This window comes from Streptomyces sp. NPDC057002 (genome assembly GCF_042673825.1).
GTDB lineage: Bacteria > Actinomycetota > Actinomycetes > Streptomycetales > Streptomycetaceae > Streptomyces.
In genome coordinates this window covers 56,453-108,813 of record NZ_JBHURZ010000006.1, presented here as the reverse complement: position 1 = coordinate 108,813, position 52,361 = coordinate 56,453, and the positions used below count along the sequence as shown (strand labels likewise).

At 71.0% G+C, this 52,361-nt stretch carries 66 protein-coding genes (2 of these 66 running past the window's edge); 25 read left to right on the top strand and 41 right to left on the bottom strand.

The annotated features are described in order from the left end of the window. Both ACFT32_RS28690 and ACFT32_RS28685 read right to left on the bottom strand, forming a co-directional pair. Nucleotides 1-164, bottom strand: the beginning of a protein-coding gene (locus ACFT32_RS28690; protein WP_030243122.1) for a response regulator transcription factor. Its footprint begins 517 nt before the window's first position; the window shows 164 of its 681 coding nt (coding positions 1-164); it begins with the start codon at nt 162-164; the stop codon falls past the left edge of the window. After that, nucleotides 161-1,453, bottom strand: coding sequence for a sensor histidine kinase (locus ACFT32_RS28685; RefSeq protein WP_382494985.1), 1,293 nt, complete (start codon nt 1,451-1,453; stop codon nt 161-163). Before ACFT32_RS28685 ends, ACFT32_RS28690 begins: the two co-directional genes overlap by 4 nt. Before the next feature lie 264 nt (nt 1,454-1,717). On the opposite strand from ACFT32_RS28685, the gene phoU reads away from it, so the two are divergent. The 3 genes from phoU to ACFT32_RS28670 all read left to right on the top strand — a co-directional run bounded on the left by phoU (nt 1,718) and on the right by ACFT32_RS28670 (nt 3,087). Continuing rightward, on the top strand, nt 1,718-2,422 hold the full coding sequence (gene phoU, locus ACFT32_RS28680) for a phosphate signaling complex protein PhoU (RefSeq protein ID WP_382494983.1): 705 nt from the start codon (nt 1,718-1,720) through the stop codon (nt 2,420-2,422). A gap of 146 nt (nt 2,423-2,568) precedes the next feature. Further along, nucleotides 2,569-2,721: a hypothetical protein gene (locus ACFT32_RS28675; RefSeq protein ID WP_382494980.1), complete on the top strand. Its 153-nt coding sequence runs from the start codon at nt 2,569-2,571 to the stop codon at nt 2,719-2,721. A gap of 114 nt (nt 2,722-2,835) precedes the next feature. Then, nucleotides 2,836-3,087, top strand: coding sequence for an SCO4226 family nickel-binding protein (locus tag ACFT32_RS28670; RefSeq protein WP_382494977.1), 252 nt, complete (start codon nt 2,836-2,838; stop codon nt 3,085-3,087). Between the two features lie 30 nt (nt 3,088-3,117). Here the strand turns inward: ACFT32_RS28670 and ACFT32_RS28665 are convergent, their stop codons facing one another. Both ACFT32_RS28665 and ACFT32_RS28660 read right to left on the bottom strand, forming a co-directional pair. Next, on the bottom strand, nt 3,118-4,389 hold the full coding sequence (locus ACFT32_RS28665) for a serine hydrolase domain-containing protein (protein ID WP_382494974.1): 1,272 nt from the start codon (nt 4,387-4,389) through the stop codon (nt 3,118-3,120). Between the two features lie 57 nt (nt 4,390-4,446). Continuing rightward, nucleotides 4,447-5,826 carry an MDR family MFS transporter gene (locus ACFT32_RS28660; RefSeq protein ID WP_382494971.1) on the bottom strand — a complete coding sequence of 460 codons (1,380 nt, stop codon included), beginning with the start codon at nt 5,824-5,826 and terminating at the stop codon, nt 4,447-4,449. Between the two features lie 162 nt (nt 5,827-5,988). On the opposite strand from ACFT32_RS28660, the gene ACFT32_RS28655 reads away from it, so the two are divergent. Next, nucleotides 5,989-6,750: a phosphoglyceromutase gene (locus ACFT32_RS28655; protein ID WP_382494968.1), complete on the top strand. Its 762-nt coding sequence runs from the start codon at nt 5,989-5,991 to the stop codon at nt 6,748-6,750. A gap of 80 nt (nt 6,751-6,830) precedes the next feature. On the opposite strand, the gene ACFT32_RS28650 is transcribed toward ACFT32_RS28655, so the two are convergent. Further along, nucleotides 6,831-7,364: a DUF6415 family natural product biosynthesis protein gene (locus ACFT32_RS28650; protein ID WP_382494965.1), complete on the bottom strand. Its 534-nt coding sequence runs from the start codon at nt 7,362-7,364 to the stop codon at nt 6,831-6,833. Then, nucleotides 7,361-7,831: a hypothetical protein gene (locus tag ACFT32_RS28645; protein WP_382494962.1), complete on the bottom strand. Its 471-nt coding sequence runs from the start codon at nt 7,829-7,831 to the stop codon at nt 7,361-7,363. The genes ACFT32_RS28650 and ACFT32_RS28645 overlap by 4 nt, the downstream gene beginning before the upstream one ends. Before the next feature lie 198 nt (nt 7,832-8,029). On the opposite strand from ACFT32_RS28645, the gene ACFT32_RS28640 reads away from it, so the two are divergent. The 3 genes from ACFT32_RS28640 to ACFT32_RS28630 all read left to right on the top strand — a co-directional run bounded on the left by ACFT32_RS28640 (nt 8,030) and on the right by ACFT32_RS28630 (nt 10,443). Continuing rightward, a complete protein-coding gene (locus ACFT32_RS28640; protein WP_382494960.1) occupies nt 8,030-9,277 on the top strand; it encodes a helix-turn-helix domain-containing protein in 1,248 nt (415 codons plus the stop codon). Nucleotides 9,278-9,344: 67 nt separating this feature from the next. Then, nucleotides 9,345-9,956 (top strand): DinB family protein, encoded by a 612-nt coding sequence (locus ACFT32_RS28635; protein ID WP_382495900.1) that lies wholly within the window; start codon nt 9,345-9,347, stop codon nt 9,954-9,956. 67 nt (nt 9,957-10,023) lie between these two features. Further along, nucleotides 10,024-10,443: a nuclear transport factor 2 family protein gene (locus ACFT32_RS28630; RefSeq protein WP_382494958.1), complete on the top strand. Its 420-nt coding sequence runs from the start codon at nt 10,024-10,026 to the stop codon at nt 10,441-10,443. On the opposite strand, the gene ACFT32_RS28625 is transcribed toward ACFT32_RS28630, so the two are convergent. Further along, complete coding sequence (locus tag ACFT32_RS28625) at nt 10,444-11,136, bottom strand: hypothetical protein (protein ID WP_382494955.1); 693 nt, start codon at nt 11,134-11,136, stop codon at nt 10,444-10,446. A gap of 70 nt (nt 11,137-11,206) precedes the next feature. After that, nucleotides 11,207-11,662, bottom strand: a complete 456-nt coding sequence (locus ACFT32_RS28620) for a DUF2000 family protein (protein ID WP_382494953.1) — start codon at nt 11,660-11,662, stop codon at nt 11,207-11,209. A gap of 49 nt (nt 11,663-11,711) precedes the next feature. Between ACFT32_RS28620 and ACFT32_RS28615 the strand changes: the two genes are divergently transcribed. Continuing rightward, nucleotides 11,712-12,524, top strand: a complete 813-nt coding sequence (locus tag ACFT32_RS28615; RefSeq protein WP_382494951.1) for an AraC family transcriptional regulator — start codon at nt 11,712-11,714, stop codon at nt 12,522-12,524. Here the strand turns inward: ACFT32_RS28615 and ACFT32_RS28610 are convergent, their stop codons facing one another. Together ACFT32_RS28610 and mshA are read right to left on the bottom strand one after the other, a co-directional pair. After that, nucleotides 12,525-13,034: a YbjN domain-containing protein gene (locus tag ACFT32_RS28610; protein ID WP_382494948.1), complete on the bottom strand. Its 510-nt coding sequence runs from the start codon at nt 13,032-13,034 to the stop codon at nt 12,525-12,527. Further along, nucleotides 13,027-14,364, bottom strand: coding sequence for a D-inositol-3-phosphate glycosyltransferase (gene mshA, locus ACFT32_RS28605; RefSeq protein ID WP_382494946.1), 1,338 nt, complete (start codon nt 14,362-14,364; stop codon nt 13,027-13,029). Before mshA ends, ACFT32_RS28610 begins: the two co-directional genes overlap by 8 nt. A gap of 369 nt (nt 14,365-14,733) precedes the next feature. Here mshA and ACFT32_RS28600 point away from each other — a divergent pair, with 369 nt between their 5' ends. From ACFT32_RS28600 to ACFT32_RS28580, 5 genes are all read left to right on the top strand, one after another. Then, on the top strand, nt 14,734-15,573 hold the full coding sequence (locus tag ACFT32_RS28600) for a calcium-binding protein (RefSeq protein WP_382494944.1): 840 nt from the start codon (nt 14,734-14,736) through the stop codon (nt 15,571-15,573). A gap of 124 nt (nt 15,574-15,697) precedes the next feature. Then, nucleotides 15,698-16,315 carry a dihydrofolate reductase family protein gene (locus ACFT32_RS28595; RefSeq protein ID WP_382494941.1) on the top strand — a complete coding sequence of 206 codons (618 nt, stop codon included), beginning with the start codon at nt 15,698-15,700 and terminating at the stop codon, nt 16,313-16,315. Between the two features lie 44 nt (nt 16,316-16,359). Next, entirely contained in the window at nt 16,360-17,184 is an 825-nt protein-coding gene (locus ACFT32_RS28590; RefSeq protein WP_382494939.1) for a class I SAM-dependent methyltransferase, read from the top strand. Nucleotides 17,185-17,397: 213 nt separating this feature from the next. Further along, a complete protein-coding gene (locus tag ACFT32_RS28585) occupies nt 17,398-18,486 on the top strand; it encodes an NlpC/P60 family protein (RefSeq protein ID WP_382494936.1) in 1,089 nt (362 codons plus the stop codon). Between the two features lie 280 nt (nt 18,487-18,766). Continuing rightward, nucleotides 18,767-20,116 carry a PP2C family protein-serine/threonine phosphatase gene (locus ACFT32_RS28580; protein ID WP_382494933.1) on the top strand — a complete coding sequence of 450 codons (1,350 nt, stop codon included), beginning with the start codon at nt 18,767-18,769 and terminating at the stop codon, nt 20,114-20,116. 40 nt (nt 20,117-20,156) lie between these two features. Here ACFT32_RS28580 and ACFT32_RS28575 read toward each other — a convergent pair whose 3' ends face one another. The 3 genes from ACFT32_RS28575 to ACFT32_RS28565 form a co-directional block, all read right to left on the bottom strand. After that, nucleotides 20,157-20,489, bottom strand: a complete 333-nt coding sequence (locus ACFT32_RS28575; RefSeq protein WP_382495898.1) for a DUF2516 family protein — start codon at nt 20,487-20,489, stop codon at nt 20,157-20,159. A 108-nt stretch (nt 20,490-20,597) separates the two neighbouring features. Beyond that, nucleotides 20,598-21,266: a hypothetical protein gene (locus tag ACFT32_RS28570; protein ID WP_382494930.1), complete on the bottom strand. Its 669-nt coding sequence runs from the start codon at nt 21,264-21,266 to the stop codon at nt 20,598-20,600. 89 nt (nt 21,267-21,355) lie between these two features. Further along, on the bottom strand, nt 21,356-22,036 hold the full coding sequence (locus ACFT32_RS28565; protein ID WP_382494927.1) for a helix-turn-helix domain-containing protein: 681 nt from the start codon (nt 22,034-22,036) through the stop codon (nt 21,356-21,358). A gap of 70 nt (nt 22,037-22,106) precedes the next feature. On the opposite strand from ACFT32_RS28565, the gene ACFT32_RS28560 reads away from it, so the two are divergent. The 3 genes from ACFT32_RS28560 to ACFT32_RS28550 all read left to right on the top strand — a co-directional run bounded on the left by ACFT32_RS28560 (nt 22,107) and on the right by ACFT32_RS28550 (nt 25,650). Continuing rightward, the gene (locus ACFT32_RS28560; RefSeq protein ID WP_382494924.1) at nt 22,107-22,649 is read left to right on the top strand and encodes a hypothetical protein; all 543 of its coding nucleotides are present in this window, start codon (nt 22,107-22,109) and stop codon (nt 22,647-22,649) included. Nucleotides 22,650-22,831: 182 nt separating this feature from the next. Continuing rightward, a complete protein-coding gene (locus ACFT32_RS28555; RefSeq protein WP_382494921.1) occupies nt 22,832-24,031 on the top strand; it encodes an AAA family ATPase in 1,200 nt (399 codons plus the stop codon). Further along, nucleotides 24,028-25,650 (top strand): vWA domain-containing protein, encoded by a 1,623-nt coding sequence (locus ACFT32_RS28550; RefSeq protein ID WP_382494918.1) that lies wholly within the window; start codon nt 24,028-24,030, stop codon nt 25,648-25,650. Before ACFT32_RS28555 ends, ACFT32_RS28550 begins: the two co-directional genes overlap by 4 nt. 6 nt (nt 25,651-25,656) lie before the next feature. Here the strand turns inward: ACFT32_RS28550 and ACFT32_RS28545 are convergent, their stop codons facing one another. Further along, nucleotides 25,657-26,031 carry a VOC family protein gene (locus tag ACFT32_RS28545; protein ID WP_382494915.1) on the bottom strand — a complete coding sequence of 125 codons (375 nt, stop codon included), beginning with the start codon at nt 26,029-26,031 and terminating at the stop codon, nt 25,657-25,659. Between the two features lie 176 nt (nt 26,032-26,207). Here ACFT32_RS28545 and ACFT32_RS28540 point away from each other — a divergent pair, with 176 nt between their 5' ends. Then, on the top strand, nt 26,208-26,864 hold the full coding sequence (locus ACFT32_RS28540; RefSeq protein ID WP_382495896.1) for a hypothetical protein: 657 nt from the start codon (nt 26,208-26,210) through the stop codon (nt 26,862-26,864). A 160-nt stretch (nt 26,865-27,024) separates the two neighbouring features. Here ACFT32_RS28540 and ACFT32_RS28535 read toward each other — a convergent pair whose 3' ends face one another. From ACFT32_RS28535 to ACFT32_RS28520, 4 genes are read right to left on the bottom strand one after another with little or no spacing between them, the layout of a single operon-like run. Continuing rightward, the gene (locus tag ACFT32_RS28535) at nt 27,025-27,348 is read right to left on the bottom strand and encodes a hypothetical protein (RefSeq protein ID WP_382494913.1); all 324 of its coding nucleotides are present in this window, start codon (nt 27,346-27,348) and stop codon (nt 27,025-27,027) included. Beyond that, nucleotides 27,345-27,692, bottom strand: a complete 348-nt coding sequence (locus tag ACFT32_RS28530) for a DUF6247 family protein (RefSeq protein WP_382494910.1) — start codon at nt 27,690-27,692, stop codon at nt 27,345-27,347. The genes ACFT32_RS28535 and ACFT32_RS28530 overlap by 4 nt, the downstream gene beginning before the upstream one ends. 29 nt (nt 27,693-27,721) lie before the next feature. Next, entirely contained in the window at nt 27,722-28,084 is a 363-nt protein-coding gene (locus ACFT32_RS28525) for a hypothetical protein (protein WP_382494907.1), read from the bottom strand. After that, complete coding sequence (locus tag ACFT32_RS28520; RefSeq protein ID WP_382494904.1) at nt 28,084-28,275, bottom strand: hypothetical protein; 192 nt, start codon at nt 28,273-28,275, stop codon at nt 28,084-28,086. Before ACFT32_RS28520 ends, ACFT32_RS28525 begins: the two co-directional genes overlap by 1 nt. Nucleotides 28,276-28,503: 228 nt before the next feature. Between ACFT32_RS28520 and ACFT32_RS28515 the strand changes: the two genes are divergently transcribed. After that, nucleotides 28,504-28,800, top strand: a complete 297-nt coding sequence (locus ACFT32_RS28515) for a GntR family transcriptional regulator (RefSeq protein ID WP_382494901.1) — start codon at nt 28,504-28,506, stop codon at nt 28,798-28,800. A gap of 88 nt (nt 28,801-28,888) precedes the next feature. Then, nucleotides 28,889-29,122, top strand: coding sequence for a winged helix-turn-helix domain-containing protein (locus ACFT32_RS28510; RefSeq protein WP_382494898.1), 234 nt, complete (start codon nt 28,889-28,891; stop codon nt 29,120-29,122). A 17-nt stretch (nt 29,123-29,139) separates the two neighbouring features. Here ACFT32_RS28510 and ACFT32_RS28505 read toward each other — a convergent pair whose 3' ends face one another. Beyond that, nucleotides 29,140-29,787 (bottom strand): class I SAM-dependent methyltransferase, encoded by a 648-nt coding sequence (locus ACFT32_RS28505; protein WP_382494895.1) that lies wholly within the window; start codon nt 29,785-29,787, stop codon nt 29,140-29,142. 110 nt (nt 29,788-29,897) lie between these two features. On the opposite strand from ACFT32_RS28505, the gene ACFT32_RS28500 reads away from it, so the two are divergent. The 3 genes from ACFT32_RS28500 to ACFT32_RS28490 all read left to right on the top strand — a co-directional run bounded on the left by ACFT32_RS28500 (nt 29,898) and on the right by ACFT32_RS28490 (nt 32,297). Next, a complete protein-coding gene (locus ACFT32_RS28500; protein ID WP_382494892.1) occupies nt 29,898-30,446 on the top strand; it encodes a DUF2269 domain-containing protein in 549 nt (182 codons plus the stop codon). Between the two features lie 80 nt (nt 30,447-30,526). Next, complete coding sequence (locus ACFT32_RS28495; RefSeq protein ID WP_382494890.1) at nt 30,527-31,114, top strand: TetR/AcrR family transcriptional regulator; 588 nt, start codon at nt 30,527-30,529, stop codon at nt 31,112-31,114. A 4-nt stretch (nt 31,115-31,118) separates the two neighbouring features. After that, nucleotides 31,119-32,297 (top strand): GDSL-type esterase/lipase family protein, encoded by a 1,179-nt coding sequence (locus ACFT32_RS28490; protein WP_382494887.1) that lies wholly within the window; start codon nt 31,119-31,121, stop codon nt 32,295-32,297. 7 nt (nt 32,298-32,304) lie between these two features. On the opposite strand, the gene ACFT32_RS28485 is transcribed toward ACFT32_RS28490, so the two are convergent. From ACFT32_RS28485 to ACFT32_RS28455, 7 genes are all read right to left on the bottom strand, one after another. Further along, nucleotides 32,305-32,937, bottom strand: a complete 633-nt coding sequence (locus ACFT32_RS28485; protein WP_382494884.1) for an RraA family protein — start codon at nt 32,935-32,937, stop codon at nt 32,305-32,307. A gap of 35 nt (nt 32,938-32,972) precedes the next feature. Continuing rightward, nucleotides 32,973-34,994 (bottom strand): HelD family protein, encoded by a 2,022-nt coding sequence (locus ACFT32_RS28480; RefSeq protein WP_382494881.1) that lies wholly within the window; start codon nt 34,992-34,994, stop codon nt 32,973-32,975. 50 nt (nt 34,995-35,044) lie between these two features. Continuing rightward, the gene (locus ACFT32_RS28475; protein WP_382494879.1) at nt 35,045-35,659 is read right to left on the bottom strand and encodes a TetR family transcriptional regulator; all 615 of its coding nucleotides are present in this window, start codon (nt 35,657-35,659) and stop codon (nt 35,045-35,047) included. Nucleotides 35,660-35,685: 26 nt separating this feature from the next. Continuing rightward, on the bottom strand, nt 35,686-37,875 hold the full coding sequence (locus ACFT32_RS28470; RefSeq protein WP_382494877.1) for a phosphotransferase: 2,190 nt from the start codon (nt 37,873-37,875) through the stop codon (nt 35,686-35,688). Nucleotides 37,876-38,133: 258 nt separating this feature from the next. Then, nucleotides 38,134-39,009 (bottom strand): winged helix-turn-helix domain-containing protein, encoded by an 876-nt coding sequence (locus tag ACFT32_RS28465; protein ID WP_382494876.1) that lies wholly within the window; start codon nt 39,007-39,009, stop codon nt 38,134-38,136. A gap of 203 nt (nt 39,010-39,212) precedes the next feature. Continuing rightward, entirely contained in the window at nt 39,213-39,932 is a 720-nt protein-coding gene (locus ACFT32_RS28460; RefSeq protein WP_382494873.1) for an HAD family hydrolase, read from the bottom strand. A 29-nt stretch (nt 39,933-39,961) separates the two neighbouring features. Then, a complete protein-coding gene (locus ACFT32_RS28455) occupies nt 39,962-40,858 on the bottom strand; it encodes a winged helix-turn-helix domain-containing protein (RefSeq protein WP_382494870.1) in 897 nt (298 codons plus the stop codon). A 152-nt stretch (nt 40,859-41,010) separates the two neighbouring features. On the opposite strand from ACFT32_RS28455, the gene ACFT32_RS28450 reads away from it, so the two are divergent. Beyond that, on the top strand, nt 41,011-41,199 hold the full coding sequence (locus tag ACFT32_RS28450; RefSeq protein ID WP_189729472.1) for a hypothetical protein: 189 nt from the start codon (nt 41,011-41,013) through the stop codon (nt 41,197-41,199). Here ACFT32_RS28450 and ACFT32_RS28445 read toward each other — a convergent pair. From ACFT32_RS28445 to ACFT32_RS28435, 3 genes are all read right to left on the bottom strand, one after another. Then, nucleotides 41,194-42,105 carry a FadR/GntR family transcriptional regulator gene (locus ACFT32_RS28445; protein ID WP_382494867.1) on the bottom strand — a complete coding sequence of 304 codons (912 nt, stop codon included), beginning with the start codon at nt 42,103-42,105 and terminating at the stop codon, nt 41,194-41,196. The two genes, ACFT32_RS28450 and ACFT32_RS28445, sit on opposite strands and share 6 nt — an antisense overlap. 231 nt (nt 42,106-42,336) lie before the next feature. Then, nucleotides 42,337-43,590, bottom strand: coding sequence for a GNAT family N-acetyltransferase (locus ACFT32_RS28440; RefSeq protein ID WP_382494864.1), 1,254 nt, complete (start codon nt 43,588-43,590; stop codon nt 42,337-42,339). 77 nt (nt 43,591-43,667) lie between these two features. Continuing rightward, nucleotides 43,668-44,300 carry an aerial mycelium formation protein gene (locus ACFT32_RS28435; RefSeq protein ID WP_382494861.1) on the bottom strand — a complete coding sequence of 211 codons (633 nt, stop codon included), beginning with the start codon at nt 44,298-44,300 and terminating at the stop codon, nt 43,668-43,670. 212 nt (nt 44,301-44,512) lie between these two features. Here ACFT32_RS28435 and dtd point away from each other — a divergent pair, with 212 nt between their 5' ends. Beyond that, entirely contained in the window at nt 44,513-44,938 is a 426-nt protein-coding gene (gene dtd / locus ACFT32_RS28430; protein WP_030242984.1) for a D-aminoacyl-tRNA deacylase, read from the top strand. Nucleotides 44,939-44,972: 34 nt separating this feature from the next. On the opposite strand, the gene ACFT32_RS28425 is transcribed toward dtd, so the two are convergent. The 3 genes from ACFT32_RS28425 to ACFT32_RS28415 are packed head-to-tail and all read right to left on the bottom strand — an operon-like array spanning nt 44,973 to nt 46,977. Beyond that, on the bottom strand, nt 44,973-45,938 hold the full coding sequence (locus ACFT32_RS28425) for a YgfZ/GcvT domain-containing protein (RefSeq protein ID WP_382494858.1): 966 nt from the start codon (nt 45,936-45,938) through the stop codon (nt 44,973-44,975). Nucleotides 45,939-45,948: 10 nt separating this feature from the next. Next, a complete protein-coding gene (locus tag ACFT32_RS28420) occupies nt 45,949-46,386 on the bottom strand; it encodes a Fur family transcriptional regulator (RefSeq protein WP_215120573.1) in 438 nt (145 codons plus the stop codon). A gap of 15 nt (nt 46,387-46,401) precedes the next feature. After that, a complete protein-coding gene (locus ACFT32_RS28415) occupies nt 46,402-46,977 on the bottom strand; it encodes an FABP family protein (protein WP_382494855.1) in 576 nt (191 codons plus the stop codon). Between the two features lie 216 nt (nt 46,978-47,193). Here ACFT32_RS28415 and ACFT32_RS28410 point away from each other — a divergent pair, with 216 nt between their 5' ends. Continuing rightward, the gene (locus ACFT32_RS28410) at nt 47,194-47,556 is read left to right on the top strand and encodes a DsrE family protein (protein WP_382494852.1); all 363 of its coding nucleotides are present in this window, start codon (nt 47,194-47,196) and stop codon (nt 47,554-47,556) included. Between the two features lies 1 nt (nt 47,557). Here ACFT32_RS28410 and ACFT32_RS28405 read toward each other — a convergent pair whose 3' ends face one another. The 9 genes from ACFT32_RS28405 to ACFT32_RS28365 all read right to left on the bottom strand — a co-directional run. Continuing rightward, nucleotides 47,558-47,953, bottom strand: coding sequence for a VOC family protein (locus tag ACFT32_RS28405; protein ID WP_382494850.1), 396 nt, complete (start codon nt 47,951-47,953; stop codon nt 47,558-47,560). Between the two features lie 21 nt (nt 47,954-47,974). Then, the gene (locus tag ACFT32_RS28400) at nt 47,975-48,235 is read right to left on the bottom strand and encodes a DUF3099 domain-containing protein (protein ID WP_382494847.1); all 261 of its coding nucleotides are present in this window, start codon (nt 48,233-48,235) and stop codon (nt 47,975-47,977) included. 86 nt (nt 48,236-48,321) lie between these two features. Next, the gene (locus tag ACFT32_RS28395; protein WP_003991226.1) at nt 48,322-48,609 is read right to left on the bottom strand and encodes a DUF1416 domain-containing protein; all 288 of its coding nucleotides are present in this window, start codon (nt 48,607-48,609) and stop codon (nt 48,322-48,324) included. 41 nt (nt 48,610-48,650) lie between these two features. Next, nucleotides 48,651-49,496, bottom strand: a complete 846-nt coding sequence (locus ACFT32_RS28390) for a sulfurtransferase (RefSeq protein ID WP_382494844.1) — start codon at nt 49,494-49,496, stop codon at nt 48,651-48,653. A 134-nt stretch (nt 49,497-49,630) separates the two neighbouring features. After that, a complete protein-coding gene (locus tag ACFT32_RS28385; protein ID WP_350310325.1) occupies nt 49,631-49,711 on the bottom strand; it encodes a putative leader peptide in 81 nt (26 codons plus the stop codon). Between the two features lie 207 nt (nt 49,712-49,918). Next, nucleotides 49,919-50,656 (bottom strand): DUF2993 domain-containing protein, encoded by a 738-nt coding sequence (locus ACFT32_RS28380; RefSeq protein WP_382494842.1) that lies wholly within the window; start codon nt 50,654-50,656, stop codon nt 49,919-49,921. 145 nt (nt 50,657-50,801) lie between these two features. Beyond that, nucleotides 50,802-51,857: a hypothetical protein gene (locus ACFT32_RS28375; RefSeq protein ID WP_382494839.1), complete on the bottom strand. Its 1,056-nt coding sequence runs from the start codon at nt 51,855-51,857 to the stop codon at nt 50,802-50,804. 2 nt (nt 51,858-51,859) lie between these two features. Next, entirely contained in the window at nt 51,860-52,114 is a 255-nt protein-coding gene (locus tag ACFT32_RS28370; protein ID WP_234845559.1) for a MoaD/ThiS family protein, read from the bottom strand. 37 nt (nt 52,115-52,151) lie between these two features. Then, on the bottom strand, nt 52,152-52,361 hold the 3' end of the coding sequence (locus ACFT32_RS28365; RefSeq protein WP_382494836.1) for an alpha/beta hydrolase. 642 nt of this gene lie beyond the right edge of the window; the window shows 210 of its 852 coding nt (coding positions 643-852); its start codon lies beyond the right edge, outside the window; its stop codon occupies nt 52,152-52,154.

Here is a 52,361-nt window from a genome sequence, read left to right as displayed (position 1 = left end):
AGCATCAGGTCGAGGAGGACGAGGTCGGCGCCGTTGCGCTCGAACTCGTCGAGTCCGTCGGGGCCCGTGGTCGCGACCGCGACCTCGAAGCCCTCCTTGCGGAGCATGTACGACAGGGCGTCGGAGAAGGACTCCTCGTCCTCGACGACGAGCACTCGGGTCACGGAAGGACCTCCGGGGCGGGAAGCGTTTCGTACGCGGTTGATTCGGGGGATGTGGGGGTGGACCGCCCGGCCTCCTCGTCGAGGCCCGCGCCTCCTGCGCGTTCATCTCGGGCGGGCTGCTGATGTGCGCGGTCGCGGGCCGCACCGGCCTCCGGCAGCCGCAGGGTGAAGGTGGAGCCCTGGTTCTCGGCACTCCACACCGAGACCTCCCCGCCGTGCGAGGCGGCCACGTGCTTCACGATCGCCAGCCCCAGTCCCGTGCCACCGGTGGCACGGGAGCGAGCGGGGTCGACGCGGTAGAAGCGCTCGAAGATGCGCTCCTTGTCCTTGTCGGAGATGCCGATGCCCTGGTCGGTCACGGCGATCTCGATGTGCTCCCCGCCGGACGCGTTCACCCTGCGGGCGGCTATGCCGACGCGGGTACGGGCGGGCGAGTAGTTGACCGCGTTCTCGACGAGGTTGCCGAGTGCGGCGGCGAGCTGGCCGCGGTTTCCCCATACGTGCAGGTCGGCGGTGCCGCCCGCGGCCATGGTGATCTGTTTGGTGCCGGCCTGGTGCCGGCAGCGGTCGATGGCCTCGGCGACGAGTTCGTCGACGCGGACCGGTTCGGCGTCCTCCAGCGGGTCGTCGTTCTGCACCCGCGACAGGTCGATGAGCTCCTGGACCAGGCTGGTCAGCCGGGTGGCCTCTATCTGCATGCGCCCGGCGAACCGCTCGACGGCCTCGGGGTCGTCGGAGGCGTCCATGACGGCCTCGGACAGCAGGGAGAGGGCGCCGACCGGGGTCTTCAGCTCGTGGCTCACGTTGGCGACGAAGTCGCGCCGGACCGCCTCGATGCGGCGGGCCTCGGTGAGGTCCTCGACGAGCAGCAGCACCAGCCGGGAGCCGAGCGGCGCCACCCGCGCGGAGACGGCCAGGGCCTCGCCGCGTCCGGTACCGCGCCGCGGCAGATCCAGCTCCACCTGGCGTATCTCCCCGTCGCGCCTGGTGTCCCGGGCCATCTGCAGCATCGGCTCGACGGCGAGCTTGCCGCCGCGGACCAGCCCGAGGGCGTACGCCGCCGAGCTCGCCTTGACCACGGCGTCCGCCTCGTCGAGCACCACGGCGGAGGACCTGAGCACCGAAAGAACGGTGTCCACACCCGGCGGAAGCACCGGGTCCGTGTGCAGGGAGGTACGTGTGGGGCGCTTCTGCTCGCGCTCGCTCCACCGGAACGCCAGCATGGCGATGACACCGGTGAGCACCCCGGCGATCGCTGCCACTGCGGCGACCGCCGCGTTCACGTCCATGCACCCAGGTTAGGCATGGCTCGGGCGCGGGCCACAGCCGTCGGACTGCGACCTCGAACACTCGTCGCCCAGAGTTCACCTTGGAGCCAGTATTGGTTCATTTGGGATGACTGAAACGGACGCGTACAGGCCGGAACGTGGGAGCGTGGGGTTCGGACCGTTGGTAATACGACGGTCGTACCGCCGGTTGTTCGGTGGGCCCCGGCTCGTTCGGTGGGCCCCGGCCCTCGAACCCCCGACACAGACGCACGAGAGGGAAGCCTGATGCGGGACGCGTACCACGAGGAACTGGACTCGATCAGCGACAGTCTGGTGGAAATGGCCCGGCTGGTCGGATCGGCGATCGGGCGCGCCACCACCGCCATGCTCGACTCCGACCTGAAGCTGGCCGAGGCCGTCATCGAGGCCGACCAGAAGGTCGACGAGCTCCAGCACGACCTGGAGGCCCGGGCCATAGCCCTGCTGGCACGGCAGCAGCCGGTGGCGACGGATCTGCGCATCGTCGTCACGTCGCTGCGCATGTCGGCCGATCTGGAGCGCTCGGGCGACCTCGCCCAGCACGTGGCGAAGCTCGCGCGCCTGCGCTACCCGGACCGCGCGGTCCCGAGCGACCTGCACGCCACCATCCTGGAGATGGGCCAGCTCGCCCAGCGCCTGATGGCCAAGGCCGCCGAGGTGATCATCACCAAGGACGTCGACCTGGCGCTCCAGCTGGAGCAGGACGACGACGAGATGGACCTGCTGCACCGCACCCTCTTCCAGCACCTGATGGACGACCGCTGGAAGCACGGCATCGAGACGGCCGTGGACGTCACGCTGCTGGGCCGTTACTACGAGCGGTTCGCCGACCACGCGGTCTCGGTCGCCAAGCGCGTGGTGTACCTGGTGACGGGCGAGCACGCCGACGAGCTCCAGGCGGACGTGCAGCCGGAGATCCAGGCGGTGAAGACGGAGGCGGAGAGCGCCTGAGCGCGGAGTGGGAGTGGGCCGGGGGTAGGGGTCCGCTGGGGGCGGTCGAGGGTCGGCCGGGGCGCGCGCAAGCCTCAGTGCGCCGTTGATGCGCCCAGCGGAACGGGCGTCCAATGGGCACAGGCACCAGCCTCGAGGAGGAACCCATGGCCGATTCCCCCAGCACGCCCGACCCCACGCAGGAGCGCGAGACCGAGCAGCCCGCCGAGGTCAGGAACCTGACCCTGATCGCCGCGTGCGGCTGCGGCTCGGGCTGCGGCTGCGGGTGTCAGTCGGGCAGCCCCTGCCAGTGCGGCTGAATTCCGTAGGGCTCCGGTGGTTCGCCGCCGGGGCCCTACGGCGTTGAGGTCGCCCGCGTGCTCGTACGGGCGGAGCATGGGACTGAAGGGTTCGTACGGAAGGAGGCGCGAGCCATGGCGAAGTTCATGGACGTCCACCACAGCATGAAGGGCATCACGGAAGAGCAGCTGCGCGAGGCCCACAACGCTGACCTCGCCATAGAGGGCGAAGAGCGCGTCCACTTCGAGAGGGCCTGGGCGGACCCGGAGTCCGGCCACGTCTACTGCCTCTCCGAGGCGCCCTCGGCCGAAGCGATCCAGCGCGTTCACGAGCGCGCCGGGCACAAGGCCGACGAGATCCATCCGGTGCCGCTGTCGATCCAGTGAGGTGAGCCGGGCGACCGGCCGGCCGGCCGCTCACGGGGCGCTCCGGCAGAACCGGGTCGCGACAGCGGCGTCCTCCAGTCGCTGCTCGCCCCAGTCGCCGTTGCGGTTCATGGTCATGACCTGCCGGCCGTCCGCCGAGGCGAGGGTCCGGGTCGCGGAGCCGGGGATCATGCCGCCGTGGCCCCAGGCCCAGCAGCCCTCCGCGAGCTTGAAGTGCCGTATGCCGAGTCCGTAGACGTCCTGCGGACCACCGTGCCCCTTGTCCCCGTCGACGGGGACGGCGTCGAGCAGTTGCCGCTGCTGTGCGGGCGGCAGCAGCTCACCGGCGAGCAGCCCGGACAGGAAGGTGTTCACATCGCCGACCGTCGAGATCATCTGCCCCGCGGAGAAGGCGACCGTGGGGCTGAACTCGGTGACGTCACGCACCTTCGCCCCCGGCCCGTCCTCGAACAGCGTGGAGTAGTGCCTGGCGTGGGGTGAGGGCAGTCGGGGCGAGGCACCCGGCACGCTCGTGCCGCGCAGGCCGAGGGGCCGTATGACGAGGCGCTCGACCTCGTGCGCGTAGCCGCGGCCGGTGGCCTTCTCCACGACCATGCCGGCGAGGACGTAGTTGGTGTCCGAGTAGTCCCACCTGCCGGGGCGGCCGGGCCTGCTGCCCTGCTCCGGCTGGAAGTTCGGCGGGTGGGCGAGGGCGATGTCCACCAGGTCCTCCGGGGACCATCGGACGTGCCGGTTGCGGTCGAACTCGTCGCCCGCGTACTTGGCCCGGAAGCCGGCGTCCATGTTGTAGTCGAAGATCCCGCTCGTGTGGTTGAGCAGGTGCCGCACGGTGATGTGCCGGGGCCGGTAACCCTTGCCGTGCACGACCCCCGGCAGCCACTCGGCCACGCTGTCGTCCAGGGACAGCTTCCCCTCGGCTTCGAGCTTCAGGAGCACGGTGGCGGTGAAGGTCTTGGTCACGCTGGCGATGCGGAACCTCTCGTGGGTGCTCCGCGGCCGCTCGGAACCGAGCCTCCGGACTCCGGCCCGGGCGTCCCACACACCGTGCCGGTCGCGTACCTGGGCGATGACGCCGGGGGTGCCCCGGGCGACGATCTCGTTCAGCACGGCCTGGGTCCTCTGGTGTGCTGCCTGGGCCGCGGGCCGGCCTTCTGTCTGTCCTTCTGCCGGTAATCGGGGCGGAGGGGGGTGGGAGGGACCGGCCAGGGCGGTGGTGGCGACGGCGAGCGTGGCAAGGCCGGCGAGGGCGGTCAGGGCGTTGAGGAGGAGACGCGACGACTTCTGCTGTCCGTGGTGGGCCATGGGAACAGCTCATCAAGCGCCGACGCCGCAGACCATCGGGAACATCCCGGAACGGGATCAGGGGCCGGAGGCGGAACCCTCCGGGACCTGCCCTAGGGCCTCCGCGGCAGGCTCCTCCTGCTGCTGCTTCCCCTGCTTCTCCCCTTGCTTCTCCCCTTGCTTCTCCTCCGTCGTCGCGTCCGGCAGCCGCCGCATCAGCAGCCCGTATCCCAGCCCGGCCAGCGTCCCGACCACGGCGCACAGTCCCCACAGCCACTCCGCCCCGACCCGGTCGATGACGAAGCCGGACAGCAGCGGGGCGACGAGGGCGGCGACGGACCAGGACATCGTGTACATGCCCTGGTAGCGGCCGCGGCCGTGCAGCGGGGACAGCCGGACGACCAGGCCGGTCTGCGTCGGGGCGTTGACGATCTCGGCCAGCGTCCAGACGCACACCGTGAGGGCGATGACGCCGACCGACCCGGCGAACGCGGTGAGCGCGAAGCCGTACCCCGCGAGGAGGGAGGAGAGGATGAGCAGCCGGCGGGGGTCGCGGTGCTCGATGAACCGGGTGACGGGGATCTGGAGGACGACGATCAGTACGCCGTTGACGGCGATCGCCATGCCGTACTCGGCCGGCGTGAACCCGGCCTCGCCCATCGCCACCGGCAGCCCCACCGCCCCCTGCTGGAAGATCAGCGCGACGAGGAAGGACAGCCCGACGACGCTCATGAAGCGCCCGTCGCGCAGCACGGTGCCGAGGCTGACGGAGTCGTCGCGGTCGGCCTTGGCGCTCACCGTCTCGGCCTTCTCGGCCCTCTCGGCCGTCTCGGCCGTCTCGGCCGTCTCGTCCGTCTCGTCCGGCTTCGATTCCGGCAGCCTCAGGAAGACGAGGATCGCGCAGGCCATCGTCATACCGGCCTCGATCAGGAAGCCGGCACGGTAGCTGACCTCGGCGATGAACCCAGCGGCCATGGAGGACACGGCGAAGCCGAGGTTGATGGCCCAGTAGTTCAAGGAGAAGGCGCGGATACGGTCCTCGGGCCGCACGATGTCCGCCATCATCGCCTGCACGGCCGGTCGGGAGGCGTTGCTCGCCATGCCGACGAGGAAGGCGACACCGGCGATCGCCACCGGATCGTGCACGAACCCGAGGAGCGCGACGGACACGGCGGTCGAGGCCTGGGCGATGAGAAGCGTCGGCCGCCGGCCCAGCCGGTCGGTCATCACCCCGCCGCCCAGCGAGGAGATCACTCCGCCGAGCCCGTGCAGGGCGGCGACCAGACCGGCGTACGTGGCGGAGTAGCCGCGGTCGAGCGTCAGGTACAGCGCCATGAAGGTGGCGACGAAGGCGCCGAGCCGGTTGACGAGCGTGCTGGTCCACAGCCACCAGAACTCGCGGGGCAGCCCCGAGACGGTCTCCTGGACGGCACGTCTGGCGCGGACGGCGTACGGCATGGACTCCCCCGGTTGTAAGCGGCCGCGCGTAAGTGGCGCACGCAGGAGTCACACATTACGAGCGGCTGCTTGACGGCGGCCACTCAATTAACGGATCCGGTCAAGCGTCCGCCTGCCGGGCAGTCACGCGAACGGGCGAATGCGTGGATTACGCTCTGGGGCATGGCCGACGCACCGTACAAGCTGATCCTCCTCCGCCACGGCGAGAGCGAGTGGAACGAGAAGAACCTGTTCACCGGCTGGGTGGACGTCAATCTCACCGCGAAGGGCGAGAAGGAGGCGACGCGCGGCGGCGAGCTGCTCAAGGACGCCGGCCTGCTCCCCGACGTCGTGCACACGTCCCTCCAGAAGCGCGCCATCCGCACGGCGCAGCTCTCCCTGGAGTCCGCCGACCGCCTCTGGATCCCGGTCCACCGCAGCTGGCGCCTGAACGAGCGCCACTACGGCGCCCTGCAGGGCAAGGACAAGGCGCAGACGCTCGCCGAGTTCGGCGAGGAGCAGTTCATGCTGTGGCGCCGGTCCTACGACACCCCGCCCCCGGCGCTGGACATCGACGCCGAGTACTCCCAGTTCTCCGACCCGCGCTACGCGACCCTGCCTCCGGAGCTGCGCCCGCAGACGGAGTGCCTCAAGGACGTCGTCAACCGCATGCTCCCGTACTGGTTCGACGCGATCGTCCCGGACCTGCTGACGGGCAAGACGGTCCTGGTCGCGGCCCACGGAAACTCGCTGCGCGCCCTGGTCAAGCACCTCGACGGCATCTCCGACGAGAACATCGCGGGCCTCAACATCCCGACGGGCATTCCGCTGTCCTACGAGCTCGACTCGGACTTCAAGCCGGTGAAGCCGGGGGGGACGTACCTGGACCCTGAGGCGGCTGCGGCTGCCATTGAGGCGGTCAAGAACCAGGGGAAGAAGAAGTAGCTCGACGCCCATCAGGCCCCCGACCTGCGGTTTGTTCGCGGGGCGGGGGCTTTTTGGTGGGGTGGGCTGTTTCTGGGCGGTCAGAGGCCGCTTCCGAGGAAAGGGCTGCGCCGGGTCTGCCGGTACTCCTCGTAGAGCCGGTCCCCGGTCACGCAGCTGCCGACGGCCTCGCCGTCGTCATCCACGGTCCGACAGTCCCGGCACGCGGGGCAGTGCAGCAGCATGCGCAGGTACGCGGCTCGCTCGGGGGCGTTCGGGCACTGGTGGTCCTCGTTCTCGTAGTGATCGCACAGGGTGCGGACGGACCGGGCGAGGCGTTGCGTGTGAGCGACCTGGGCAGACAGGCTGCGGCCGGGCTGGACACTCAGCCGCAACCGCGCTTCCCCGACACAGAACAACGCACAAACCCTCGCCACGCTCTCTTCGGGCAGAGCCAGCGCCGCCGTCTCGACCTCGGGAACGGCCAGCATGAGATGTCCGTGCAGCTGGAGCGTGAGCGTCTCCAGCCTGTCCGGCGGGGGCACCTCGGTGTCCGTCGCGCGGAACCGGTCCGCGCAGGCACGCATCGTCTCGAGGTCCAGCGATGGTGCTGCCTTGCCCTTGGGCGTGGTCATGACCCGTCCTCGTCACCGAGGCAGCGACCCGTCATCGCGAGAGCCAGAACGTCGACCGCCATGCCCAGCCGACCCGGCCGGACGACGGGCACAGCCCAGTACGACGCTTGCCCGTACTCGTCGAGCTCGATGCGGTCGGCTCGCGGCACTCCGAGGTACGTGCCCTGGCCCAGGCACTCCGCGACCGGCGTGCACCACATCTGTGCGGTGCCGGGCGGTACGAGGGCGTAGTAGCGGCGGAAGCCCGGATCGTGAATGACCGGGGCGCCGCTGAGGCACCGGGCCAGCCGATCGCTCACCGTGTCCCGATCGGCGCTCGCGACCGCCCGATGCACGACCCGCTCAGGCAGACGAACCGCCTCGAAGACCCTTCCCAACGGAATCACGGCGAGCTTCGCGGCACTGCTCCACTCTCCACGCGCGGTGTCCGGTGACGGATGAGCGGATGCCAGCCACCGCTCGACCATCCCGCAATTCGACGAACTCACCGGGGATGGGCAGGAGACCCCCGGGAACCTAATCTCCGTCATGTCGACGCTCCTCAGCAGCGTTGGCCACGCCCCGGGACCGGTCGCACGGTCGCCGGGGTCCTTGCAGGAAGACCCTTGCGCCAGGCGCCGATTACTCCCATCCCAAGCCCCATAGGAGCGCCCTATATTGGAGCTATGGGGGACTTCCGCACGGACCTCTGGTCCCATCCCGCACTCGCCTCAGCCGTCACCGAGGAAGACTGGGGCCAGGTCTTCCGCACCTACCGCAAGCTCACCGGCCTGAGCCAGACCAAGCTCGGTGAACGCATCGGCCTGGTCCAACCCGACGTCTCCGACATCGAACGCGGACAGCGCCGAGTCACCTCGCTCGAAGTACGGCAGCGCATCACGGCCGGGCTCGAAATCCCACCGTTCCTGGCCACTCCGGGGGAGCAACCGAATCCGACACCGGTCCCCGCGCTCTCCCTCGCCGGCCCCGGCCCCGACGAGGACCTCCTGGCCCGTGTCACGAGCGTCGTCGACACGACACACCGCGTGGACGCCCCCACCCTGGACTGGCTGGACCGCCTGCTCGCCGAACACCGCCGCGCAGAGGACGTGATCGGCTCCCGCCCCCTCGTCGAGGTGATGCGCCGACAACTCCACACCGTCGTCGACCTCTACGCCGCTGCCAGTGGCCCGCTCGCCGACCGAGTGGTCCGTCTCGCCTCCGAACACGCCCAATTCCTCGCCTGGATGGCCCAGGACCAAGGGCAGACGGCCGCCGCACTGGCCTGGTACGACCGCAGCCACGAATGGGCCCTGGAAGCCGGCGACGCCGACATGGCCGCAACCACCCTCAGCATGAAGGCTCACATGGCCTGGTCCGGCGGACGCGGCACCCGCTGCGTACGACTCGCCGAAGCCGCCCGCTGGTCCGCCCCCGGCACATCCCTCGGCGTCCAGGGCATGGCCGCCCAGATGGCCGCCCGCGGACACGCCCTCAACGGCGACGCCGACGACGCCGAACGCCACCTGGGCGACGCGCGGACCCTCATCAGCCGGGCCGCCGAGCACCCCGAGGACGAGCCCCCGTGGATGTACTTCTACGGCGAAACCTGGTTCACCCTGCAACGAGGCATGGCCGCACTGCACCTACGGAACTGGCACACAGCCGTCACCCACCTCACCACCGGACTCAACGCCCTACCCGACGACTACCGACGCGACAGAACCTGGTACCAGTCCTGCCTCGCACACGCCCTCGCCGCCGCCGGTGAAGCACCTCAGGCCCTCACGGTAGCCACGACAACCGTCCCCGAGGCCTCAGCCATCGGCCGCCCCCACTCCTGGAACGAACTCCACACCACAGCGGCGGTTCTCCTGCGACGCGGGGCCAGGGAAGGACACCAACTGGTTGCCGCCTTGCGAGATCGCGACTGAACGGACGCCTCGCCATTGGCTCCGATATTCGGTGGCGGAGCCGTTCCGGGCCGGTTCACCATGCCCCATGGTCTCGGATGAGCACACCCGTGAACGAGAGTTGGCTCGGTGGACGCAGGCGACCGTCTACCCCGATATGTGGGTCGATCCGGGCGACGACCCCCGCGAAACCGACACCGAAGTCGTCGATGAGCGCAGCACCCTGCTCGAGAACCTGCGCCACTACCGGCTGACCCTGGAGATGAAGTGTGCGGGGCTGGACGCCGAGCAGATGGCTCGGCGGTCCGTTCCGCCGTCGACCATGTCTCTGCTCGGGCTGGTGCGGCACATGGCTGAGGAGGAGCGGCATTTTCGGCGGGTGATGGCCGGTGAGGACGCGCCGAAGCTGTATCGGACCGAGGAAGACCGGGACGGCGACTGGAACGGTGCCGTCGCCGACCCGGGGGTCGTGGAGGATGCCTGGCGGCAGTGGCGGGTGGAAGTGGAGCTCACCGATCGGTATCTGGCCGGCGTCGGCGATCTCGCATCCCGGAACGCCGGGTTCTCCGACCTCGGGCCCGAACCCGGTGGACAGCTTCAGCTGCGCGATGTCCTGGTGGCGCAGATCGGGGAGTACGCGCGGCACTGCGGCCACGCCGATCTTCTGCGTGAGCTGATCGACGGGCGGGTCGGCCAGTGATCGACGCCGGGTCTCCTTACCTGGGACGTAATCGACGCTCCTGCGGTGTCCCGACAGTCTGGGCTTCATGACGCCTACCACCACCGCGGACGCGACCCGCGCCACCGTTCAGAAGTTCCTCGAGCTCCGTCTCGCCGGGGACACCGAGGGGCTCACCGCGCTCTTCGCCGACAAGGTCGACTGGGTGCTCGCCGAGAATCCGGGAGTGCCGTGGATACGTCCGCGGTCCACCGCTGCCGAGTGTGCCGCGCAGGCAGCGGAGTTGATGGAGTACACCGTGCCCGAGGATGCCCGGGCTTCCGTCGACGCCCTTCTCGTGGACGGGAACGACGCCGTGCTGACGGGGCATGTGTCGGGGACCGTACGGGCGACGGGGAAGTCCTTCGAGGGACCGTTCGCGCTGCGGCTCACCGTCGAGGGCGGGCGGATCACGCGGCACCACCTCTATGAGAACAGCCTGTCCATCGCCGAGGCTTGCATCCCGTGATCATTCCCGTCGGACCAACCGCCAGTACTGCCGCCTCTCCTCGTCCCGTACGACCACGCCCAGCCGCAGCAGTTCACCGCGCAGCTCCCGGGCATCGTCGGCGTCGTCCGAGTTCTTTCGGGCCCGCGCGCGTGCCCTGAGCAAGGCGTCCGCGCCCTCGGGCAGGCCGGGCGTGCCGGGGACCCAGCGGCGGTAGTCGGCTCGGTGGGGGTCCTGCTCCGCCCAGGGGTAGCCGTGGGCGGAAAGCGCGGCGGTGAGGCGGGGCCAGGACAGGCCGCAGTGCTCCCGGGCCGACTCCAGGCCCTCCGGGGACAGGACCACGAGTTCCTTGCCGTCCCGGAACAGTGCCGCGATCTCCTCGCGGGCGAACGACCGGGCGCTGTCCCTGATGGTGAGGGTCACGTGCGTGTCGGAGATGCTCACCGACAGCGACTCGTGCACGGCGGTGAAGCCCAGCAGCAGGCCTGCGAGTGCGCCCACGGTGACCGTGCCGAGGGTGAGGGCGGGTTCCGGGACCGAGGTCAGGAGTTCGGCCGGGCCCTCCAGCGGTGCCCACGGCAGGCTCAGCAGCCAGCGGGCGAGGAGAGGGAGCAGGGCGCCGGCGGCGGCACCGCAGCCGACGCAGAAGAGCACGATGGCCCAGGTCGATTCCGCGAGTTCGGCTCCCATACGGACCTTCTTGGCTTCCTCCATGAGACAGAGTCTCGGGACGTGCCGTCCGTCCTGTCATCAGCCGTTGGTCTACGTACTCCCGACTTTGGTCTCACGGATGCATCCGCGCTCCCTTCACCACCTTGTCCACCGCGTTCCTCGGGCCGTAGACCAGGAGGCCGACCAGGTCCAGGTCCGCCGTCGGGACCGCCCGTACGGCCGCGCGGTTGTCGCGGTCGTTGCCGGTGGCGAACAGATCGGACGTGAAGATCGCACGGGGGAGGGAGCGGGACAGGGTCCTGGTGTGGGCCATGGTCAGGGTTTCCTTCGTGGCCTCGAAGACCATGACCGGCTGGCGGAACATCGGGAGGCAGGACACGCCGTCCGCGTCCTCGTACGTTTCGCCGATCACTTCGGGGAGCTGCGTTCCCAGGCCGCTGACCAGGAACGATGTGACGTTGAGGCGCTGCCAGGGCTCCAGGTCCTCGCGCAGCAGCACGGCGATCTTCGTGTCGAAGCGGATCGGCTCGACCGGGTCGACCGGCTCCGTGGATTGTTCGGTGTTCATGATGCGAGCGTGCCCGGCAGCACCCGCCAGGGTCTTGTACGTTTTTTGCATGGCCTCCGAGTCCTCCCGGATTTCTAGGTCCTCCCGGACCGTCTCCGCCTGGCGGCCCCCCGTCGCGGGTGTCGTCGAGGTCTTCCACGCGCGGTTCACCGAGTACGCGTATCCGATGCACGTCCACGAGGCCTGGACGCTGTTGATCGTCGACACCGGCGCCGTGCGGTACGACCTCGACCGGCACGAGCACGGCACGCCGCACGACACCGTGTCGTTGCTGCCGCCGCATGTGCCGCACAACGGCTCTCCCGTCACGGCGGAGGGCTTCCGCAAGCGGGTCCTGTATCTCGACGGGACGTATCTCGGCGACGAGCTGATCGGGGCCGCCGTCGACCGGCCCGATCTGCGCGATCCGTTGTTGCGGCGGCGCGTCGGGCAGTTGCACGGCACGCTGCTGCGGCCCGGTGAGGAGCTGGAGGCCGAGAGCAGGCTGATGTTCGTCGGGGAGCGGCTGCGCGGGCATCTGCGGGGCGACCTCGCCGCACCCCGGCCGGCCGATCCCGTACTCGCGCGGCGGCTGCGCGAGCTGCTGGACGAGCGGGTCGTCGAGGGGATCGGGCTGAATGAGGCCGCTGGAATCGTCGGGGCCCATCCGGCCCATCTCGTACGGGCGTTCAGTGCCGCCTACGGCATCGCCCCGCATCAGTATCTGACGTCGCTGCGCGTGGGCCGTGCCCGGCGGCTGCTGCTCGACGGGCGGACGCCGAGCGAGGTGGCGGTGGCGACCGGGTTCTACGACCAGTCGCATCTCACCCGGCACTTCCGGAAGTTGGTGGGGGTGCCGCCCGGGCGTTTCAGCGCCGGCTGATCAGCGCTCCGGGCGCTGCGTCAGGTGCGCGAACGCGTCCAGGTTGCGCGTCGACTCGCCCCGGGACACCCGCCACTCGTACTCCTTGCGGATCGCCGAGGCGAAGCCCAGCTCCAGCAGGGTGTTGAAGCTGCCGTCCGCCGCTTCCAGGACCTGGCCGAGCAGACGGTCCAGTTCCTCGGCGGTGACGGCGGCGAGGGAGAGCCGGCCGGTGACGTAGACGTCGCCGTGCTGGTCGACGGCGTAACTCACGCCGTAGAGCTTGAGGTTGCGTTCCAGCAGCCAGCGGTGGACGGCCGGTTCGTTCTCGTCGGGGTGGCGGATGACGAAGGCGTTCAGGGAGAGGGAGTGGCGGCCGACGATCAGGGAGAGCGTGGTCTTGAGCTTGCGGGTGCCGGGGAGCTGCGCGACGTACGTGCCGGGCTCGGGGCTCTCCCACTCCAGGTCGGCGTCCTTCAGCACTCCCTCGATGACCTGTGCCGCGCGCTGTTCCTGACCGGTTTCACCCATGGTGCGAGCGTACGCGACGGCGGTGCGCCTGCATCGCGGCCGTGTAGACGTCCGCCGTGGCAGCGGCCGCGGTGTCCCAGCCGAAGGACTGGGCGTGGCGGGCGGCCTGCGCGCCCATGCGGGGCGCCAGTTGCGGGTCGTCGGCGAAGTCGCGCAGCACGCGCGCGTAGTCGGCGGGGTTGTGGCCGCCTACGAGGAAGCCGGTGTGTCCGTCGCGTACGGCCACCGGGAGGCCGCCGACCGCCGCCGCGAGCACCGGGGTGCCGGCCGCCTGGGCCTCTATGGCGACCAGGCCGAAGGACTCGCTGTAGGAGGGCATGACCAGGAGGGAGGCGGCGCGGAACCAGTCCGCGAGCTGTTCCTGGCCGACCGGCGGGCGGAACCGTACGACGTCCGCGATGCCGAGGCGTGCGGCCAGCTTCTGCAGGCCCTCGGGCTTGGCGAGGCCGCTGCCGCTGGGGCCGCCGACGACGGGGACGAGGATGCGCGAGCGGAGTTCGGGGCGCTCGTCGAGGAGGACGGCGACGGCCCGCAACAGCACGTCGGGGGCCTTCAGCGGCTGGATGCGGCCCGCGAAGAGCGGGATCAGGGCGTCCTGGGGCAGGCCGAGACGGGCCCGGGCGGCGGCGCGGCCGTCGGCGGGCGAGAAGCGGGTCAGGTTGACGCCCGGGTGGACCACGGCGAGCTTGTCGGGGTCGGCCGCGTAGTGCCGGGCCAGTTCGTCGGCCTCTTCGGTGGTGTTGGCGATGAGGCGGTCGGCGGCGGCGACGATCTGGGTCTCGCCGATGACGCGGGCGGCCGGCTCGGGGCTGTCGCCGTCGGCCAGGTTGGCGTTCTTGACCTTGGCCATGGTGTGCATGGCGTGCACCAGGGGGACGCCCCAGCGCTGGGCGGCGAGCCAGCCGACGTGGCCGGAGAGCCAGTAGTGGGAGTGGACCAGGTCGTAGTGGCCTGGGCGGTGGCCTGCCCAGGCCTGCATGACGCCGTGGGTGAAGGCGCACAGCTGGGCGGGGAGGTCCTCCTTGTTGAGGCCCTCGTAGGGGCCGGCGTCGATGTGCCGGACGAGGACGCCGGGGGCCAGTTCGACGGTCGGCGGGAGGGCGGCGGCGGTCGCGCGCGTGAAGATCTCGACCTCGACGCCCTGCGCGGCGAGGCGCTGAGCGAGCTCCACGATGTAGACGTTCATGCCGCCGGCGTCGCCGGTGCCCGGCTGGTGGAGCGGGGAGGTGTGCACGGAGAGCATGGCCACCCGGCGGGGCCTGCGGTGCAGCCTCAGGCGCGCGGGCGCGGACGCGGAGCGCCGCCCGAGCCTGCCGATGTACTGGCTCACGTGGCGTTCCTCCTCGCTCCGGGCATGCCTCACGCAGGACGCGCTGTGCCCTGCACGGGGTGAACACCGGAAGAGGGCGCTCCATTTCCCTGTTCGTTTCCCTGTTCGCGACTTTTACCGAATCATTACCGGTCGCCGCTCAACCGTTCGAGGGTTTGCGGCTCCCGCAGCCTCCGGGCCCAGGAGCATGGCCGACAGGTGAACTCGATCGGAAATCGCAGGTCACGGGCGTTGTCCCGGTCGTGAAAAGGCTGCCGATCCCGGTTCCGCGGACAACCGGGCTCCCGCCCCACCGGTCACAACCAACGAAAGGATCGACAACTGCCACACGGAGGTTATGCAATGCCCTCTCGCCTCATCGGCCGCCGGATGTTACGCGCGGCGACGGTTCTCACGCCCGTTCTCGGCATAGGCCTGGCCATCCCGATCGCCCTGGCCGGCCCGGCCGCTGCCGCGGCACCGACGGCCACCGCCTCGGTGAACGAGTACGGCTGGCACCTCACCTACACGGCCGCCCCCGGGCAGGCCAACAAGGTGGCCATCGCCCAGTCGTACACCGGCGACCGCTCGCAGTTCACCTATGTGATCGACGACGTCGTCCCGATCAGCGCCGGGAACGGCTGCGGCCACCCCGACAGCGCGGACCTCACCAAGATCTCCTGCACGGTCGAGGCCCCCGAGAGCCAGTCTCCGCTCAACTCCATGGAGATGGACCTCGGCGACGGCGTCGACACCGCCTCCTTCGACAACGGCACCGACCAGGTCTACTACTTCAACACGGTCGAGCTGGGCGACGGCGACGACCAGTGGACGGGCGCCACCGGCAGCCGCGTCGACGGCACTTCGGTGCGGGGCGGCGCGGGCGACGACACCCTCAGGGCGGGCGCGCTCGGGTACGCCGGCGGCGGGGCGGGCGACGACACCCTCTACGCCGGCATCGAGGGCGAGATCGTGGACGGCGGCGCGGGCGACGACGTCCTGCACGGCGGTGCGGGCGACCAGATCCTGCGCGCCGACGACGGTGACGACACGGTCTACGGCGGGGCCGGTGACGACGAGATCTACGGCGGCAGGGGCAACGACATCCTGCACGGGAACAGCGGCGCCGACCGGATCTGGGGCAACAGCGGCGACGACGAGCTGTACGGCGGGCCCGGCACGGACACGCTCTCCGGCGGGCCGGGCAGGAACATCGTCCGTCAGGACTGACGGCTCCTCTCAGGACTGACGGCTCCTCCCAGGACCGACGGCTCCTCTTTCGAAGGGGGACGCGGGGCCGATGAGTTTCCGCGTCCCGGGGCGTCTGACTCACTGAGGAGAGGAGAGGGTCACGATGAAGCTCGTGGTGCAGGAGTTCCTGACGCTCGACGGTGTCTCCCAGGGGCCGGGCGCCCCGGACGAGGACACCAGCGACGGTTTCGAGCGGGGCGGCTGGTTCGTGCCGCATCTGGACGAGGAGTTCGAGCGGTTGGCCGGCAGCTGGCTCGGTGAGGCGGACGCGCTGCTGCTCGGCCGCCGTACCTACCAGAACTTCGCCCGGGACTGGCCGACGATGACCGACCATCCCGCCGCCGCCGTACTGAACGGCCTGCCGAAGTACGTCGCCTCCCACAGCCTGACCACGGCCGGCTGGAACCCGACCACGATCCTGTCCGGCGACGTCCCGGCCCAGGTGGCGGAGCTGAAGCGGCTGCCCGGCCGGGAGATCCAGATCCACGGCAGCGCCCGGCTCGCGCAGTCCCTGCTGGCCGCCGGGCTGGTCGACACGCTGCGGCTGGTGATCGCCCCGGTCGTGGTGGGGCAGGGCCGCCGCCTCTTCCCGGACGGCGGGGCACCGGCCGGGCTGCGGCTCAGCGACCACCGGACGACGCCGGGCGGCCTGTCGGTGCATGTCTTCGAGTCGACGGGGGTTCCCGAGTTCGGGACGTACGGGGCCGGGGCCGGCACCTGAGGACACCCGGGGGCTGCTCCTCAAGGCCGCATACCCTCGTACGCATGACATCCCGCCAGGCGACCCGCCCCCGCGTCGTGGGAACGGTGACGCGCGGGACGACCAACCCCAACCGCCTGCGCCGTATGGACCGCTGGATCGCGGCCACGCACGGCGCGGAGCTGCGCCGTGCCGCCGACCCCGTCACCGTCGACCTCGGCTACGGCGCCGCCCCCTGGACGGCCGTCGAGCTGCTGCACCGCCTGCGTACGGTCGCGCCACGCGCGCGCGTGGTGGGCGTCGAGATCGAGCCCGCCCGGGTCGCGGCGGCGCTGCCGTACGAGCGGGCGGGGCTCGTCTTCCGGCACGGCGGCTTCGAGATCCCCCTCCCGCAGCGGCCCCTGCTCGTCCGGGCGGCGAACGTGCTGCGGCAGTACGAGGAGGGCGAGGTCGCGGCCGTGTGGGAGCGGCTGTGCGGGCGGCTCGCACCGGCCGACCCGGCCACCGGTGCGCGCGGCGGGCTGCTGGTCGAGGGGACCTGCGACGAGATCGGGCGGCGGCACGTGTGGGTCGCGCTCGGCCCGGAGGGGCCGCGCACGGTCACCTTCGCGACCCGGCTGGGCTCCCTGGAGCGCCCTTCGGATCTGGCGGAGCGCCTGCCGAAGGCGCTCATCCACCGCAATGTCCCGGGCGAGCCGGTGCACGCCTTCCTGCGCGACTTCGACCGCGCCTGGGCGGCCGCCGCGCCCTACGCCTCCTACGGCGCCCGCCAGCGGTGGATCCGGGCGGTACGGGACGTGACGGCGGACTGGCCGGTGGCGGACGGGCCGGTGCGGTGGCGGCAGGGCGAAGTGACGGTGCGGTGGGAGGCGTTGGCCCCGCGGGGCTGACCTCTCCGGCATGGACGACCGGCACGGACCGAGATGGTCTGCCGGGAACGATCTCTTTGAGTCGTTCGTCACACAGGCGGGGAGATCGAATGCCGGGGGCATACCGATGCGGGGGTGGCGGGAAGCACTACCCCTGTCGCTTTGGGCGCCGTCGTGGCAGCATCCCCAGACGAACCGGATGTTACTGACGGTTAATCAGTTGGGGGCTGAGGTATGGCAACGGGCAAGCGTGGCCTGATCGCGACGGCTGTGACCGTGGTCTGCGCGATCACCGTGCTGGCGGCACCGGGCACGGCGTTCGCGAGCCCCGGCCCTGAGCCGACGCCGAGCGCGAGCCCGACGCCCGGGCCCAGCAAGGACCTCGAGGCCGTACGCAAGAAACTCGACAAGCTCTACCGCGCCGCGGGCCGTGCCACCGACGAGTACAACGCCGCCGAGGAGAAGGCGGACAAGCAGTCCGCCGAGATCGTCGAACTGGCCAAGAAGATCGTCAAGGGCAAGGAGAAGCTGGCCAAGCTGAAGGACCGCGCCGGCGCCTCGGCCGCCGCGCAGTACCGCGGGGGCGGGCTGCCGCCCGAGGCCCATCTGACGCTCAGCGACGACCCGCAGGAGTTCCTCGAGGGAGCGGTCCGGGTCCGCCAGGGCCAGCACGCGGCCAAAGGCCTGATCGGCGAACTGAGCCGCACCCAGGAGGACTTGGAGCAGTACGCCAAGGACGCCTCCGCGCAGTGGAAGAAGCTGGAGGCGGGCCGCAAGGCCAAGGCCGCCGCGCAGAAGAAGATCGAGAAGCAGATCGAGCAGGCGGAGAAGGTCGAGTCCGAGCTGCGGAAGGACGAGCAGAAGCGCCTCGCCGAGCTGGAGAAGGCGGCCGCGGCCAAGGCTCAGTCCGCCTGGCTCGGCTCCGGCGTCCTCGACGAGATCAGCGGCAAGGCGACCGAGCAGGGCAGGAAGGCCGTCGAATACGCTACGGCCCAGATCGGCAAGCCGTACCAGTGGGGCGCCGAGGGCCCGAAGACCTACGACTGCTCCGGCCTGACCTCACAGGCCTGGATAGCCGCCGGCCGCGGCATACCTCGCACCTCGCAGGAGCAGTGGAAGCAGCTGCGGCACATCGACGTCCAGGACATGCGGCCCGGCGACCTCATCATCTACTTCGACGACGCCAGCCATGTCGCGATGTACATCGGCGACGGGGCGATGGTGCACGCCCCGCGGCCCGGACGGGACATCACCGTCGCGGGAGCCGGATCCATGCCTATCCTCGGGGTGGTACGGCCGGATCCCGGCACCGACGCCGGGTGAACATATCGGGCATCAGGCACCTTTGGTGACCTGGCCCACGTGACCCACCGCACGCCGGGCCCCCTGACAAACGCGGCGCTGACGTGACGTTCGTCATCTCCGCAGCATCTCCGGCCTGTCCAACTGCGGCACATATCGCGGCATATGACACTGGCCGATGGCGTAGCGGCGTGGCTCACACCATTCCAATGCGGCGCCGACACCCGCTATGGTCCCCGTCGGTGGGTCGAGGTCCCTCGCCCCCGCCATGCCCTCGGGGGGAGGGAAGGAACCCAAGACGATGCCCGTACCCATACCGCGGCAGAGAGCGATCCCGGCCGTGGAGAGTGGTCAGGCGCAGGCCGCGTCCCCGTGCGCCCGCTCCGCCGAGGACTCCGTCAAGGACGCCTCGACCGCGGCCCCGCGCACACCGGACACCGCCGGGAACAGCACGGAGAAGGTGGAGAACAACACCGCCCACACCAATCTGACCCTGCTGCTGATCGAGGACGACCCGGCCGGTTCGCCGATCGTGCCGGACATGCTCGACCAGGCCGGCAAGCCGATCCGCGTCCGCACGGCCCGCAATCTGACCGAGGCCGGGCGGCTGCTGACCGACGACGTCCACTGCATCCTGCTGGACCTGGCGCTGCCCGCGCCGGGCCACAGCGACTCCGAGGACGAGCTCGCCGTGCTCAAGCACGTGCTGGAGCTCGCGCCCCGGCATGCCGTCCTGGCGCTGACCGCGTCGGGCGACGCCGAGCGCGGCGCGGAGGCGGTGCGCGTGGGCGCCCAGGACTATCTGTTCCGCGACGAGCTGGACGGCAGGCTGCTGAGCCGCGCGATCCGCTACGCGGTGGAGCGCAAGCGTTCCGAGTCTGCCGAGCGCCGGCTCGCCGAGGGCCGCCTGCGGGCCCAGGAGAACCGCCGCCTGGAGCGCGGTCTGCTGCCGACCCCGCTGCTGGAGGGCTCTCCGCTGCGGTTCGCCGCCCGCTACCGCCCGGGCCGCTCGCGCGCCCTGCTCGGCGGTGACTTCTACGACGTCGTCCGCACGCCGGACGGCACCGTGCACGCGATGATCGGTGATGTGTGCGGTCACGGCCCGGACGAGGCCGCCCTCGGGGTGGAGCTGCGGATCGCGTGGCGCGCCCTGACGCTGGCGGGCCTGTGCGGCGACCAGCTGCTGGGCACGCTCCAGCAGGTGCTGGAGCACGAGCGGGCCGACGACGAGATCTTCGCGACGCTGTGCACGGTGGACATCGCGCCGGACGGCCGCCGCGCCGGCCTGTGCCTGGCGGGTCACCCGTCGCCGCTGCTGGCCCGCCCGGGCAAACCGGCCCGTCTGCTGCCGTACGACAACAACGGACCGGCCCTCGGGCTGCTGCCGGGTGCCCGCTGGCCGCGTACGCAGGTGGAGCTGGGTGCCGAGTGGAGCCTGATGCTCTACACCGACGGCCTGATCGAGGGCTATATCGGCCAGGGCCGGGAGCGGCTCGGCCAGGACGGCATGACCGAGATGATCCGCCGCCAGTTCGCCGAGGGGCTGCGGGGCGAGCGGCTGCTGCGTGCGGCGGTGAACGAGGTGCGCGACCTCAACGGTGGCGAGCTGACGGACGACGTGGCGGTACTGCTGCTGGACCGGGTGCCGTAGCCCCGGGCTCCGGCGCTGCCCAGGCGGTGCCTACGGGGGTTTACCGGCCGCCGTTCCAGGGGCCGTACGGGCCGTCGCTGCTGGAGCCCCGCTGGCTCCGGCCGCCGCCGGGGAGCGCGCGGATGGCCGGGCGGACGTCGACCATGTACACGATCGTCGCGATGAGCCCGATGATCGGCAGGAACGACAGGATCGGGAAGAGCAGGTTCACCACGAAGGCCAGACCGAGGATGATCAGCCAGAACGGCTTGGTCTTCTTGTCGGCCGCGCGGTACGCGTCCTCCCGCCGCACGGCGGCGTCGAACAGAGCGAAGCCGCTGAAAATGATCAGGGCCATGCTCAGAAGCCACATAAACCCTGCGAAGCCCTGCATCAGCACAACGTCCACCACCAGACTCGGCTCGTCCCTACGCGGTCACCGTACCCGTACAACGGGCCGGACACCCCCCAGGGTGCCCGGCCCGCGTCACAGCCTCCGTGCCTACTTCGCCGGCGGCGTCTTCTTGGCGACGGGCTTGCGCGCCGGAGCCTTCTTGGCGGCGGGCGCCTTCGTCTCCGGGGCGGCCTGGGGCTTGGCGCCGGCGGGCTTCGCCGGCTCCTCCTTGACCTCGACCGGCTCGGCCTTCGGCTCGACGGCCACGGCCAGCTCCTCGACGCCCTCGGCGACGTCCTCGATGCCCTCGGCGGCCTCGCCGCGCCAGGTCCGCACGGCCTGCTCGCCGTGCTCGGCGACCTTCTCGTAGGTCTCCCGGGCCTTGACGGCGTACTCGGCGGCCACGCCGACCCCGCGCAGCGCGAAGTCCTGGGCGTTCTCGCCGAACTTCTTCAGGTCGGCGTCGAGGTTGCTGCCGAGCTTCTTGAAGTCGGCGTCGAGGGAGCCGATGAAGCCCGTGACCTTGGTCTGCAAGGTCTCCTGCGTCTCCTTGACGCGGGCGGTGGCCTCCTTGGCCCGGGCGGACGCCTTCTCCTGGACGGCCTTGGTGTCGGTGTTGCGTACGGCGTCGATCCGCGCCGGAGCCTCGGCCCGCAGCTGCTCCACCAGGGCCGGCACCTTCTTCGCCTGCTGGAGGGCGAGGTCGGCGGTGCCCGCCGCGAAGTAGAGCGGAGTCGGGTCGCTGAGGGTCTTGCGCAGGTCGTCGGTGATGGCCATGGTGAGGGTCCTCCCGGATTCTTTCTCGCTTGAGGGTTCGGCTGAGGGTGGTGTGATCCGCAGCGGAGCGGCCGGTGCCCTGGTCCGGCTCAGCCGGCCGTCTGCTGCGGGTCGGTGTCACTGCCGCCGGTGGCCTTGCGGGTCCGGCGGGCGGCGGGCGTACCGCCGGTGTTCTTGCGGGGGCGGCGGGTGGCGGACGTGCCGCCGGATTCCTTGCGGGTGCGGCGGGCGGCCGGCGCACCGTCTGTTCTCTCGGGGGTGCGGTCCCCGACGGGCCGGCCGCCGTCGGCCGTGCGGGTCCGTCCGCGTATCTCGGTGCCGCCGTCCGGGGCGTCCCCGTCCGTGCCCGCCGCGCCTTCGGCGACCACGGCCTCGACGATGGCGGCGCCGTCGCCGGGGCCGTCGGAGCCGTCGCCGGTCCCGAACCCGTTCTCCTTGCGGAAGGACTCGTAGATCTGCAGCAGCACCTGCTTCTGGCGCTCGCTCAGGGTCGGGTCCGCGAGGATGACGGCACGCGTCTCCACCTCGTCCCGGTCCCGCTCGGCGTCGAGGATGCCGGCCCGCACGTACAGCGTCTCGGCGGAGATCCGCAGGGCCTTGGCGACCTGCTGCAGCACCTCCGCGCTCGGCTTGCGCAGCCCGCGCTCGATCTGGCTCAGATACGGATTGGACACCCCGGCGGCGTCGGCGAGCTGCCGCAGCGACAGCTGCGCGTTGCGCCGCTGCTCGCGCAGGTAGTCACCGAGATTGCCGACGTTGAGCGATGCCATGCACTCCACGGTGCCGCATCCCGCTAACTATTGCAAGCACCCGCTTGCAATAGTGCGCCATGCCACCCGGATGCCACGAGGAAGGCGCTGTGACGACGGAGACGCTGGGCAAGAAGAGAGCTGCGCCGAGCCGGTCGTCACGCAGGGCGTCGTCACCCTGCTGAGCGGGCTGCGCGGCCGGCCCCGGCAGCGCTCCCTCGAGAACCACCTGGCCGCGGAGCCGGCCCGGCTCCGTCATGAGAAACCGCCCGTCGATCCCGCCGACGAGGCACTCGCGATGAAGATGATCCGGCTCGCCGACACCGAGCCGGCGCTCCGCACGGCGTGGCCGATGGCCTGCGACCAGACGGAACGCGAGCTGTGCGTGATCACCGGCGACCGTCCCGCGCGCCCGGCCGACGATGTGGAGGCGCGGACACACGCCGCTGCCGCGGCCGCGGTCGTACGGGTGCTGGAAGAGCACATCGGCGCCGCCTCCTCGCCGACGCCGACATCACGGAGTTCACCGACGTGGAAGCCGTCTCCCGGCGTTTCACCGATGCCATTCGCACGCCACCGGCGGAGCCGTCGGCGATCCCGTCGTGCGACTCGAATGGACCGGCCCGGCGGGTGACCGGCTGTACGTCGAGCGCCGGAACAGTGGTGGCACCGTCGGCGATTGACCTCTGGGTGCCGTGCTCCTCTCACGCCGATGCCCGCCATCGCCCCCGGCGTCCTGCCACTCCGTCGTAGCGTCGGGGAGACGGGCCCACCGCCTCGTCGACGCAACGGCGCGCCACCGGCAAGGAGTTGATCGTGGACACACACGACGCGCAGGACACCGCGAAGAGACTGCGGGCGATCGGCGACGAGCTGTCGGAGCGGTTCTACGAACGGGACGACGTGGTGCGGACGCTGGTGGTGACGCTGCTGGCCGGGCAGCATTCACTGGTGCTCGGACCGCCCGGGACGGCGAAGTCGGAGCTGGCCCGGGAGCTCACCGGCCGGGTCGAGGGGGCGGCCTACTGGGAGATCCTGCTGTCGAAGTTCACCGCGCCGACGCGGATGTTCGGCCCCATCGACGTCGCCGCGCTGGCCCGGGGCGAGTACCGCCAGGTCTACGACGGCCGCGCCACCACCGCGCATGTCGCCTTCATCGACGAGATCTTCAAATGCTCCACGGCGGCGCTGAACGAGACCCTGGGCTACCTCAACGAGCGGATCTACCACCCCGAGAACGGCGGCGAGCCGATCCGCTGCCCTCTGATCGGCGCCATCACGGCGAGCAACGAACTGCCCGCCGGAGAGGACTCGGCCGCGATCTACGACCGGCTGCTGGTGCGGATCGAGGTCGGATACCTGGAGGACCCCTCGAACTTCGCCGCGCTGGTCCGCTCCGCGGTCGGCCGCCCGGCGGCACCGGAGCGGACCACCATCGAGCTGGCCGCACTGCGGCACGCCGTGGCGGAGGCCGTCCCTGCCGTGGACGTCCCCGACGCGATCGTGGACGCGGTGTGCACGCTGCGGGCCGCCCTGCGCCGCAGGGAACTCGTCGCCTCCGACCGCCGCTGGCGGCAGGCGGTGGGACTGCTCCAGGCGTCGGCGTACCTCGACGGCCGCCCCGAGGTCGCCGAGGCCGATCTGTCGGTGCTGACTCATGTGCTGTGGGACTCCCCCGCGCAGCGCCCGACCGTCGAGCGCGAGGTGCTGCACCTGGTCAACCCCGACGCCAAGGAGGCGCTCGAGCTGGCCGACACCATCGAGGAGCTGGAGGTCCAGCTCGACGCGATGGCCGGGCAGTCCCGCGAGGCGCTGAGCGAGTGGGTCATCAAGCAGGCCCACAACAAGCTCGCCATGGCCGGGAAGCGGCTGGAGAAGCTGCGCGAGGAGGCGGCGGGCGCCGGCCGTTCCACCGCCGCCATCGACCGGGTCACCGGCCGCCAGCGCGCCGTCCGCGCCCGTGTGCTCACGGAGGCCCTCGGCATGGACGCGAGCATGGTGCAGGCCCAACTGTGAGCAGCGGCGGACCCCACCGGCTCGACGAGCTGGCGGGCCGGGGCGGGAAGTGGCTGGGTCTGTCCGCCGCCGCCCCCGAGCGGCACTCCGGGGCCGTGGTCGCGGACCGGTTCGACCGGATCGCCTGGCGCGACACCTGTGAACAGTCGGCCGGGCTGCGCGAGCTGGCCGGGGAACTGAGCGACCACCACGACCACGCCGGCGACCTCCTGGCCGACACGTTCCTGGCCGCCTACAAGGTCAGGCCCCGGTTGCGCGAGCCCGCAGACATGGACCCCTCCCGGCTCGTCAACCACCAGGTCGTCAGCTCACTGGTGGCGTCCCCGGAGTTCACCGAACTGCACCGGGAGACCGCCGGCGACCCCTACGCCGCCGCCATGGCCGTACTCGCCCAGGCCGCCGCGCTGCGGGGGCTGCTGGAGCGTACTCGGCAGGCCCGGGAACAGGCCGAGCAGCAGAAGCGGGCCCAGCGGGACGTGGCGGACGCGGCCGACGCCGTGAGCGAGGCGCTCCGGCGGGCCGCCGCCGAGGCCGAGGCGGACGGCACGGTGCCCGGCCCGGCCGCCGCCGCCGTAGAAAGGGCGATCGAGGCCGCCGAGACCGCCGAAGCCGCCGCGCGGCAGGCCGCCCAAGCCGCCGCGCAGGCCCTCGCCGCGGCGGCCCCCGGGGTCGGCGCCGCCGCCCGGACCGCGGCCGCGAAGGCCGCCGCGGTCGTTGGGGAGGAGGCCGCGCTGATGCGGGCCTGGGGCGTCGGATCCGGCGAGCTGGAGCGGATGCCGTTCGGCCGGCGCGCCCTGCTCGCCGAACGGCTGCGCACCGGCCGGCTCGCGCGGTGGGCCGAACTGATCGGCCGATTCCGGCAGATGGCCGGCGGCGAGCGCGCCCGCAAGGTGGAGAACGCCACCGGGGAGCTGGTCGGCGTGACCCTCGGCGACGACCTGTCGCGCGTCATCCCCTCCGAGCTCGCGAACCTCGGTCTGCCCGAGCTGCGCGCGGTGTTCGCCGTGCGCTACGCCGCCGGGGAGCTGATGCTCTACGACAGCCAGGGCGAGCAGGCCACCGGCCGGGGCGCGATCATCGCCTGCGTGGACACCTCGCACTCCATGTACGAGGCGGGGCCGGGCGGCATCACCCGGGAGGCGTGGGCCAAGGCGTGCGCGCTGGCACTGCTGGACCAGGCCCGCCACGCGGGACGCGACTTCGTCGGCATCCTGTTCTCCGCCGCCGACCGGCTGAAGGTCTTCCGCTTCCCGGCCGACGAGCCCGCGGGCATCGCCCGGACCCTCGACTTCGCGGAGACCTTCCTCGGCGGCGGCACCAGCTACCAGCGACCGTTGTCGGCGGCTGCCGATCTGCTGGAGGAGGAGTTCAACGACGCCTCCCGCAGGCGCGGCGACATCGTGATGATCACCGACGACGACTGCGGCGTCACCGAGGAGTGGACACGCGGCTGGAACGAGGCCAAGCACCGCCTGGGCTTCCGGCTCTTCGGCGTGGCCGTGGGCGCCCCACGGGTCGCGGCGACCGACTCTGTTCTGGACACCCTCTGCGACAACCTCCGCGCGGTCGAGGACCTGACGGACGTCCACGCGGCCGCGGACCTCTTCCGCGTGATCTGACGCCGGTCACGACAAACCCCTGACGATGCAGAAGGGATGCCCGGCCGGATCCGTGAGGACCCGCCATCTGTCCTCCTGCGGCTGCTGGTCCGGCCTGCCCGCGCCCAGTTCCAGCAGCCGGACCTCGGCCTCGTCCAGGTCTACGACCCTGAAGCAACAGTGCAGTTGCTGCGGAACGGCCGGGTCGGGCCAGCTCGGAGCCCGGTAGCCGGCGACCCGCTGAAAGCCGATGTTGAACCCGCCCTCACCGTCCAGCGCGGCGAACCCGGCGTCCGACTCGGGGTGCAGCTCGAGTCCGGTGGCCTCTTGGTAGAACGCCGCCAGGGCGAGCGGATCCGGGCAGTCCAGGGTGATCGCGCTCAGTTTCATCAGCGGGGTCATGGCGCCTCCGGGCCGATCGGTGGGGACTTGGGTCCCGCCCACACTAGAAGCGGTCGATCGCTAAATCGTTCGACGCGTCGGGGTGGGCAGCGTCATGATCCGCACTCGTGACGACGACTTCGCAGCAGTTTCTGGTCCGGGCCGCCGCCCGGAACAACGCCGAGTGGTGCGCGGCGATGTGCCGGGCGCACGGGGTGGCCGGCGAGTTCGAGGGCGAGGCCTGGGCCGCCCGGGTCCGGACGCCGCTCTACTACCCCGACGCGGTGACGCTGGAGCCGGACGCCGGCCGGGACGCGCTCGTGGCGCGGATCGACACGGCCTCGCCCGGCGCCTCGGTCAAGGACAGCTTCGCCGACCTGGAGCTGACGGAGGCCGGGTTCCGGGTGCTGTTCGAGGCGCAGTGGATCCACCGTCCGGCGGGGGCGCCCTCGACCGAGCCGGATGCACCGGACCTCGTATGGGACGTGGCGGGCGACCCGGACACGCTGCGCGCCTGGGCACTGGCCTGGGACGACGGGGCCGGGGACGCGGACCTGTTCCGGCCCGGGCTGCTCGCCGACCCGGAGACCTTCGTGGTCCTGGGACGGTCCCCCGAGGGCCGCGTGGTCGCCGGCGCGGTGGCGAGTCGCAGCGAACACGTGATCGGCGTGTCCAACGTCTTCGGGCGGTACGGCGGGCCCGACGCGGCCTGGCCGGGTGTTCTGCACGCACTCGCCCGGCTCTTCCCCACCCTGCCCGTCGTCGGATACGAACACGGCGACGATCTGGCGATCGCTCTCCGGCACGGCTTCGAGCCGCTCGGCCCGTTGCGGGTGTGGACGCACAGCGGGTAGCCGGCCCGGCTGTCCTCCTGCGGCCTACTGTTGCTTATGCGCTACGGATGTGCCGGCCCGCCAGCTTGGCCCCTCCCAGTGGGCGGGCCGCTGACCGGCGGCCCGCCGCACACCGGCCACGCGGCGGAGCCCGGCCCTCACCGGCGTGACCAGCTTCGTCTCACTGCCAGAAGACCTCGATAACGGTGATCTGCGGATCCTCGGCACGTGGGGTGAAGGTGTAGACCAGCCAGCCCCGGTGGTTGTCGAAGTACAGGATGCGCGGCCCCTTGGGGTCGGTGGACCGCACCGGTTCGATGTACATCGTCTCCGGGAGGTCGGCATCGGCGTCGATCCCCCGGAAGTAGGGGTCCTTCGCAGTGACCAGTTCGGCGCGGGCTTCGTCGACCATCTTCTGTGCGTGCCCAGGCAGCTCATCACGACGTACCAGAGCGTCGAGCCGCCAGTCCATCTGCCATGGCGGCCCCATGAACGTGTCGGTCACTCGCCGGGCTCCAGCTCCCGTGCGCTGTAGCGGATCTCCGACACCTCATCGATGAGAGCCTTGGCCACGGCATAGTCGGAGGCCTCGGCCGCGCGGTGGTGCAGATCGGCAACGTGGGCGTCCAACTGCGGATCACGTGCGATCGCGTACTCCACCCACCAGCGGGCCAGGAACGCGGGCAGCGGTCCGATGTCGTAGGTGTCGGCGATCGCCCGCTTCCAGTGCTCGTCGAAGTCGGGAAGCAGTCGCGGAGTGTGCCGGGCGATCGCTTCACGCAGAGCCTTCGGAGTCCGCTCGGGCATGGGCGGGACGGCCGGTGTCGGTTCGGCGGCGTGGGCGGTCATGACCGATGAACTCCTTCGACGCGTCGTGGTTACGACCATAGTCCGCTCCCCGGGTGGTGCGTGGCCTGTCCGTGGGCGCCTTCACCCTCCTCGATGTCCGGTACAGGCAGGCGCATGCCGCGGGACTCGGCGACGCGCAGGGCGTCGGTCAGGCACTCGGCGAGGCGGACGCCGGCGAAGCGGACCTCGGTGTAGGGCGAAGCCGGGTCGTCCAGCACCTTGCGGGCGAGGCCGAGCACGTCGGTGCCGGTGGCGAGCTGGACGGCCTCCAGGTCGTCGGCGAGACGGGAGAGGTAGCTGTCGTTGTCGTCGGTCACCAGGTAGCAGGGGTTGCCGCCGGGGGACGGCCAGGGCAGGAGCCGAGGGGGCGGTGTGCCGTTGGGGTGTTCCATCAGGCGGCCACCTCCAGGGCCGGGCGGCTGCGCTGCTGGAGGGCGACTACCTGTTCATGAGCGGTGAGGTAGGGGCGGACCAGGGCGGAGGCGCTGCCGTCGAAGGGGGTGGGGAGGCCGTACGGGGAGCGGTGGCAGGGGAGCTGCGGGGGCTGGGGTGCGGAGGGGCAGCTTACGAGGCTGGGGTGCACGTGGGGGAAGAGGTGACGGCGGGGGCGGCACTGACGCCGTTTCCCGGTGCCGGGGGCGAAGAGGAGGCGCAGCCATTCGAGGGCGCGGGGGTGGCCGTGCCCCGGGAGGTCTAGCCACCTCGCCGGGGTCTTTCTGTCTTCGACGTTACACCTGGATATAGCCCTCTACATACAAGTACAGAGGGATCCACACGATCGGGCAGGTCGACACCGCTCTACGTTGGACGTATGAGCGATACCGAAGCATCGAAGCCCTCGCTGGACCCAATGAGCGCGAGACCGCTCTACATTCAGCTGGCCGATGTCATCGCCGGGAAGATCGCATCCGGAGAGCTGGCTCCGGACAGGCCCATCCCTTCCGAGAACCACCTCGCCGACGAGTACGGCGTGGCACGACTCACCGCACGGCGGGCCGCACAGGAACTCCGCGAGCGCGGCCTGATCGTCACCGTGCGAGGCAAGGGATCCTTCGTCGTCGAACGGCCGACAGGCGACGCGCCGGAAGAAAGCGAACGGAACACCTGAAGCCGCCCCTCGGTGGTGACCACCTCGTCGTCGCACCTGGGTCAGCACGACCATCGAGGCCACCACGGCCAAAAGACGCTACGGGTACGTGAAACTCGCCGACGCCATCGCCACGGACATCGCGTCCGGCAAGCTGCCGCAGGGCGCCGCGCTGCCCGGCGAACGCGCCATGACCGATCTGTACAGCGTGAGCATCGGCACCGTGCGTCGCGCAGTCGTCGAACTCCGCAAACGCGGGCTCGTCGCCACCCTGCCCGCGAAGGGCACGTACGCCATCGGGATGCCGGAGCCGGCTGACGACAGGCCCAAGACCAGCGAGTAGCCGCAGGGCCTGCGCCGCTACTGAGGCTTGTACGACAGGAACGTGCCGTACTGCCTCCTGACCCCCTCCTCCGATTCCTGCACCACCCGCGTCGTGACCACCAGCCCCGCCTGCCGGAGCAGTTCCGCGATCGCGTCCGGCGGCAGCAGGTGCGACTCGTAGGACACCGGATGGTCGCCGTACGCGCGCGTCGGGCGCAGGTGCTCGCCGCTGCCCACATGGCCGGCCAGCATCAGCCGGCCGCCGGGCGCGAGGGTGCGGTGGAACTCGGCGAACACCGTCGGCAGCCACCGCGGCGGGGTGTGGTGGGTGGTGTAGTACGCCAGGATGCCGCCGAGTTCGCCGCTGCCGATCTCCAACGCCGTCATCGAGCCGACGGTGAAGCGGAGTTCCGGATGGGCCTCCCGGGCCAGTTCGACCATCCTCGGCGACACGTCCACGCCGAACACCGGCACTCCCAGGGCGGCCAGATGTGCCGTCACCTTGCCCGGACCGCAGCCCAGGTCGGCGACCGGCCCAAGGGGACGTGCGAGTTCGGCGAAGGCGGCCAGCATCGCGCGGGACACCGGGTCCAGCTCGGCCGGCTCCTTGACGAGTCGGGCGTAGTCGGCGGCGACGGTGTCGTAGGACTCCCGGATCGCGGTGAGGTGGGAGGGCTCGGTCATGCCGCGAAGCTAGACGACGGCACTGACACTCCTCGTACGCCGAGGCGAGTACGCCGGTTTACTCCCGCCGAAAGACGACCGCACCCCGCCGCCCCGGCAGCGTGTTCCACGTGACTACGAAGCCGAAGCCGAAGCCGAACCCGAAACTCAGCCGCCCCGCCCGCCGGGCCGTCCTGGTCGTCCACGTCACCGCCTCCGCGAGCTGGCTCGGGCTCACGCTCGGGCTGCTCGCGCTCGGGACCACCGCGGCCACCACCGGGTCCGCCGTGACCGTGGAGGCGTCCGTCCGGGCCATGCGACTCTTCGCCGACTGGCTCCTCCTCCCCGTCGCGTTCCTCACGCTGCTCAGCGGTCTGGTGCTGTCGCTGGGCACGCCCTGGGGTCTGGCGCGGCACCGGTGGGTCTACACGAAGTTCTGGCTGACCCTCGCCACGACCACCGCCACGGTGTTCGCCCTGCGCCCCGGGGTGAACGCCGCGGTCACCGCCGTCGCCGCGGGCGGCCCGCTGCCCGACGCCGGTGACGTCCTGATGGGGCCGGTCGTCTCGCTGTCCGCCTACGTCTTCATGACGGTGATCTCGGTCCTGAAGCCCTGGGGCCTGACCAGGCGGGGCAGGAGGCTGCGGACACCCGCCCGACGCACCCTCCAGGACGCCTGACGCCAGCCTAACGCCATACACGGGTTGCCTAAAAACTTTAGGCAGATGCACAATCCCTTCAGGCAGAAGGGAGGATCTCTATGGCACGCGTGGGACTCACACCGGAGCGGCTGACCGAGGCGGGCGCGGAACTCGCCGACGAGGTCGGCTTCGACGAGGTCACCGTCTCGGCGCTCGCCCGGCGGTTCGACGTCAAGGTCGCGAGCCTGTACTCGCACGTGAAGAACTCCCAGGATCTCCGGACCAGGATCGCCCTGCTGGCGCTCGCGGAAATGGCCGACCGGGCCGCCGACGCCCTGGCCGGACGGGCCGGCAAGGACGCCCTGGCCGCCCTCGCCGACGTGTACCGCGACTACGCCCGGGAACACCCCGGCCGCTATGCCGCAGCCCAGTTGCGGCTCGACCCGCGGACGGCGGCCGCGAGCGCGGGCGTCCGGCACGCCCGGATGACCCGGGCGCTGCTGCGCGGCTACGACCTGACGGAACCGGACCAGACCCACGCGGTCCGGCTGCTCGGCAGCGTCTTCCACGGGTACGTCAGCCTGGAGCTGGGCGGCGGGTTCAGTCACAGCGCCCCCGACACCGACGAGACCTGGGTCCGGATCATCGACGCCCTCGACACGCTGCTGCGCAACTGGCCCGCGCCCCCTACGGATCCCCGAGGCTGACTCCATGCACACCGAGCACGACTGGATCACCACCCCGCTCACGGCGGACCTGCTGCGCGGCGCCCTCGACCTGGAGCGCACCGAGCACGGCCTGCTCCCGCACCGGCTGCCCGCCCGGGCCCGGGCCCAGAACACCAACCCCCAGCTCGCCATGGCCGAGGCCCAGCCGTCCGGCGTACGGCTGGTCTTCCGTACCGCCGCGACGGCCGTCGAACTCGACACGCTGCGCACCAAGCGCGACTACGTCGGCTTCCCGTCCCGCCCGGACGGCCTGTACGACCTGCTCGTCGACGGCCGCCCGGCCGGCCAGGCCTCCGGGACCGGCGGCAACGTCCTCACGGTCGACATGGCCACCTGGGACGGCGAGGTCACGCCGGGCCCGGTGGGCACCGTCCGCTTCACCGGTCTGGCCGCGGGCGAGAAGGACGTCGAGATCTGGCTGCCGCACAACGAGACCACCGAGCTCGTCGCCCTGCGCACCGACGCCCCCGTGGCGCCCCTGCCCGACCGGGGCCGCAGGGTGTGGCTGCACCACGGCAGTTCGATCAGCCACGGCTCCGACGCCGCGAGCCCCACGGCCATCTGGCCCGCGATCGCCGCGTCCCTGGGCGGTGTGGAACTGGTCAACCTCGGTTTCGGCGGCAGCGCGATGCTCGACCCGTTCACCGCGCGTGCCATGCGGGACACCCCGGCGGACCTGATCAGCGTCAAGATCGGCATCAACATCGTCAACGGGGACGTGATGCGGCTGCGCGCCTTCGGCCCGGCCGTGCACGGCTTCCTCGACACGATCCGCGACGGGCACCCCGACACCCCGCTGCTGGTCGTCTCCCCCATCCACTGCGCGATCCACGAGGACACCCCCGGCCCCACCGCCCCTGACCTCGGCGAGATCAAGAACGGCCGGCTGCTGTTCGCCGCCATGGGCGACCCGGCGGAGAAGGCCGCCGGGAAGCTCACGCTCGGCGTCATCCGGGAGGAACTGGCCCGCGTCGTGCGGCAGCGCGCGGCCGACGACCCGAACCTCCACTACCTCGACGGCCTCGCCCTCTACGGCGAGTCCGACGCCACCGCACTCCCCCTCCCCGACCACGTCCACCCGGACGCCGCCACCCACCGCCACATCGGCGAACGCTTCGGCGCACTGGCCTTCACCGAGGGAGGCCCCTTCGCGGAACGCTGAGGCCGGGTCAGCCCTCGATGCCCTCGAAGCCCTGCTCCGCCAGGATCTTGTCGATGCGCGCGCGGTGGGCCGACTCCCAGTCGTCGAGGGTCTCCGCGGCCTCCTTCGCCAGCTTGGCGCGGGCCGCGGCGAACACCTCCTCCCGGCGGGCGCCGGGCACCACCACGACCCCCTCCTCGTCGGCGACGACCACGTCACCCGGGTCGACGCCCACCCCGCCGCAGGTCACCCGCTCACCCAGCGGTCGGGCGGCGGCCTTGGTGCCCGGGATGGGGATGACACCGCGTGCGAACACCGGGAAGCGGGCCTCCCGCACCTCGGGGAGGTCGCGGATCAGCCCGTCGAGGACGAACGCGGTGACACCGCGGCGCTGGGCGACGGCGCAGACGTTGCCGCCGGCCAGCGCGTAGTCCAGGTCGCCCGACTCCACGACGACGACCGAACCGGGCTCGGCCCGGTGGATCGCGGCGTGCAGCATCAGGTTGTCGCCGGGCGGGCACCGCACGGTGAAGGCCGGTCCGGCCACCCGCGGCACCGGCTCCCACAGGGGCCGGATCCCGATGTCCATGACCTGCCCGCGGCCCAGCAGATCGGCCAGCGTGGTGGTGGGGATGTCCGTGAACGCGTCTGTGTCAGCCATGACATGGACCCTAACCACCCCGTACGCGCGCGTGTCTAGAACGGCAACGGCCTCCCGTGCACCACCTCCAGCCTCGTCACCGCCCGCGTCAGCACCACGTACAGCCGATGCAGCCCCCGTGCCTCCGCCTCGGCGATCGCCGCCGGCTCGACGGCCACGACATGGTCGTACTCGAGTCCCTTGACCACGCTCGCGGGCACCAGGGCCAGGCGCGCGCCGAGTTCCCCGGGTCCCGCCGCCTCGATACCGGCCGCGTCCAGGGCCGCCCGCACCCGGGCCACGTCCGCGTCCGCCGCGACGACCCCGACCGAGCCTTCCCGCTCCAGCGCCTCCCGTACAGCGTCCACGACCGCCGCCGGCACCCCGTCCGGGTCCGTCTGCCGCATCCGCAACTCCCCGTCCCCGCGCAGCGAACGGGCCGCCGGCACATCCACGTCCAGCCGCTCCAGCAGCCGGTTGGCGAGGCCGACGACCGCACGCGGCACACGAAATCCGGTGGTCAGCTCGACCACGGCCGCGTCCGGTTTCCCCAGGTGCGCCAGGACCGTCGGCCACGACCGCGCCGCCCACGGCGTCGTCCCCTGGGCCAGATCGCCCAGGACCGTCAGCGAACCGAAGGGGGCCCGGCGGGCGATGGCCCGGCACTCCATCGGGGACAGGTCCTGCGCCTCGTCGACGACGACATGCCCGTACCCCTCCGGATGCTCGATCAGCCCGGCCACCTCGTCGAGCAGCACCAGATCGGCGGCCGACCAGCGGGCCGACTTCCACGACCGGGGCGGCTTGAGCCACAGCAGCGCCCGCTGCTCCGCGTCATCCAGCAGCCCGTCGGCCGCCCCCGCCAGCACCTCGCCGTCGGTGAGCAGTTCGGCCACGACCTCCTCCGGCCGCACCCGGGGCCAGACGGCGTCGAGGTACTCGGACACCGGCCGCGCCCGCTCGACCCGCCGCACCCAGGCGTTCGCCGGCGGCCCGGCCCGCCGCTCCACCCGCTCGCGCAGACACCGCACGATCCGCGCCCGCACCCGCTCCCGCCCGACCCCGTAGGGCGGTTCCTCCTCCCGTACGTCCGCGACGATCCGCGCCAGCTCCGCCTCGGGCACCCGCCAGCGGTACGACCCGTCCGGCACGGCGAGCGAGCCCGCCCCCGCGGTGCGCACACGCGCGTACAGCGCCCGCCGCAGCACCTCCGCCGTCCGGGCGTCGTGCTTGACGACGGCGGCCGAGTCGTCGTCGGCACCGCGGACCGGCCACCGCGCGATCTCCTCGGCGAGGGTCGACTGCCGCACCCCCGTCTCGCCGAGGGCCGGCAGCACCTCCGCGATGTACGACAGGAACGTACGGTTGGGCCCGAGGATCAGCAGGCCGCCGCGCCGGATGCGCTGCGGGTGCGTGTACAGCAGATACGCGGCCCGGTGCAGGCCGACGGCCGTCTTGCCGGTGCCCGGCGCGCCCTGCACACACACCGACATCGCCAGGTCCCCGCGTACGAGGTCGTCCTGCTCGGGCTGGATGGTCGCGGCGATGTCCCGCATCGGCCCCACGCGAGGCCGCTCGATCTCCCGGGCGACAATCGCGCTGGCCCCGGCCTCCCCCTGCCCCAGGTGCTCGTCCTCCAGGCCGGTCAGATCGCCGGAGTCCCCGCGACTGCCGGCCGCCCACCCGAAGCGCCGACGCACGGCGACGCCCTGCGGATCACGGGCGGAGGACTGATAGAAGGCACGCGAGACGGGTGCGCGCCAGTCGACGACGAGGGGCGGTTCGGCCGGGTGCTCGGAGATGCGCAACCGCCCGATGTGCAGCCGCCCGCCGGCCCCCTCGAACTCCAGGGCCCCGAAGAACAACGGCCCCTCGGGCAGTTCCCGCAAGGCCTTGGCATGGCTGCGCAGCCGGTACCCGAGCACCTCCGCGTCGGCACCGGACGCGGAGACGTCCTCCCCGATGACGACCTGTTCACCGGCGCCCTCGACCATCGCGGCAAGGGCGTGACGGCAGCGCTCGTGATGGGCGCGTTCACGGCTGAGGGCGTGCTGGAGGGCGGGTTCGGTCGACGTCATTCCACCGAGCGTACGGCAAAACGTAACTCAGTTAAATTTATTACTCACTCTCACCCGTGAAACCGTGCCGGCAGCCCGGCCACCAGCCACCCGAACGCCCGCTCCGCCGCCGCCACCGCGTCCCCCCGCACATCCGCCACCCGCTCCCCCGCCGCGATCCGCCGCCAGTTCTCCAGCGCGAGAACCCGCAGTACGGCCATGATCTGCCCGGCCGCCAGCCGTGCGTCCAGATCGCCCCCGAGCACCTCGGCCAGCGCGGCCTCCGACCGCTCCTGGTGCGTATGGGCACGGGCGACCAGGGAGGGTGTCCCGTAGAGCAGGGCGTGGAAGGCGAGCACCTGGGGATGGTCATTGAGCCCGGTCACGGGGTCGGCTCGCTCCAGCCCCGCCAGGAAATGCCGCCGCAAGGCCTCCACCGGCGGCTCCTCCGCCCCGGCCACCACCCGCGCGGCCTCCCCCTCGTGGTCGGCGATCCGGTACAGCACCAGATCCTCCTTGGCCGGGAAGTACCGGAACAGCGTCGGCTTGGAGATCTCGGCCGCCGCCGCCACCTCGGCGACGGACACCGCGTCGAACCCCTTCTCCAGAAAGAGCCCCACCGCGATGTCCGACACGACCTGATACATCCGCCGCTTCTTGCGCTCGCGCAGCCCGGTCTCGCTCATGGGGGGAGCCTACGCAGAGGCCGTGGCTAGGCCAGGGCGCGGGCGAGATACGGGTTCGCCGTGGACCTGACCGGGAGGCCGAGCGAGCCCGTGGCGACCGCCAGCGTCACCGCGTAGGAGTCCACCGCCCGCCGCACGTTCGGGGCGTCCAGGCTCGCGCCGGTCACGATGCGGTCCAGATCGACGTACGCGGATCGCACGATCTCCAGCCAGCGGTACACCCGCCAGTCCTTGCGCCAGTCGCGGGTGTACTCGGCGGGCAGCCGCCGCTCCCAGCGGCGGAACATGCGGTCCCGGATCTCCGGCCGGGTCGGTGTGAGGTGCATGTGCCGGACGAGGTCGTAGAGGGGATCGCCGACCACGGCCATCTCCCAGTCGATGATGGTCAGCGCCAAGTCGTCGTCGCGCCGTACGAGGTTCCAGGGGTTCAGGTCCCCGTGCAGCAGGGCGGGCTTCCGCCGGCTCACCTCGTGCCGGGAGAGGATCAGCTGCAACCGGTCCGCGGCGGGCAGCCCGAGATGCCGGGCCAGCTGCTGCGACTCCTTCGGCAGATCCCGTACCAGGGAGATGAGCTGGTCCCGCAGCCAGCGGTGGAAAGCGCCCTCACCGGCGGTCGGATCGACCTGCTTGTACCGCACCCGCGTCAGAGCGCACAGCTGGTCCACCAAGCCGTCCGCCTCGTGCGGCAGCAGTCCGTGGACGGGGTGGTTGGGCGGCCGGTCGACGTCCCGCGGTCCGACGTAGGTGTGGATGGCGATGGTGTCGCTCTGGAAGGTCTCGCCCAGCGCGAGCACCCTCGGCGCCGCCACCTCGATGGACGACTCCTCGATCGCGCGCAGCACGGTGTGCTCGCTGAGGAAGCCACGTTCCCGACGGCACACCTCGGGCAGCTTCCGCCGTACGACCACGGGGGAGTCGACACCCGGCACCGACACCACCGTGTTCAGGTGCGCGGTCCCCTTGAAGACCCTCCCCGCAGGGGCGGCACCCTCTGCCAGCAAGGCCTCCCGGACGGCGGCGGACGGGAAGTCGGGGCGCTCCGGAACTCGCCGGTCGGGCCGCCACTCGAACGCCTTCGCGATCCAGGCCCGGCCGCTGATGTCTCCGTTCATGCGCGACACCAGCCAGCGGAACAGGGCCCGCCTGATCTCGCCCTCACCCGGCACGCTCCCGAGCCGCAGCGGCTCCGCCGCCGCTTCGAGTGCCCGTCGCACCTCGGTCGTCGCCTCGTCCAGGCTCGTCTGCGTGAACGATTCCTCGAGGGACCGGGCGGCCCGCATCACGTCGGGGAAGACCGATTGGGCCCGCTCGAACGCCAGGTAGTGCCGCAGATCCTTGGCCAGTCCGTTGACGGCGGCCGGCCGGACCTCCTGCATCGCCTCGGCCCACGCGTCGACCACCTCGGTCCATTGGTGGGCCGGGTACCGCATGCGGACGAGGTGCGTGGCGAGGTCGTGCAGCGGGTCGCCGTAGGTAGCGAGCTCCCAGTCGACACAGATGAGGGGCGGATCGCCCGCGTAGGACACGATCACGTTGTCCCGGTGCAGATCGGCGTGGAGCAGGCTGTACGGCCGCCGGGCCATGGCGGGGACCCGCCCGGCCAGCCCGGCGAGAGCGTCTTCCGGGATGCCCAGCGCCGCGAACAGCCCTCCGAAGGACGACCAGTTGGGCCGCCTGATCTGCCGGTCGGCCAGTTGGACCAGCGTCTGGAGAAATCCCTGGCTGTCCATGTCGTTGCGGGGCCAGGCGGACGGCAGGGCGGGCAGTGCCCCACGCCGCACCTGGGCCATCTGGGCGAGCAGACCCGCCAGCGCCTTGATGAGCAGGGTGTCGACAGGCTTGCCGTTGTCGCAGACGCTGGAGAGCGGTACGCCCTCCACAAAGCTGTGGATCGCGAAATCGCTCCGCTTGACCAGACACTCCGGCGCATGCGGCAGGATTCCCCGGACGGCCTCGAGGATCTCCGCCTCGTTCTGCCAGGTCCGGATGACCACGGGCAGCGCGTCCGGTCGCCGGATACGGACGGTCACGGACGTCCCGGCCTCCCGTCCGACCAGCCGGGCCATGTCCTCCGTCAACGGCAGGACGAAATTCTGGTTGTGATGGCCGCTGCTCGCCTGGCCCAGCTCGGCGGCCATCCTGACGAAGGCCCGGTAGGCGGCGTCGTGCGAGGCGCGCTCCCCGAGGAAGGGACGGGGAAGAGGAGGTGCGCCCACTGGCCGCTCCGGAAGTACGAGAAGGGAAGAACGGTATGGCAAACCGTAAGGTCGCGGCCGGTGCCGCGCATGGCAGGTGAGCCATTGAGGGTGGATTTGCCACCCGTCTGCATGAGACGGCGTGAACTCGTTCTATGGTGGCCGGTTGCCCTCCTTCGGATACGAACGAGGACAGGCGTTTGACTCAATCGGTGCGCGGTGCGGGAATGCTACACCCGGCTACCCCCATGGCCCCTCGCGCCTCCCCGGCGCTTTTCGTCACTCGGATCGCTCGGCCAACAAGTTCCAGACGGAGTCGTACCACCTGCGCATGGTGTCCACGAAGATGGTCCCGGCAGAGTCGGGGTCGCCGTCCTGCACGTGGTGCGTCAGCGTGGCGCCCAGGCCCAGGACGTCGAGCGCCCGCACCTGGTCCCCGCTGTCCAGGACCAGGGCGCGTTCGACGACCCGGTACAGGCCGTGCAGCACCTCGGCTTCGTTGATCACGTACAGCTTGAAGGTCGGTGTGAGGGGGGCGTGCCGGATCTCGAGGTCGACGGACGGGACCAGCTTCTCCGCCCGCAGCCCCTCCAGCACCTGGTGCAGGGACTCCGTGCTCCGCCTGGTGATGGTGCGGAAGCGGTCCCGCAGGCGGGGGGCGTCCTCGTCGTTCACGGCCCGGGGGTAGGGCAGCTCCAGCGACTCGGACGGCAGGAGCATGCGCAGGGCGATGCGCTCGGGCGCGATGAGGCCGGCGCGGATCCGTTCGTCCTGACGGCGGATGTGGACGTCCAACGATTCCGACGTCAACGTATAGACGTCCAGGGTGACTTCGCGCTGCTCGAACGCCTCGCTGATGAGCGGGTCCAGTGTCATCGGCCGTCGGGACCTGGTGGCCCTGGCCGTCTCGGACTGGATGCGCTGGTTCTTGATGACCCGGGCCCTGGTCCCCTGCCGGTTCTCGATCCAGCTCTCGTTGCCCAGTTCCTGGATGACCCGCTGCACGGTGTCCCTGGAGACTCCGAACTCCTTGGCGAGCTCGCGCTGCGAGGGCAGCAGAGCCCCCTGCGGATATGTCCCGTCCGCCATCCGCGTCCGCAGTTCTTCCGCCACATGCCGGAACGCCTTGCCGTCACCACTCCGCCTGGCAGTCACACGACGTACCTACCGCCGACAGCCGACAAGCAAACAGGTTTGGTTCAGGCAAGCAGTCCGTCCAACTTGCCGGTTAAGGGATCAAGTTGACCGGGCATGCCTGATGTAAGCAGGCAACCAGGCAAGTGGACCGACGAGTTGCCTGACCCACAGGCCAGGACGGGAGGCGAGCCGTGACGATCCAGTTGCGTCCGGCAGACGGCCTAGGCCCGCCGCCGCAGCACCAGCAGCAGCGGTTCCAGGGAAGTCAGGACCGCGTCGGCCCCGGCCGCCTTCAGGAGCTTGGCCTTGCGTTCGTTGCGCGCGAAGCCCAGGAACGGCACCCCGGCTCGTGCCGCCGCCTCGTGGTCGGAGGGCGTGTCGCCGATCATCAGAGCGTCGGACGGAGCCGCGCCCATCGCGCTCAGCGCCCGGTTGAGGCAGTGCGGGTCCGGCTTCAGAAGGTGGAGTTCCTGGGTGCGGCCGTAGATGTGAGGCTGGAAGCAGGGGACGAGTCCGCGACTCGTGAGGTACTCGGCGACCACGAGCGGGGAGTTGTTGGTGGCGATCGCCAGACGAGTCCCCACCGCCGTCCACGTACGGATCAGCGGGTCCGCGTACGCGGTCGGCATCGCCGAAGACGCGGCCAGCCGCTCCTCCTGGGTGAGACGTGCCTCCAGATCGGCGACGAGATCGCTGCCGGGGTGCCGGCGGTCCACGGCGCGCAGCACCACATGCGGGTCGAGGGACTCTCGCTCGCTCTCCGTCAGCAGCCCGTGCAGCCCCCGGCCCTCCAGCCAGGACACCAGGTCGCTCGCCACCCGCTCCGCCGAGTGGTTGGCGAACAGACGGCAGATGGGCCCGTCGAAGTCCCACAGCACGACGCGGGCGCGTCTGATCAGATTCCGGAGCTCGTGCGAATCGCTTTCGGTCTGGACTTTCACCGCACCAGTCTGCGTCGTATCAGAAGTCACTAGGAGAGTGTCAGGTCCGTCGTGATGGTTTCCCAGAGGGCGTCGAACCACTTCTGGGATTCCTGGACGAACGCCGCGTCCCGCTGGCCCGCTCGTTTCACGAAGGAGAAGAGGAGGGACTGGGAGCCGAGGACGTCGTACATGTCCAGGGTCCGGCTGCCCCACTCCTCCTCGCGCCTGGTCAGCATGTAGTAGCCGATCAGCGCCTCCTCCTGGTTGAGGAGGTACAGCTTCACCGGCGGGGTGAAGGGCAGCGCGCGGAACGTGACGTGCACGTCGATGCCGTGCGTGGAGCGCAGGGCCAGGAAGTTGTGCTGGAGGACCTGGCCCTGGGCGTTGCGCATGGCCAGCCAGCGCTGGTGGACCGGGTTGTCGTCGTCGTGGGCCTCCACGGGGACGGGGAAGGCCAGCTCGATGTCCCGGGAGGGGACGAGGATGCGGACGTCGATCGACTCGGGGTGGATCCGGCCCTCGTGGATGAGGCGGAGCGGTTCGCCGATGGCGACCATCAGGGTCTCCGCGGTGTGGCAGACCACGTCCACGCGAACGCGGCGGGCCGAGAACGCCTCCGTCAGCCGGGGCGCCAGACCGACCATCGTCGTCTGGGGCTCGCCCCGGACGGGAGCGGGCACGGCGATCCGCGGAGGGCTGCCCTTGCTGACGTTGGTGAGGAGACCGTCCTCCTGGAGTGCCCGCAGGGCCTGGCGGACGGCGCCGCGTTCCACGCCGAACTCCTCCGCGAGTTCGGCCTGGGTGGGCAGGCGGTCCCCGGGCTTGAGCTCGCCCGTGCGGATGCGTTCCCGCAGGTGGTCGGCGATCTCCTGGGGCGAGAGCCTTCTGCTGCCGTTGACTGCCACGTTCTCCGCCACGTCCTCCGCCACGTCCGCCTGGATCACGACCAAACGCTACAACTTTGATCCATCTGGCGGGAGTTGTTTGAAAGTTGTTTATACCTAGGGGCCAAGTGGGGACAACTTAATCAGAGTTGGTTGCCAACTCCTCCGAGTTGGCGGAAGTTTTGCTTCCGAACTTCCGAAGGGGGAAACCAATGCCCGCCCTCACTCTTCTCGCCGCCATCGCAGTCGTCGCCTTCGAGCAGTTCGTCCAGTGGAAGTACGGCCCGGTCGGCATCGTCGGCCTGCTCCTTCTCACCGTGGGGCTCAAGTCCAACAACTCGGCGGTCAGCTCCACCGGAGCCGTCGTGCTGGCGCTGCTGGTGCTGAGGACCGCCCTATGAGCTCGTGAGCACCAGCTCCGAACTGATCGTCTCCCACAGCGCGTTGAACCAGAGGTGCGACTGCTCGACGAAGGTCGTGTCGCGCAGGCCCGGTCCCTGCCGGAAGGAGAACAGCATCGACCGGGTGCCCTGCGCGTCGTACATCTCCATCTGCTCGTGGTCGATCTCGGCCTCCCGGCGCGTCAGCGTGTAGTACGCGAACAGCGCCTCCGAGCCGTTGAGCAGGTACAGCTTCACCGGCGGGGTGAAGGGCAGCGCCCGGAACGTGACGTGCACATCGATGCCGTGCGTGGCACGCAGGGCCAGCAGATTGTGCTCGAGGACCTGCCCCTGGGCATTGCGCATCGCCAGCCACCGCTCGTGCACCCAGTCGTCACCGCGCCCCTCGACCGGCACCGGGAAGGCGAGGTCGATGTCCCGGCTCGGCAGCAGGACCCGGACGTCGACCTTGGCCGGTTTCAGCCGTCCGGCGTGGATCTGCCGCAGGGGTTCGCCGATCGCCAGCGTGAGGGAGATGGAGGTCAGGCACACGGCGTCGATCTCGACGTGCTCCGCCGCGAACGCCGTCGCGATCCGGGGCGCCAGGCCCACCGTCGTGGGCAGCGGCGGGGCCTGCGGGCCGGTCAGCGCCCTGGCGGGGTCGGAGGCGACGGTCGCCGGGCTTCCCTTGGACACATTGGTGAGCAGCTGCTCGGACTGCAGGATGCGCAGCGCCTGGCGCACGGCACCGCGCTCGACGCCGAACTCGTCGGCGAGCTGCGCCTGCGTCGGCATGCGCTCACCGGACCGCAGCACTCCTGACCTGATCCGGGCGCGCAGTTCGTCGGCCACCTCTTGATGTGTTCTCTGTGGCCGTTGCGACCTCTTCCGTCCATTGACGGAGGTGTGTTCCGGGTCCACAACCAAACAGTACAACTTCCCGCCATCTTCCGGCAGTTCAGCGCAGGGTGGTTATGAGACGCTTCCAAGCGGCTATAAGTACAGAGAAGTTGGTCGCCAACTTATGCAACATGGTCAGACGGGCCTCCCTTCCGGAGGGGAGCCGGGAGCCCGGTCGGTGATCACCACCGCACAACAACCACAACCGAACAGCTCGCTACGGATGCGGGTCCCTGTCCACCGGCAGAGGGGAGCGGCTCAGAACATGTCCGGGCACCAAGGCCGCCTGGACGTACGCAGCAGGGCGTCGGCCTTCCGGGCGGCGCCCGCTCGTTCTTCCCGCACCCGCCCCAGCGCCGCCAGCCGCACCGCCGACTCGTCCCCGAGCCACAGAGCCCCCAACTCGCCCAGTTCCAGGCTGAGTTCCGCGCTCTCGGTGGTCGGCGTACAGGACGCGCCCTCGGCGGAGGCCTCCAGCCGGTACCGCCCGCCGGTCAGACCGTCCACCCCGGCGACCTCCAGCACCAGCGTCCCCTCCCCCTCGTACGTCCGCGCCTCCAGCGCCCGTACGACGTCCAGGATCCGCACCCACAGGAAGTCCGCCAGCGACGTGACCCTGGCCGCCCGCGGATCCGGCAGGAAGTGCGGGAGCAGATCGTCGGGCGCCCGCCAGCCGCTCTTCACCGTCACGACCCAGTCGATGGAGCAGAGGTACTGCCACAGGGCGCGCTCCGCGGCCGGTGTCACCCCGGTCAGCCACTTCACGGTCGCCGTGTTCAACGGCTGCTTGGCCTCGCCCCAGTTGTCGTCCACCTCGTACGCGGCCATGCCATCGACCTCGCCGGACGCCGAGCGGTACACGGCGAAGAAGGGCATCTTCCAAGCCGGGTCGAACCGTACGGCGCCGGTGTTCACCTTCCACCAGAACTCGTCGCGGTCGATGGCGCCGGGCTGGGTGCGGCGCAGCCGCTCGTGCAGGTCGGGGCCGAGCTTGCGGACCTCGTCGCCGTCCACCAGGTCGATCCGGCCGCCGTCCGCCGGGCCCGCCCAGCGGGCGTCGAGGCCGGCCCGCGGCACATCGACCGTCCACTCGGCCATCCAGGCCGCCGGCCCGAAGCCGTACCGGCCGTAGATCGGGTACTCGGCGGCGATCAGCGTCGCGACGACGGCTCCGCGGTCCTTCGCGGCCGCCAGGTCCCGCGCCATCATCCGGCTGAGCAGCCCGCGGCGGCGGTGGGTGGCGGTGACGGTGACACCCGTGACGGCGTCGGCCGGGACGGTCGCCCCGCCCACGGCCGTGAGCTCCTGGTCGAAGGAGCGGAAGGTCGCCACGCACCGGCCGCCGTCGAAGGCGCCGAGGAAGCGGCCCGGGACGAAGTTCCGGCGACGGCCCTCGATCTCCTCCGCGGAGACGACGGGCCCCCGCAGAAAGCCGGTGTGCACGGCACGCAGCCACTCGGCGTGTTCGGCTTCGGCGATGGGGCGTATGTCGATGTCGGCTTCGCGGGTCATGGACTCACGCTAGGCGGAGGGCCGGTCGGTGTCGCGCGGATTTCCGGGCGCCCGGCCCTCCCCCTGACCGGGAGCGCTCAGACCAGCAGGTCGTCGACCTGTGCCTCCCCTTCGCGGTAGCGGCGGGCGATCTCCCCACTGCACTCGTCGGCCGTGCGCTGGAGCCGCTGCCGCCGCCGGGAGACCTGCTGCTCGTAGCGCACGAGCCGTCCCATCGCCGTGTTCAGCTCGAGGTCCGTCCGCGCCCCCAGGTCGGACAGCTCGACCTCGCCGAGCATCTCCGCCGCCAGCCGCCGGGACTCCTCGCCCTGCGGGGTGGAGAGCGTCACATGGCGGGCGGAGGAGCGGTGCCGGGCCGGGGCATCCCGCAGGATCTCCGCCAGCCGCTCGACGACGGACACCTCCGCGGGCGCCTCCACGGCGGCCACGTCCGCCGGTGTGCGCCGCGCCAACTCCGCGCGCAGGATGTCGATCCGCCCCTGCAGCAGCCGCCGCAGGTAGCTGAGGTCGGCCTCGTCGCGCTGGGCCTCGCGGCGCAGTGTGCGCAGCTCGGGCAGGCTCAGCGCGGTCTGATCGGGCTCGGGAGCGTCCGAGGGCAGCCGCGGGCTGTCCGTGCGCTGTGTGGGCGGCCGGTGGTACTCCGTCGCCCCGATCCCCGTGTACGTCGACCAGACAGCCCCCGACTGCTGCCCGGTGCTTGATGTGCTCATGTGCCTCAACCGTCCCCTCGACCGGTGTGTGCATGCATCGTGCCACCCCAAGTGGCCGCTATGGGAACGAGTGCCCCCGATAGACCCCAGATGGGCGGTTAAGCAGCAAAATACGGCCGAGGGCGGCCCGTTGGCGCCCGGCGCAAACCACCCGTTCGTGCCATCCGCACACCACCCGCGGCGTGACGTTCACCGCCCTGCATGATGGACGTATGCGAGCAGTGGTGCAGAGGGTGGACGGCGCGAGCGTCGTCGTGGACGGCGAGACCGTGGGCGCGATCGAGGGCGAAGGGCTGTGCGTCCTGGTCGGTGTCACGCACGAGGACACCAAGGAGAAGGCGGCCCAGCTGGCCCGCAAACTGTGGTCGATCCGCATGCTGCACGACGAGAAGTCGTGCAGCGACATCGACGCCCCGCTGCTGGTGATCAGCCAGTTCACCCTCTACGGCGACGCCCGCAAGGGCCGCCGCCCCACCTGGAACGCCGCCGCCCCCGGCGATGTCGCCGAGCCGCTCGTCGACGAGGTGGTGGCCCAGCTGCGTTCCCTGGGCGCGACGGTGGCGACGGGCCGCTTCGGGGCGGCGATGCGTGTATCACTGACGAACGACGGCCCGTTCACCGTGCAGATCGAAATCTGACCCGAAAGATCTACAAGTCCTAACGGCGCAAGACTTACGGCTCGACGACGACTTCCTGGGCCGCTGCCGTGTCCCCGGCCAGCAGCCGGGCGTCCAGGGCCACGTTCCGCTTCACCAGCGCGAGGGCGACCGGGCCGAGCTCGTGGTGGCGTACGGAGGTCGTGATGAAGCCGATCTTCCGGCCGTCGGGGCCGTCGTCAGCGAGCCGGACATCGGTGCCGGCCACCGGCAGATGGACCTCGCTGCCGTCCAGGTGCAGAAAGACCAGCCGGCGCGGCGGCTTGCCCAGGTTCTGCACCCGGGCGACCGTCTCCTGCCCCCGGTAGCAGCCCTTCTGCAGGTGCACCGCCGAGCCGATCCAGCCCAGCTCGTGCGGGATGGTGCGGTGGTCCGTCTCGAAACCGAGCCGGGGCCGGTGCTGCTCCACGCGCAGCGCCTCGTAGGCCAGGATCCCGGCCGGCGGCCCGGCCTGCCCGGCGTACGCCTCCAGGTCGGCGCGCGGCAGGAACAGGTCCCGGCCGTGCGGCGTCTCGCGTACGGCGACGCCCTGCGGCACGTCGGCGATGGAGCCGGCCGGCAGATGCAGCACCGCGGTGTCGGCCGTGCGGTCGGCGACCTCGACCCGGTAGAAGAACTTCATCGACTCCAGGTACGCGATCAGCGCCTCCTGGGTGCCCGGCTCCACATGGGCCCAGACCGTCTCGCCGTCGTCGACGAGATACAGGGCGTGCTCGATGTGGCCGTTGGCGGAGAGGATCAGCGCTTCGGTGGCCCGGCCCACGGGGAGGTCGCTCATGTGCTGGGTGAGCAGCAGGTGCAGCCAGGCCAGCCGGTCCTCGCCGGTGACGGCGACGACCCCGCGGTGCGAGAGGTCCACGAAACCGGTGCCGTCGGCGAGGGCGCGCTGCTCGCGGAACAGGTCGCCGTAGTGGGCGGCGACGCCTTCGTCCACGCCCTCGGCGGGGACGGCGCCGGGCAGGGTCAGCAGGGGGCTCTTCATATACGTAAGCCTACGACTCGGTAGTTGAAGCCTTGAGTGTGCAGTCCCGGCACCGGCCGAAGATCGCGAAGTGCTTCATGTCGGTGTCGAAGCCGAACGTCTGCCGCAGCTTGTCGGTGAACTCGGCGGCCACGGAGACGTCCGCCTCGATGACGTTCTGGCAGTCACGGCAGACCAGGTGGAGGTGGTGGTGCCGGTCCGCGAGGTGGTACGTCGGCGCCCCGTGTCCCAGATGGGCGTGGCTGACCAGCCCGAGCTCCTCAAGGAGCTCCAGGGTCCGGTAGACGGTGGAGACGTTGACCCCCGACGCCGTCTTCCGCACTTCCACGAGGATGTCGTCGGGGGTCGCGTGCTCCAGGGTGTCCACGGCTTCGAGCACGAGTTGCCGCTGCGGGGTCAGCCGGTAGCCGCGCTGCCGCAGATCGCTCTTCCAGTCGGTGCTCACCACACCTCGAGTCTAGAACTACTTGAAGAAGGCGATGCCGTCGTCCGACATGTCGTCGGGGAGGGCCTTGGCCCAGCGCTCGACCTCTTCCGGGGTGACGACCTTCTTCAGATGGGCGGACATGTAGGGGCGCAGCTCGACCTCGGGGGTCTGCTTCTCGCCGACCCACATCAGATCGCTCTTGACGTAGCCGTAGAGCCGCTTGCCGCCGGTGTAGGGCTGGGAGGCGGCCGTGCGGGCGACGGCGTCGGTGACCAGGTCGATCTGGGGCTTCTGGTCGGCCAGCTCGCCGTACCAGATCTCGATGACGCCGTCGTCGCGGGTCATCGTCACCTCGACCTTGCGGTTCGCGTCGATGCGCCAGAAGCCGTGCTCGGACTCCAGGGGACGGACCTTGTTGCCGTCCTGGTCGAGCACCCAGGAGTGGGAGTGGTACTCCAGGAAGTCCCGGCCGTCGTGGGTGAAGGTGACCTCCTGCCCGAAGTTGCACTTCTCGGAGCCGGGGAAGTCGTGCACACCGGCACCCGCCCAGTTGCCGAGCAGGAAGACGAGCGGGACGAGGTCCTTGTGGAGGTCGGACGGGATCTCGATCATGGGAACTTCCTAGACGGGGGTCAGCGCTGGCCCTGGTACAGCTTCTTCACGGTCAGTCCGGCGAAGGCGAGGACGCCCACGGCGACCAGGACCAACAGGATTTCGAAGAAAAGCTCCACGGGGTGCTCCTTGAGCGGGGTGCGAATGGGTGCACAGGGCCGAGGCCAGCTTACGCGGGCGCCTTCGGCACTTCGATTCCGGACTAGGCTTCCGGCTATGGCGAAGAAGCTGGTGATCAAGGTGACGGCGGGGGCCGACGCCCCCGAGCGGTGCTCGCAGGCGTTCACGGTGGCGGCGGTCGCCGTCGCCAGTGGCGTCGAGGTCTCCCTGTGGCTGACCGGTGAGTCCGCCTGGTTCGCCCTCCCCGGCCGCGCCGCCGACTTCGACCTCCCGCACGCGGCCCCGCTGCCCGACCTGCTCGACTCGATCCTCGCGGCCGGCCGCGTCACGCTGTGCACGCAGTGCGCGGCCCGGCGCGAGATCACGGAGAAGGACGTCATCGAGGGTGTCCGCATCGCGGGCGCGCAGGTCTTCGTCCAGGAGGCCATGGCGGACGAGACACAGGCGCTCGTCTACTGAGCTACTGAGCCGCCTGCGCGGTGTCCGTCGCCCCCGTGTGGAGGCAGAACGGGTGGCCCGCCGGGTCCAGCAGCACCCGGACCCCGGCCTGCGGCTGGAACTCGGCGAGCCGCGCACCCTCGGCGACGGCCCGCGCGGACTCGCGCTCCAGGTCGTCGACCTCGATGTCGAGGTGGATCATCATCTGCTGCCGGTCCGGTGCGCTCGGCCAGGCGGGCGGCCGATAAGCGGGCTCGGTCTGGAAGGACAGCCCCGTGCCGCCGTCCGGCGGCCGGATGTGCACCCAGTCCTGCCAGTCCTCCCCGCGCCACACCCGCCAGCCCGGCAGCAGCCGTAGGTAGAAGGCGGCCAGCTCACGGGCGTTCGGCGCGTCCAGTGTCGCCGCCGTCAGGCGCATGGACCCCTCCCCCTGGTCGGTTCAGCCTCGGCGCTTCTTGCCGTCCAGCTCGTCCCACCACTCGTCGGACTGGGGATCCCCGGACGGGTCGTCCCACCAGCGGTCGTCGGGGCCCCGGCGGTTCGCGACCATCGCGGCGACGGGCGGGATGACCATGGCCACGACGCACATGCCGACGGCCACCGGGATGGACCAGAGGCGTACGACGCCCCAGGCCAGGACGAAGAGGGCGATGCAGCCGCCCATCATCGCGAAGTACGTGCGCCGCCGTCGTGCGTACATATGTCCAGCGTAGATCCGGGCAGCCCGAAGGGCCGCACCCCAGGTGTCCAACCCGCGGGGTGCGGCCCTTGGAGAACCTGTCGCCGTCAGACGGCGATCGCGACCTCCGCCAGTCCGCCCTGCTGGGCGACGACCGTGCGGTCGGCGGTGGCGCCGGGCACGAGGGCACGAACGGTCCAGGTGCCCTCGGCCGCGTAGAAGCGGAACTGTCCGGTCGCCGAGGTCGGCACCTCGGCCGTGAACTCGCCGGTCGAGTCCAGCAGACGGACGTAGCCCACCACGGGCTCGCCGTCCTTGGTCACCTGACCCTGGATCGTGGTCTCACCGGGCTTGATCGTCGAGGCGTCGGGGCCGCCGGCCTTCGCACCACACATGTCGTACTCCTGAAGAGGTCTGGAAAGGTCGGTCCGGTTCTTTACTTGTTGGCGCCGAGCTCGATCGGCACGCCCACCAGGGAGCCGTACTCGGTCCAGGAGCCGTCGTAGTTCTTGACGTTCTCCACACCGAGCAGCTCGTGCAGCACGAACCAGGTCAGCGCGGAGCGCTCACCGATGCGGCAGTAGGCGATGGTGTCCTTGGCCAGGTCGACGCTCTCCTCGGCGTAGAGCTCCTTGAGCTCGTCGTCCGACTTGAAGGTGCCGTCGTCGTTGGCGTTCTTGGACCACGGGATGTTCCGGGCACTCGGCACGTGGCCGGGGCGCTGGGACTGCTCCTGCGGCAGGTGGGCCGGGGCGAGCAGCTTGCCCGAGAACTCGTCGGGCGAACGCACGTCGACCAGGTTCTGCGAACCGATGGCCGCCACGACGTCGTCGCGGAAGGCGCGGATGGACGTGTTCTGGGCCTTGGCCTTGTAGTCCGTCTTCGGACGCTCGGGCACCTCGTCGCCGGCGACGAGCTCACGGGCGTCGAGCTCCCACTTCTTGCGGCCGCCGTCGAGGAGCTTGACGTTGTCGTGGCCGTACAGCTTGAAGTACCAGTACGCGTACGAGGCGAACCAGTTGTTGTTGCCGCCGTACAGGACCACCGTGTGGTCGTTGCCGATGCCCTTCTCCGACAGGAGCTTCTCGAAGCCCTCCTGCGTGACGAAGTCACGGCGCACCGGGTCCTGGAGGTCCTTGGTCCAGTCGATGCGGATCGCGTTCTTGATGTGGTTCTTGTCGTACGCGGACGTGTCCTCGTCCACCTCGACGATCGCGATGGTCGGGTCGTCCAGGTGCTCCTGAAGCCAGTCGGCGCCTACCAGGACGTCGCTGCGACTCATGCTCTTTCTCCTCCGGGGCAGTTACGGCGGGGCGTGCGAGGTATGCGGGCGCGCGCCCTGACGAGGGCGGCGCACGGGTGCCCTTGATCCAGGGCGGCGGGGATGCGCGCGTCGGAGCAGGCCGACGCGGTCGCTCAGAAGGTGCGACAGAGCATGGCGGCGACGCGGCACAGGTCTACTGCCCGCCGCTTCGTGAGATCCGCCTGTCGCTTCATGCCGTCGATCGTAGGGACGGCAGGGTGCGCGTGTCACCGGTGTGTCGCATATTGAGACGCAAAGATCCGCCATATGGGATCAGCGACCTGTCCGTGCGTCTCCCGCACGGTTCCGGCCGGCCTGTATTCGCCATCACATCTACGCTACGGACTGCGCCGTCTCGCCCACCGGACAGCCCTGGTCGATGCGGCCGCCTCGCGCCTTCCCTACCCGGCGAGTCGGACGTCGGAACCCTTCACCGTGATCTCCACGCCGTTCGGCGCAGCCTGGACCTTGTCCAGCTTGATGCCGCCGGGCAGTCCGTCGATCTTCTGCTGGAAGTCGGTGATGGCCCGGACGCGGGACTCGGCGATGTCGACGCCGCCGAACTTGGGCAGGCCGTCGGCCTTCACCCGCACCTCGCCGTCGACCACCGTCACCGAGCTGAGCACGGAGACCGGCTCGGGCAGCTTGGTGCCGAGGACGGTGGCCTCGACGGTGACCTTGATCTTGCCGTTGCCGCCGTCGGAGAGGCCGACGACGTTGGCGGTGACGCCCGGGGCGACCTGGGTCGGCTCGGACTTCGCCGTCTTCAGCAGTTCGTCGTAGGCGATGGTCGCGGTTCCGGTGGCGCTGGTGGCGGTGGCGGAGCTGTAGTCGCCGGAGAACTCGACGCCCTGCATGTCGGCCCTGAGGTCGTCGATCCGGATCTTCTGGCCGCCGTTGCCCGCGGCGGCCTCGTAGTCCTGGATGCCGACCTCGATGTCGTCCAGGGAACCGCCGGCGACCTGGGTGAGGAACGGGAAGCCCTTGATGGAGACGTCGGGGGTCGCCGAGAGGTTCTCCGTCGTCTTCAGGCGGTCGGCGGCCTCGTCCTCGGCGAAGTTCACCGCGACGCGGTCGGCGATCACGAAGAGCCCGCCCAGGATCACGACGACGATCAGCAGTATTCGCAGTGCGCGCATGCGGTGTTTTCCCCCACCTCGGCGGTTGGACGGCGGTCCGGTCCCTGACGACCGGGTGGCCGTCCAAGCGTGAGAGTAACTCCGTGAGATGTGGGCGCCCGGGATTTGTCGATCATCTGTGACAGGCGCTCAGCGAACTTGTGCGTCAGGCCAGAGCCCGCCCCAGCACGTACACCGCCGGGGCCGCGGCCGACAGGGGAAGGGCGACTCCCGCCGTGAAGTGGACGAAGCGGGAGGGGTAGTCGTAGCTCGCGACCCGGTGGCCGATCAGGGCGCAGGCGCCCGCGCCCGCTCCCAGCAGGGCGCCCGGCGTGCCGAGGCCCGTCATCGCGCCGGCCGCGACGCCCGCGCCCGCCGCCGCGAGCAGCGCCACCACCACGGACGCCGGCGTCGGCAGCGGCAGGGCGCGGGCCAGGACCGCGACGGCCACCGCGACCGCACCGACCGTCACCGCGTCCGCGTCGGCCGCGAGATAGCCGCCCGCGACGATCGCGAGAGCCGCCGCCGCGACCGTCGCCATCAGGCCGTACATCCGCTCGTCCGGGTCGGCGTGCGAGCGCAGTTGCAGGACGAGGGAGAGGAGGACCCAGACCCCGAGCGTGCCCAGGATCGCCGACGGCGAGCGGTCCGACACCAGCAGCGCCGCGTCCGCGGCCAGCGCCCCCGCGAAGCCCAGCGCGATGCCCTGCCGCGCCGGCCACATCCCGTTCAGCCGGAACCAGCCCGCGGCGGTGACGGCCTGGAGGGCGACGAGGGGAACCAGCAGCGCGTACGTGCCGACGGCCGCGGCGCCCGCCAGCAACAGCCCGAGCAGTGCCGTCAGCGCGGCCGGCTGCATCCCCGGCTCTATGACCGGCGACCGCCCCTCCGCCCGCGCCCGCTGCGCGTCCGTGACACGCGTGTTCCCGCCGACGGTGGCGGGGCCGTACCCGGAATCGGGAGCGGGGGTGTCGGGGACCGCCTCGGGGGCCGGAGCCGCGTACCCCTGCGGCGGCAGATACGCCGTCTCCTCCGCCGCCGTCACCGGCTGGTGCGTCTGCGTCTCCCAGGTCTGCCCCTGCCACTGCTGCGTGTACTGCGAGTGCTGGGGGTGCTGGGGGTACTGCTGGGCGGCGTACGGATCGTCGTACGGCTGCTGCGCGGGCCACGCCTGCGGCTGCTGCCCGTAAGGGTCGTAGCCCTCGTGCGGCTGGTTGCTCATCGTCATCCTCCTGCGAACGGCGGGAGCACCTCGACCGTGCCGCCGTCGGCCAGCCGTACCGTCTCATGTCCGCGGGTGCCCACGGGGTCACCGTCGACGAGGAACGAGCATCGCCGCAGGACACGCTCGAGTTCGCCGGGGTGTCGCTCGCGCACCCCGTCGAGCGCCTCGGCGAGCGTGACCGCCTCGTACGGCTCCTCGGCCACCCCGGCCGCGGCCTTGGCGGCGGCCCAGTAGCGCACCGTGACCTTTGGCATCTGCTTCCTCAATCGCTCGTCGGTGAACTCCGTCAGGCTAGCCCGCCCGGCCGACGGCCCAGTCCGCGATGCGCGCCAGCAACGCGTCGTCCGCCGCGTTCTCGGCATGCCCCATACCCGGCTCCAGCCACAGTTCGCCCTGGTCACCCGCGGCCGCGGCCAGCATGCGGGGGTGGTCGAGCGGGAAGTAGCCGTCGGCGTCGCCGTGCACGATCAGCAGGGGCGTGGGCGCGATCCTCGCCGCCGC

What these genes read in the sequence shown, in the direction of transcription:
- ACFT32_RS28515 (WP_382494901.1), top strand. Translation starts at nt 28,504, where the DNA reads ATGAGCGATACCGAAGCATCGAAGCCCTCGCTGGACCCAATGAGCGCG.
- ACFT32_RS28545 (WP_382494915.1), bottom strand. Translation starts at nt 26,031, where the DNA reads ATGACCCCGCTGATGAAACTGAGCGCGATCACCCTGGACTGCCCGGAT.
- ACFT32_RS28615 (WP_382494951.1), top strand. Translation starts at nt 11,712, where the DNA reads ATGGCCTCCGAGTCCTCCCGGATTTCTAGGTCCTCCCGGACCGTCTCC.
- ACFT32_RS28525 (WP_382494907.1), bottom strand. Translation starts at nt 28,084, where the DNA reads ATGGAACACCCCAACGGCACACCGCCCCCTCGGCTCCTGCCCTGGCCG.
- ACFT32_RS28570 (WP_382494930.1), bottom strand. Translation starts at nt 21,266, where the DNA reads ATGGCCATCACCGACGACCTGCGCAAGACCCTCAGCGACCCGACTCCG.
- ACFT32_RS28480 (WP_382494881.1), bottom strand. Translation starts at nt 34,994, where the DNA reads ATGACGTCGACCGAACCCGCCCTCCAGCACGCCCTCAGCCGTGAACGC.
- ACFT32_RS28625 (WP_382494955.1), bottom strand. Translation starts at nt 11,136, where the DNA reads ATGGAGGAAGCCAAGAAGGTCCGTATGGGAGCCGAACTCGCGGAATCG.
- ACFT32_RS28620 (WP_382494953.1), bottom strand. Translation starts at nt 11,662, where the DNA reads ATGAACACCGAACAATCCACGGAGCCGGTCGACCCGGTCGAGCCGATC.
- ACFT32_RS28540 (WP_382495896.1), top strand. Translation starts at nt 26,208, where the DNA reads ATGTGCCGGGCGCACGGGGTGGCCGGCGAGTTCGAGGGCGAGGCCTGG.
- ACFT32_RS28410 (WP_382494852.1), top strand. Translation starts at nt 47,194, where the DNA reads ATGGCGAAGAAGCTGGTGATCAAGGTGACGGCGGGGGCCGACGCCCCC.
- ACFT32_RS28440 (WP_382494864.1), bottom strand. Translation starts at nt 43,590, where the DNA reads ATGACCCGCGAAGCCGACATCGACATACGCCCCATCGCCGAAGCCGAA.
- phoU (WP_382494983.1), top strand. Translation starts at nt 1,718, where the DNA reads ATGCGGGACGCGTACCACGAGGAACTGGACTCGATCAGCGACAGTCTG.
- dtd (WP_030242984.1), top strand. Translation starts at nt 44,513, where the DNA reads ATGCGAGCAGTGGTGCAGAGGGTGGACGGCGCGAGCGTCGTCGTGGAC.
- ACFT32_RS28645 (WP_382494962.1), bottom strand. Translation starts at nt 7,831, where the DNA reads ATGGTCGAGCGGTGGCTGGCATCCGCTCATCCGTCACCGGACACCGCG.
- ACFT32_RS28660 (WP_382494971.1), bottom strand. Translation starts at nt 5,826, where the DNA reads ATGCCGTACGCCGTCCGCGCCAGACGTGCCGTCCAGGAGACCGTCTCG.
- ACFT32_RS28650 (WP_382494965.1), bottom strand. Translation starts at nt 7,364, where the DNA reads ATGACCACGCCCAAGGGCAAGGCAGCACCATCGCTGGACCTCGAGACG.
- ACFT32_RS28485 (WP_382494884.1), bottom strand. Translation starts at nt 32,937, where the DNA reads ATGGCTGACACAGACGCGTTCACGGACATCCCCACCACCACGCTGGCC.
- ACFT32_RS28640 (WP_382494960.1), top strand. Translation starts at nt 8,030, where the DNA reads ATGGGGGACTTCCGCACGGACCTCTGGTCCCATCCCGCACTCGCCTCA.
- ACFT32_RS28580 (WP_382494933.1), top strand. Translation starts at nt 18,767, where the DNA reads ATGCCCGTACCCATACCGCGGCAGAGAGCGATCCCGGCCGTGGAGAGT.
- ACFT32_RS28630 (WP_382494958.1), top strand. Translation starts at nt 10,024, where the DNA reads ATGACGCCTACCACCACCGCGGACGCGACCCGCGCCACCGTTCAGAAG.
- ACFT32_RS28590 (WP_382494939.1), top strand. Translation starts at nt 16,360, where the DNA reads ATGACATCCCGCCAGGCGACCCGCCCCCGCGTCGTGGGAACGGTGACG.
- ACFT32_RS28380 (WP_382494842.1), bottom strand. Translation starts at nt 50,656, where the DNA reads ATGCGCGCACTGCGAATACTGCTGATCGTCGTCGTGATCCTGGGCGGG.
- ACFT32_RS28635 (WP_382495900.1), top strand. Translation starts at nt 9,345, where the DNA reads ATGGTCTCGGATGAGCACACCCGTGAACGAGAGTTGGCTCGGTGGACG.
- ACFT32_RS28375 (WP_382494839.1), bottom strand. Translation starts at nt 51,857, where the DNA reads ATGAGCAACCAGCCGCACGAGGGCTACGACCCTTACGGGCAGCAGCCG.
- ACFT32_RS28390 (WP_382494844.1), bottom strand. Translation starts at nt 49,496, where the DNA reads ATGAGTCGCAGCGACGTCCTGGTAGGCGCCGACTGGCTTCAGGAGCAC.
- ACFT32_RS28405 (WP_382494850.1), bottom strand. Translation starts at nt 47,953, where the DNA reads ATGCGCCTGACGGCGGCGACACTGGACGCGCCGAACGCCCGTGAGCTG.
- ACFT32_RS28670 (WP_382494977.1), top strand. Translation starts at nt 2,836, where the DNA reads ATGGCGAAGTTCATGGACGTCCACCACAGCATGAAGGGCATCACGGAA.
- ACFT32_RS28490 (WP_382494887.1), top strand. Translation starts at nt 31,119, where the DNA reads ATGCACACCGAGCACGACTGGATCACCACCCCGCTCACGGCGGACCTG.
- ACFT32_RS28675 (WP_382494980.1), top strand. Translation starts at nt 2,569, where the DNA reads ATGGCCGATTCCCCCAGCACGCCCGACCCCACGCAGGAGCGCGAGACC.
- ACFT32_RS28385 (WP_350310325.1), bottom strand. Translation starts at nt 49,711, where the DNA reads ATGAAGCGACAGGCGGATCTCACGAAGCGGCGGGCAGTAGACCTGTGC.
- ACFT32_RS28415 (WP_382494855.1), bottom strand. Translation starts at nt 46,977, where the DNA reads ATGATCGAGATCCCGTCCGACCTCCACAAGGACCTCGTCCCGCTCGTC.
- ACFT32_RS28610 (WP_382494948.1), bottom strand. Translation starts at nt 13,034, where the DNA reads ATGGGTGAAACCGGTCAGGAACAGCGCGCGGCACAGGTCATCGAGGGA.
- ACFT32_RS28435 (WP_382494861.1), bottom strand. Translation starts at nt 44,300, where the DNA reads ATGAGCACATCAAGCACCGGGCAGCAGTCGGGGGCTGTCTGGTCGACG.
- ACFT32_RS28495 (WP_382494890.1), top strand. Translation starts at nt 30,527, where the DNA reads ATGGCACGCGTGGGACTCACACCGGAGCGGCTGACCGAGGCGGGCGCG.
- ACFT32_RS28450 (WP_189729472.1), top strand. Translation starts at nt 41,011, where the DNA reads ATGCCCGCCCTCACTCTTCTCGCCGCCATCGCAGTCGTCGCCTTCGAG.
- ACFT32_RS28530 (WP_382494910.1), bottom strand. Translation starts at nt 27,692, where the DNA reads ATGACCGCCCACGCCGCCGAACCGACACCGGCCGTCCCGCCCATGCCC.
- ACFT32_RS28425 (WP_382494858.1), bottom strand. Translation starts at nt 45,938, where the DNA reads ATGAAGAGCCCCCTGCTGACCCTGCCCGGCGCCGTCCCCGCCGAGGGC.
- ACFT32_RS28575 (WP_382495898.1), bottom strand. Translation starts at nt 20,489, where the DNA reads ATGCAGGGCTTCGCAGGGTTTATGTGGCTTCTGAGCATGGCCCTGATC.
- ACFT32_RS28665 (WP_382494974.1), bottom strand. Translation starts at nt 4,389, where the DNA reads ATGGCCCACCACGGACAGCAGAAGTCGTCGCGTCTCCTCCTCAACGCC.
- ACFT32_RS28560 (WP_382494924.1), top strand. Translation starts at nt 22,107, where the DNA reads ATGCCACGAGGAAGGCGCTGTGACGACGGAGACGCTGGGCAAGAAGAG.
- ACFT32_RS28370 (WP_234845559.1), bottom strand. Translation starts at nt 52,114, where the DNA reads ATGCCAAAGGTCACGGTGCGCTACTGGGCCGCCGCCAAGGCCGCGGCC.
- ACFT32_RS28585 (WP_382494936.1), top strand. Translation starts at nt 17,398, where the DNA reads ATGGCAACGGGCAAGCGTGGCCTGATCGCGACGGCTGTGACCGTGGTC.
- ACFT32_RS28685 (WP_382494985.1), bottom strand. Translation starts at nt 1,453, where the DNA reads ATGGACGTGAACGCGGCGGTCGCCGCAGTGGCAGCGATCGCCGGGGTG.
- ACFT32_RS28655 (WP_382494968.1), top strand. Translation starts at nt 5,989, where the DNA reads ATGGCCGACGCACCGTACAAGCTGATCCTCCTCCGCCACGGCGAGAGC.
- ACFT32_RS28505 (WP_382494895.1), bottom strand. Translation starts at nt 29,787, where the DNA reads ATGACCGAGCCCTCCCACCTCACCGCGATCCGGGAGTCCTACGACACC.
- ACFT32_RS28600 (WP_382494944.1), top strand. Translation starts at nt 14,734, where the DNA reads ATGTTACGCGCGGCGACGGTTCTCACGCCCGTTCTCGGCATAGGCCTG.
- ACFT32_RS28595 (WP_382494941.1), top strand. Translation starts at nt 15,698, where the DNA reads ATGAAGCTCGTGGTGCAGGAGTTCCTGACGCTCGACGGTGTCTCCCAG.
- ACFT32_RS28475 (WP_382494879.1), bottom strand. Translation starts at nt 35,659, where the DNA reads ATGAGCGAGACCGGGCTGCGCGAGCGCAAGAAGCGGCGGATGTATCAG.
- ACFT32_RS28565 (WP_382494927.1), bottom strand. Translation starts at nt 22,036, where the DNA reads ATGGCATCGCTCAACGTCGGCAATCTCGGTGACTACCTGCGCGAGCAG.
- ACFT32_RS28400 (WP_382494847.1), bottom strand. Translation starts at nt 48,235, where the DNA reads ATGTACGCACGACGGCGGCGCACGTACTTCGCGATGATGGGCGGCTGC.
- ACFT32_RS28395 (WP_003991226.1), bottom strand. Translation starts at nt 48,609, where the DNA reads ATGTGTGGTGCGAAGGCCGGCGGCCCCGACGCCTCGACGATCAAGCCC.